Origin of the sequence: Nocardiopsis alborubida (assembly GCF_012396365.1) — a bacterium.
Taxonomy (GTDB): Bacteria; Actinomycetota; Actinomycetes; order Streptosporangiales; family Streptosporangiaceae; genus Nocardiopsis; species Nocardiopsis alborubida.
In genome coordinates this window covers 1-55,002 of sequence record NZ_JAAXPG010000029.1, presented here as the reverse complement: position 1 = coordinate 55,002, position 55,002 = coordinate 1, and the positions used below count along the sequence as shown (strand labels likewise).

Below are 55,002 nucleotides of genomic sequence, written 5' to 3'. Positions count from 1 at the left end.
CGACCATGTCGGCCAGGCGCCCCTCGGGAATGCCCAGCAGGTCCAGCGCCCTCTGGTCGAACAGCGGAGGCCCCTCGGCCGTGGTCGCCCCGATCGCCGTCTCCGGGCTCCCCGGGGCACCGATCTTGCGCACGACCACGACGTCCAGCGGCACGCCGACGGCCTCGGCGACGGGCCCGGCCACGGGGACGCCTCCCCGTGGCAGGGCCAGCACGCGCGGGCGCGGCCCCGCCTGCTCCGCCACCGCGCGGGCCAGCCGCCCGCCCGCCTCTCGCCGGTCCCGAAACACGTCTGTCACCTCACCCCGGTCGCGTCGTCGCGGCGCCCGGACCCCGTGGCGCGAAGGCCCGCGTCCGCGCAGTTCAGCGGTGTGCGCGGGCCGTGTGGTGAGCGCTACCCCGGTGCCTTCGGCGCACACATGGCGCAGGCAGGGCGCACCGGGAACGCCACGGCGCGGCGCGGCCCTCTCCGAGCGGGCCTTGCCCGGGCCGTCCGGTTGCCGGACCGCGTCCGCACCGGTGCCCCCTATTCGCCGGTCCCCTCCCCGCCGTGCCCCGCCGAGGCGTGCCCGGCCGCCTCCGCCTCCAACGTGGTGAAGTCGCGGGCCAGCCCCCGCAGGAGGGTCGTGACCGCCCGGCCGATCTCCGCGCCGTCCACCGGCGCGTGCCCGAAGAGCAGCCGGTAGTGGACCAGGGAGGCCAGGGTGTCGACCGCCAGCGTGAGGTCGACGTCGTCCCGCAGGTCTCCCCGATCACGCGCCCGTTCGAGGGCGTCGCGCACCGCCGCGCGGGGAGGCGTGAAGAGCGTGTCCATGAACCTGCGGTGCAGTTCGGCGTCACCCGAGCAGTCGGCGAGCAGCGGGCTGAAGAACTCCGGCCCCATACAGGTGAAGGTCCGCGCGAACAGCGACAGGGCCTCGTCCAGGTCGCACAGGGTGCAGCCGGTGCGCGGCGGCTCCACCCGCCCCATGCGCCGCTCCAGTTCGGCGAGCACGAGCAGTTGCCGGTTGGGCCAGCGCCGGTAGACGGCCGCCTTGCTCACCTGTGCCCGCCTGGCGACCTGCTCGATCGCCAGCCCCCGGTAACCGCCCTCCTCCAGGACATCGGAGACCGCGTCGAGGACCGCAGTGTCGATGTGCGTGTCACGGGGACGCCCGCCTCCGCCGGAGCGCTGAGCCATTGACGTCATCTCTCCTTCGCGCTTAATATCCGATCCGCACCGTATCGTATCGAAATAGGAGACGGAGAACAACCATGGCCACGGACGTACCCCCGCGCGCCGGCCCCCGCCAGTGGCTCGGGCTCGGTCTGCTCACCCTTCCGCTGTTCGTGCTGGCCGTCGACGCGAGCGTCCTGTTCCTCGCCGGACCGCACATCGGCGCCGATCTGGATCCCAGTCCGACCCAGTGGCTGTGGGCCATGGACGTCTACGGCTTCGCCATCGCCGGTCTGCTCGTCACCATGGGCTCGGTCGGCGACCGCATCGGCCGCAGACGGCTGCTGCTCATCGGTTCCGTCGTGTTCGCCGCCGCCTCGGTGTGGGCGGCCCTGGCGCATTCCCCCACGGCGCTCATCGCCGCGCGCGCCGCCCTCGGCGTCGCCGGTGCCACCCTGATGCCGTCCACGCTCGGGCTCATCCGGACGATGTTCCGGGACGACCGCCAGCGCACGACCGCGGTCGCGGTGTGGATGACGACCTTCTCGGTGGGCGTCGCCCTGGGGCCGCTCGTAGGCGGCGCACTGCTGGAGGCGTTCTGGTGGGGGGCGGTGTTCCTCGTGGCCGTGCCGTTCATGCTCGTCGTGGCCCTGCTCGGTCCGGTACTGCTGCCCGAGAGCCGGGACCCCTCCGCGACCCGGACCGACGCGGTGAGCGTGGTGCTGTCCGTCGCGGCGGTGCTCGGCGTGGTCTACGGCCTCAAGGAGATGGTCGTCTCCGGGCCCGACGCGGCGGCCGCCGCCGTGCTCGCCGCCGGTCTGACCCTGGGCGCGGTGTTCGCCCGCAGGCAGAGGACCCTGGAGACACCGCTGGTGGATCCCGTGCTGTTCCGGTCCCGGACCTTTCGCACCGCCCTCGCCCTGCTGGTGGTGGGCGTCTTCGCCGTCACCGCGGTGAACTTCCTCGTGCCGCAGTTCCTCCAGTCGGCCGCCGGACTGTCCCCGCTGCGGGCGGGGTTGCTCACCGTGCCCGTCGCACTGTCCGCGATCGCCGGTTCCCTCGCCGCGCCCGCCCTGGCCGGGCGCTGGGGTCCGCCCGCGGTGGTCGCCGGCGGCGCGCTGCTCTCCCTGGCCGGGTACCTTCTCCTGGCGCAGGTGGACGCGCAGGGACCGCTGTGGGCGCTGGTGGCGGGCGGGTCCCTGGCCGTGCTCGGACTGAGTCCGACGACCGTGCTGACCACCGACCTGGTGGTCTCCTCGGCGCCCGAGGAGCGTTCGGGGTCGGCCGCGGCCCTGTCCGAGACCAGCGGCGAACTCGGTGTGGCGTTGGGCATCGCGGCCACGGGCAGCCTGGTGTCCGCCGTCTACCGGCTGCGGGTGGAGGGGCTGTTGCCCGCCGGGCTGCCGCACGACGTCCTCACCGCGGCCCGGGAGGACATCGGCTCGGCCGTGGAGGCGGCCGCGGGGCTGCCGTCGGGAACGGCCGGAGAGGTCGTCGCCGCCGCGCGGGAGGCCTTCGGGGACGCCTTCACCGCCGTCGGTTACGTGTGCGCCGCCGTCGCCGCCGGTCTGGCCGTGCTCGCCGCCGTCGGCATGCGCCCGCGTCGCGCGGAGGGAGAGGAGCGGGCGGGCGATGCGGACGGAGCGGGCCGAACCGGCGGCTCGGACGGTGCGGACCGGGCGCGGGAGCCGTCCTGACCCTGGCCCGGACGTCGGACGAACCTCCCCGCGGACCGGCTCGTCCGGCGTCCTGCGGCCGCACCGGAACCGGTTCCGCTCTACCCGCCCAGGGTGCCGTCGAGGCGCTGCACCACGCAGAACTCGTTGCCCTCGGGGTCGGCCATCACCGCCAGCAGGTGGCCGTCCTCCTCGTAGGTGGGACGCAGCACCTCGGCTCCCAGCGCGCGCACCCGCTCGATCTCCGCGGCCACGTCGTGGACGACCAGGTCCGGGTGCATCCGGTTCTTGCCGGAGCGGGGCTCGGGCACCTTCTGGAGCAGCAGGTCGGGCCAGCGTCCGTTCGGGTCCTTGAGGGCGCGGTAGACCGGGTGCTCTCCCTCCTCGCACTCGAAGCCGAGCGCGGCGCACCAGAAGTCGGCGGCGGCGTGGAGGTCGTTGGTGTCGAGTACCCAGACCAGGCGCACGTGGCGCTCCCCTCGGTTCGCCTTGCGGACCGCGGCCGCGGTCCGCAAGGCCACCCTACGACGGAGGCCCCGCACGGCGGGAGACCCCGAAGCTCCGTGGCGTCCGGTCGCCACGGCGCCGCGGAGCCCACCCATGCGGAAGGCGGTCCTCGCACCCGTCCGCGCGGCGGGCCCGGCGTCCGGGCTCAGGGCGCGGCCCCGGGGATGAGCAGCCCCTCCGCCTCCAGGTCCGCCCACAGGGCCTCGGGGACCGGGGCCGCCAGGAGCCGGGCGTCGTGCGTGATCTCCCCGGCCGAGCGGGCCCCCACCAGGACCCCGGCCACCGCCGGGTGGCGCGCGCAGAAGGCCATCGCCGCCCGGGGCAGGCTCACCCCGTGGCGGCGGGCCACCGCGGCGATCCGCAGCGCCCGGTCGCGCAGCGGTCCGGGAGCGGCCGCGTAGTCGTAGGTGGCGTCGGCGGAGGGCTCGTCCACGGCAAGGATCCCGCTGTTGAAGACCCCGGCCGCGATCACCGACACCCCCGCTCGCAGGCAGGCCGGGAGCATCGTGGCCGCCGCGCCCTGGTCCAGCAGCGTGTACCTCCCCGCGAGCAGCACGGCGTCCACGTCGGTCTCCACGGCGAAGCGCTCCAGCATGCGCGCCTGGTTCATGCCCGCGCCGATCGCGCCGACCACGCCCTGGTCGCGCAGCTCGTGCAGGGCCGGGTAGGCCTCCCCGACCGCCTGCTCCCAGTGGTGGTCGGGGTCGTGCAGGAGCACCACGTCCACCCGGTCCAGGCCCAGCCGCTCCAGGCTCCGCTCCAGGGAGCGGCGCACCCCGTCGGCGCTGAAGTCCCACCGCCGCCCGTACGCGGCGGGGACGGCGAAGCCCTGGTCGTCCAGCCGCCCGGCGCGGTGCGGGGTGGGCTCCAGCAGGCGGCCGACCTTGGTCGAGACCACGTACTGCTCGCGGGGCAGCCCGGCCAGGGCGCGGCCCAGTCGGCGCTCGGCCAGGCCCAGGCCGTAGTGGGGGGCGGTGTCGAAGTAGCGCACGCCCGCCTCCCACGCCGCCAGGACCGTCGCGGCCGCGGTCTCCTCGTCCACCTCCTGGTAGCCGCTGTTGCCGAGCGGGGCGGTGCCCAGCCCGAGGGGGCTGAGCGTCACCGCCGACCCGCCCAGCCGGGCCCGTGAGACGGGACTGTGTTCCATGCCGTGGTTCTCCCTCTGCGCTGGTGGAGGATGCCGACCGGGTCCGCGGCCCCGTGGGGCCCGCTCCGGACGGCGTCCACCGGGCGCGGGCCCGGCGCCCGCGCCCCTGACTACCACTTCCGCGGCCTCGGTCGGCACCCCGGTTCCGCCCTCAATTTTTTTGTGACGACCAGTCCATAAAGTGGTACCGTCTGGAGCATGGGCAGACCACGCCAGTTCGACGAGGAGCACGTGATCCGGGCCGCCTACGAGGCGTTCCGGGCCAAGGGCTTCGACGGGACCTCCACGGCCGACCTGTGCCAGGCGACCGGGCTGACCCGCAGCAGCCTCTACAACACCTTCCACTCCAAGGAGCACCTGTTCCGCCGGGCGCTCTCCCACTACGTCACCACCATGACCGCGCGCCAGGGAACCGTGCTGGACTCCGCGGAGGGCAGCGGGCTGGACCGGATCGGGTCGCTGCTCGCCGTGATCGTGGCCGACGAGACCGCCAACCGGGAGAGCGGCCGCGGAGCGGGCTGCTTCACCGTCAACACCATCACCACGATCGCCTCGCGCAACCCGGAAGTCGCCCAAATGGTGGAGGCCGACCTGCACAAACGCCTGTCCTCCCTGCGTCTGACCGTCATGGACGGCCAGCTCGACGGCTCGATCGCCGCCGACCGCGACCCCGGCGACCTGGCCTGGTACGTGGTCTCCCTCATCTCGGGGATGAGGGTCGCGGCCCAGTCGGGCGCCGGGCGCACGGTGCTGGAGGGCGTCGCATCGACCGGGATCGAGGCGCTCCGGCCCTGACCCGCCTTCCCCACCGCCCTCCCCGGGCCCGCCCGCTCCCCGTCCCGCGCCGCCCCCTGACCTGACGCCCCCGCGCCCCCGAGCCCCGCCCCAGCCCGACCGCCCCCGAACCCGCGTGCCCGTGCGGACCCTCCGCTCCCGCGCCGGTGCTGCCGTATGCCCGTCGCGCGTCTCTCCGTGCGCCCCAGTTTTGGTCTGATCGATTCAAAACCTGAAAGGAACCCCCCGTGCCCAAGTCCGTCCACCTCATGGCGCTCGGCATCTTCGCCATGGTCACCAGTGAGCTGCTCGTCGGCGGACTCATGCCGCAGATGTCCGAGGACCTCGGGGCCACCATCCCGCAGATCGGCTACCTCATCACCGCGTTCGCGCTGGCGATGGCGCTCGGCGGTCCGCTGGCGACCCTGTCTGTGCTCCGGCTGCGCACGAACCACGCGCTGATGGTGCTGTTCGCCGTCTTCTTCGTCGGCAACGCGCTGGCCGCCCTCTCCACCTCCTACTGGCCCATGCTCGTGGCCCGCGTGGTCACCGGGGCGGCCTCCGGCGCGTTCTTCGGCGTCGCCCTGTCGGCGGTCGCCCAGGTCACCGATCCGCACTTGCGCGGACGCGCCACCGGTGTGGCCCTCCAGGGCCTCATGGTGGGCACCCTGCTCGGCCTGCCGCTGTCCACGCTCATCGGCGGACAGTTCGGCTGGCGCGCCGCCTTCGCCGCCGTCGGTGCGCTGACCGTGATCGTGGCAGTGGCCACCATGCTCGCCCTGCCACGCCTGGAGAAGGCCGAGGAGGCCGGGGCCCTGCGCTCCGAGTTGGAGGTGTTCCGCCGCCCGCGCCTGTGGACGGTCATGGCCACCTCCACGCTCATCATCGGCGCCACCTTCGCCGCGTTCTCCTACTTCACACCGATCCTCACCGAGGTCACCGGTTTCTCCCGCGACATCGTGCCGCTGCTGCTCCTGGGCTACGGCGGGGCGACGGTCGTCGGCAACATCGTGGTCGGCCGTCTGGCCATGTCCCACACCGTGACCGTCATCGTGGCCGGTCTGGCGCTCAACACGGTCTTCCTGGGCGTCTTCGCGCTCTTCGCGGACCTGCCGGTCCCCGCCCTGCTGGCGATGGCGGGCATCGGGCTGGTGGGCATCACGCTGAACCCCGCGATGATCACCCGCGTCCAGCGCGCCGGGAACCCGCGCGCCCTGGTCAACACCGTGCACTCCTCGTTCATCACCATGGGCGTGGTCGTCGGCTCCTGGATCGGCGGCATGGGCATCGACGCCTTCGGGCTGCGCGCCCCGCTGTGGGTCGGCGTCGGTCTGGCCCTGCTCGCGCTGCTGGCCATGGTGCCCGCGGCCCTGACCGCGCGCCGGGTGGGCCACGAGGCCACCGACCTGTACGCCCCGCCCGCGCCGGGACCGGCGAAGGGGGGCCGGGCCGTCCACCCCACGGACGCCTGACCCCCTCCGAGGGCTCCGACCTGCGCGGACCCCGCCCGCTCCCCCGGTGGTTGCCCCCGCCGGGGAGCGGGCAGGGGACCCGGACATCCGCCACCACGTGGAGGTCGAGATGCACTACGACGAGTTCCTGAACGAGGTCCGCGAGCTGGGCGAGTACGCCGACCGCGACGAGGCCGAGCAGGTCAGCCGCGCGGTACTGGGCGTGCTGGCGCCCCGGCTCCAGGCGAACGGCGCGGAACACCTGGTCGCGCAGCTGCCCGACGAACTGGGCGAGGCGATCCAGCAGGGCGAACTGCTGGATGCGGAGTCCTTCGGCGTGGAGGAGTTCCTCACCCGGGTGGGCGCCGCCACCGGGGCCCGGCCCCGGACCGCCGAGTGGGACGCCAGCGCCGTGCTCACCACCGTCTCCCGCCGGGTCACCGGGGGCCAGCTCAACCACATCCTCAGCCAGCTCCCCTCCGGCTACGCCGCGCTGTTCGGCAAACCGGAGCTGAGCGGCTAGCGGCTGAACCCGCCCCGGGCCCCGCCGGACGCGCCCGACGGGGCCCGGGCCCTGCGGGTGGCCAGCCCTTCGGCCTGCTGGGGGCGGCGCCGCCCCCAGCAGGCAGGGACGCTCCCCCAGCGGAAGGAGCGCACGACCCCCCTTTCATGCCTTGACAGTCATATAACCATGTTGGCATACTCAGTGCATGCCCGATCTGTTCGCCGTCCTGGCCGAGCCCAGCAGGCGCCGCATCCTGGACGCGCTGCGCCAAAGCGAGGGCCTGCTCGTCAAGGACCTGGTCGCCGGGCTGGACCTGAGCCAGCCCAACGTCTCCAAGCACCTGCGCGTGCTGCGCACCGCCGGACTGGTCTCCGAGACCGCCGAGCGGCAGGGGCGGCGCTACCGCCTGCGCGCCGAGGCGCTGCGCGACCTGGACGACTGGCTGCGCCCCTACCGGGCGTTCTGGACGGAGCGGCTGGACGAACTGGGCGAGTACCTGGACTCCACGCACCCGCAGGAGGGGCACCAGCCATGAGCACCGAGGTCAGCGTCGACGCGAGCACGCCCGGCGCACCCGTACTGCACTTCACCCGCCGCTACCCGCACCCGCTGTCGGCGGTCTGGTCCGCGCTGACCACCGACGAGGCGCTCAGCCGGTGGTTCCCCTGCCGGGTGGCGATCGACGCGCGCGAGGGCGGCGCGCTCACGCTCACCTTCCCCGGCGAGGAACCGCAGACCGCGCCGATCACCGAGTTCGCCCCGCCGCACGTCCTGGCCTTCCACTGGGACGGCGAGGACCTGCGCTGGACCCTGGAGGAGGACGGTGACGGGTGCGTGCTGCGCCTGTCCAACACCGTCGCCGACCCGGCCTGGACGGCCAACACCGCGGCCGGATGGGACGTGTGCCTGCGCACCCTCGCCGCCGTGCTGGACGGGCGCGCGGAGCGGACGCAGGCCGGCCCCGACGAGGCGCTCATCGCGCACTACCGCGAGGCCCTGGCCACCGGCTGAGGCACCGGCCGCACCGGGACTCAGATGCGGACCACGATCTTTCCCCGCGTGTGTCCGCGCTCGGCGTACGCGTGCGCTTCCGCGATCCGTTCGATGGGATAAGTCCGCTCGACGCGCGGTGTGTAGCGGCCTTGCCGGCCGAGTTCGCCCGCCTCGGCGAGGAGCGTGGAGTCGTTCTCCGCGTTGGCCAGGTGCACACCCAGGCGCTGGGCATTGATGTGGTCGGCGACCGTCGACACGCGAGCGGGGTCGCCCACGATCGCGACGAGGTCGGCCAGGGAGCCGGAGGCCGCGGTGTCGAGCGCGAGGTCGACACCTGCGGGTGCCAGGGTGGCCAGGCGCCGTGCGAGGCCGGTGCCGTAGGTGGTGGGAACGGCTCCGAGGGAGGTGAGGAACTCGTGGTTGCGCTCGCTGGCCGTCCCGATCACGGTGGCGCCCCGGGCCACCGCGATCTCGACCGCGGCACTGCCCACGCCTCCGGCAGCGCCTTCGACGAGCAGGGTGCGCCCCCGCAGGGGACCGAGCGCCTTCAGCCCGCCCAACGCGGTCACGGACGCCAGGCCCGCGCCGGCGGCCTCCTCCTCGGTCCATGTGGCAGGCGCGTGGGCCCAGGCCGAAAGCACGGCCAACTCCGCCGTCGCTCCGGTGACGCCGCCCAGCCCGAAGACACGGTCGCCGATGCTCACCCCCCGCACGCCCGCGCCGATCTCGTCGACCACACCGACGGCGTCACGCCCGGGAATCGCGGGCAGGTCCACGGGGAGGATTTCGCGCACCGCACCGGAACGCACCTTCCAGTCGATGGGATTGACGCCGGCCGCCGCGACGCGGACGAGGATCTCACCGGGCCCGGGACGCGGGTCCGGCGCCTGCTCGACCACGAGGGTCTCCACACCGCCGTACTCGTGATAGCGGACTGCGCGCATGAGGGCCGGCCTTTCCACACGGCCTGAACCGGCCGTTCGTGGGATCAGTGGGGAAAATGTTCGGCGAACGCCGACACCCGCTACGCTAGGACCTGACGTTGGCGTCAGCTTCAAGTCGGGCGGTCCGCCCGGGCGGAGGAGGGCCGGTGCGCATCGGTGAGGTCGCCGAGAAGGCGGGAGTGAGCGTCCGGGCACTGCGCTACTACGAGGAACAGGACCTGCTCCAGGCTGACCGCAGCCCCGGCGGCCATCGGCACTACCCCGACACCGCCGTCCAGCGCGTCCGGTTGATCCAACAGCTGTACGCCGCGGGCCTCCCCAGCAGAGTGGTCCGCGATGTGCTGCCGTGCGTGGACTCGGGTGAGGCGCACCCGGCACTCCTGGACCAGCTGGTGGCCGAGCGCGGCCGCATCGACCAGCGGATCACCGACCTGCTCGCCGTGCGCGACCGACTCGACGACGTGATCGACGTCACGCGAAACCCTGACGCCGACTGCTCCCACATGCGGTGAGGCCCCCTGCCGCGACGACTTCAGACGTCGCGGCAGAGGAGTGCGCGTCCCGGGGCGGGGAAGGCTTCGTGGATGTCGTCGCGTGCCTTCCAGCGGATGCGCGGGCGGCGCAATCCGGTACGGGCGGGCGAAGGCGCGCCACGGCCCAGCGCTGGACGCTCGGGCCGGAGCCGTGCCCGGTGCCGCGGCGGGCGGTCAGCGGTTCCACGTCGAGGTCCCTCGCGTCGCACGGGCAGCGTCTCCGGTCAGCGCACCGGGGGCGGGGCGGGACCTCAGGACGAACGCGTGAGGAGGAGGGGGCGGGGGCTGGCCGCGAGGATCCGCGAGCTGACGCTGCCCAGGACGAGCTTGGGAATCCCCACCCGGGCGCGGCTGGCGAGCACCGCCAGGGCGCCGGGGCGGCGGTGGAGCAGCCCGGTGATGTCGCCCGCGGGGTCGGCGCCGGTCAGCACGGTCGTCCGGACCGCCAGGCCGTCCGCCTCCAGCCTCCGCGCGGCCCCCGACAGCCGCGTCTCTGCCACGGCCGCCCCGCCGGGCGAGGCCACGTGCACCAGCTCCACCTCCAGCCCGAGCTGGCGGGCCCACCCCCGCCCCAGGGCGAGGGTGGCGGTGTCGCGGGAGCCGCCGTCCAGGCACACGAGGGCGCGGCCACCGGCCCCGCCTCCCTCGTCCCGCAGGTACCCGGGACCTATCATGAGCACCGGGGCGGCGGCCTGGCGCAGTACGTGTTCGGTGACGCTGCCCGCCACCAGGCGTGAGAACCGGTCCCGGTTGTGGGTGGCCATGCACACGACCGTTCCGGGCTGCTCGGCGACCGCGTCGACGATCACGTCCCCCGGCCAGCCGGAGCCGACCATGGAGACCTCGACGCGGTCGTAGTCCAGGCCCGCGGCGATCGCGTCGACGTCCTCGGCCCACGTGCGGTTCACGCGGTCGTGCACGGTCAGCAGTTCCAGGGGGACCCGCAGGACGCGGGCGGCGCGCAGCGCGGGGCCGAGGGCGGCGGCCGCACCGGCGGTGCCGTCCAGGGGCACCAGGAACCGGGTGATGGCGCGGGTGGGGGCCCGTGCGGCGCCGTCTTCACCACCGGCGGCCATCGGCACTCCCCCTCCACCGCGCCCCAGAGCCGACGACGGGGGAACCATGGCAGTGCACCTGCCCGCCGACGGGTGGATCCTGGCGGCCGGACTCCTGCTGGTGGCGGCGATCCTGGCCTCGGGCTTCGCCAACCGCATCCGGCTGCCCGGTCTGCTGCTCTTCCTGGCCCTGGGCATGCTCATCGCCGACGACGGGCTCGGGCTGGTCCGGCTGGACAACCCCGAGATCGCCCAGATCGGCGGAGCCGTCGGACTGATCCTCATCCTCTTCGAGGGCGGCCTGACGACCAAGCCCGGGGACCTGCGGCGCGCCGCCGCCCCCGGGTTCGCGCTGGCCACCGTGGCCGTGGCGGGCACGGCGCTGATCCTGGCGGCGGGCACGTACCTGCTGTTGGACGTGCGCCCCCTGACCGCCCTGCTCATCGGCGCGGTCGTGGCCTCCACCGACGCCGCGGCGGTGTTCGCCATGCTACGGAGGGCCCCGCTGCCCCGCAAGGTCGCCTCCCTGCTGGAGGTGGAGTCCGGCGCCAACGACCCCGTCGCCATCCTGCTCACCATCGGCCTCATCGCCACCTGGCAGGACACGCCGTCACCGGCCGAGTGGGCGCTGTTCGGCCTCATACAGCTGGTCGGGGGCCTGGTCGTGGGCGCCGTGGCGGGGCTGGCCGGAAGCTGGCTGCTGACCCGCGTCAACCTGGGCCCGGCCGGGGTCTACCCGGTGCTGGCGCTGGGCGTGGCCGGGGCCTCCTACGGCGTCGCGGCGCTGGCGGGCGCCTCGGGCTTCCTCGCGGTCTACGTCACCGGGCTGGTCGTGGGCGCCCGCGCGCCCCTGCACCGGCGGGGCATCCGGACCTTCCACGAAGGGCTGTCCAACACCGCCGAGGTGGGGCTGTTCCTGCTGCTGGGCATGCTGGTCTTCCCCTCCGACCTCCCGGGTGTGGCGCTCCCGGGGCTGGCCGTCAGCGCCGTCCTGGTCCTGGTGGCACGCCCGGCGACGGTGGCGCTGTGCCTGGTGTGGTTCGACTACACGTGGCGGGAGATCGTCTTCGTCAGCTGGGTCGGGCTGCGCGGGGCCGTGCCGATCGTGCTGGCCACGTTCCCCTTCGTGGCCGGGTACCCGGACGGCGCCCTGATCTTCAACGTCGTCTTCTTCGTCGTGCTGGTCTCCGCGGCGGTGCAGGGCACCAGCATCCGCGCCGCCGCGGGCCTGCTGGGGCTGACCCGGGACGGCCACTCGCTCGACCCCGTGGCGGCGGACGTCCCCATCAGCGACCTGGGCACCGAGCTGATCGAGGTGCGCGCGGCGCCGGGGCTCTACATCGTGGGCAGGCGGCTCGGGGAGCTGGACCCGCCGCACGGCCTGGTCACCACGATCGTGCGGGGCAAGCGGGTGCTGGTGCCCTCGGCGCACACCCGGATCCGTGAGAACGACCTGCTCATCGTGGCCATGCCGCGCCGCCCCGACGCCCAGCGGCTGGTCACCGCCTGGGCCAAGGGCGAGGGCGCGGACGGGGCCTGACGCCGGGCGCGTGCTCGCACACTTCCACACCCTGCTCGCGGAGTCCGAACGGGGTGGACGGCGCCGGCCCTCAGGAGGCGAAGAGCGCCGCCGCGTCCACGGCGGTCTGCGCCACCCCGTAGGCCAGGGCGGCGAGCACCAGCACCCACAGCAGGATCGCGGTGACGGTGGAGGCGTTGGTGGTCCGGTTGCCTGACATGTGTGGCCTTTCCTCGGTTCCTCGGTGACCGGTGGGGACTCGGTGACCGCTGGGGGACGTGTGTGCGGTCCGGGGGCGGGGCCGGTCGCGGTCCCGCCCCCGGGTTCGGGCTCAGCCGCGCCCGGCGACGCGTTCCCGGTCGCGCTGGTGGACCCGCTCGGGCAGGGGCCGGACCAGCATGTTCGCGAGGAAGCCCACGGCCATGACGCCGACCATGACGTAGAGGGAGAGCCCGTAGAGCTCCGCCCCGTCGCGTCCGGCGGACAGCTGGGCGTCGGCGATGACGTTGACGATCATCGGCCCGGCGACCCCGGCCAGCGACCAGGCGGTGAGGATCCTGCCGTGGATGGCGCCCACGTTGAAGGTGCCGAACAGGTCCTTCAGGTAGGCGGGCACCGTGGAGAAGCCGCCGCCGTAGAAGGACAGGATGACGCCGGTCAGCGCCACGAACAGCACGATCGAACTGGTTCCCGCGACGGCGATCAGCAGGTAGAGGAGCCCGCCCAGGCCGAGGTAGCCGATGTAGACGCGCTTGCGGCCGATCACGTCGGAGGCCGAGGACCACACGAGCCGCCCGAGCATGTTGCACAGGGAGAGGAAGCCGACGTAGCCCGCCGCCTCGGCCGGGCCGACCCCGGTGAAGAACTCCTGCACCATGGGCGAGGCCTGTTCCAGGATCCCGATGCCCGCGGTGACGTTGCAGAAGAGCACGGTCCACAGGAGCCAGAACTGCGGGGTGCGCACGGCGGTCTCCACCGACACCCCCTCCAGGGCCGGGGACCGGCCCGCGGAGGCCTCCTTCGGCTCCTCGGCCGGGGCCCCCGCGGGGCGCCAGCCCGGCGGGGGGACGCGCACGGTGAAGGCGCCCAGCATCATGACCACGAAGTAGACGGCGCCCAGGGTGAGGAACGCGGGGGCGATGGCGTCCGCGGGGGTGTCGGCGTAGCGGCTGAGGAGTTCGGAGGACAGCGGCGAGGCGATGAGCGCGCCGCCGCCGAAGCCCATGATCGCGATGCCCGTGGCCAGGCCGGGCCGGTCGGGGAACCACTTGATGAGGGTGGAGACCGGCGAGATGTAGCCGATGCCCAGGCCGAGGCCGCCGAGGAAGCCGTAGCCGAGGTAGACCAGCCAGAGCTGGCCGGTCGCCACGCCGAGCGCGGCGACCGCGAAACCGCCCGACCAGCACAGGCCGGAGACGAACATCGCCTTGCGGGGGCCGTTGCGCTCCACCCACTTGCCGCCGAACGCGGCCGACAGGCCGAGCATGACGATGGCGATGCTGAAGATGATCCCGATCGCGGTCAGCGAGGTGTCGAACCGTTCGACCAGCGGGTTGCGGAAGACGCTGAACGCGTACACCTGGCCGATGGACAGGTGTACCGCCAAAGCCGCGGGCGGGATGAGCCACCGGCTGTAGCCGGGTGGCGCGATGCTCCTCTCGTAGTCGAGGAACGAGGTCAGGGGACTGGTGCGCGTCATGGATCCCGCTTCGTGTTCTGCCTGTCGCGGTGGGGGCGTGGACGCCGGGGCCGCTCCTGCCGGTCCGGGATCATCCCGGGGTCGCCGGGAACCGGGCTGGGCGGGGCGTTTCGCCCTGTCGGAAGCAGCCTCCTCACGGAGAGTGACCGTGCGAATGTCGAACGTCTGTGCCGGAAGCGAACTTATGTGATGAATGCGTCGTGATCAAGCCCTCAGTGCACGCAAACCGGCCAAAAGCCCCATTTCTCTCAACGCCCCCGCGCCACCGGGACCACGGCGACGGCCGCGGCGGCGAAGACCGCGCTCACCGCGAAGACGAAGGGCAGGCCCACGAGGATGATCACCGCCGCCATGAGCACCGGGGTCAGCGTCGTGCTGACCGCCTGGAGCCAGTTCTGCGCGGCCAGGGCCCGCCCCGCCCAGGAGGCCCCCGCCGTCTCGGCGACGGCGGTGAAGGTCAGGCCGTTGTGCCACATCGTCAGGACCAGGCAGGCCAGGAGCAGCGGCACGGCCGTCCACGCCCAGATCCCCGGCAGCACCGCGAGCAGCACCAGGCACACCCCCGAGACCACCGCCAGCCACCGCACCGGGCGCATCCGGTCCCCGGTCCGGTCGGACCAGACCCCCAGCAGCAGGCGCCCGGCCGCGCCGGGGACCTGCGCCACCGCGACGACCGCGCCCGCGGCGGGCGGGCTCCACCCCTGTTCCTGCACCAGGTAGATGACGGCGTAGGTCATCAGCGCGATCTGCGGAACGCCGAGCAGCATGCTCACCCCGTGCACCCGCCAGATGTGCCCGTGCCGGTAGGGCGACCCCGCCGCAGGCCGCACGGTGTCGGCGGCGTCGGCGTGCGCGGTGTCGCCGGCGGAGCCGGCGCGCCCGGCGGCGTCCGCGCTCGCGGCGCCTCCGGCCTCCTCCGGTGCCGGGGGCCGCCCGGGAGCGGAGGCGGGCATCGCCAGCACGAACGGGACCGCGAGGAGCGCGAGCACGGCCGGGAGCGTCATCGCGCCGACGAACCCCCAGGCACCCGCCGCCCAGGGCAGTACCAGGGCGGAGAGGCCCACGCCGAGGGGCAGCGCCGACTGGCGGATTCCCATGGCCAGGCCGCGTTCGCCCTCGGAGAACCAGGACAGCACGAGCCGCCCGCTCGCCGCGTTGACCGGGCCGCCGACCGCGCCCACCAGCAGCAGGACCGCGACGGCTCCCCACAGCCCCGAGACCGCCCAGAGCAGGCCGAGCGCGCACGCCGTGAGCACCAGGCTCAGCGCCATCGTCGGCCGCTCACCGAACCGGTCGATCACCAGGCCCCACACCAGGAGCGTGAGCAGCAGGCCGAGCGAGGGCAGTCCGGCCAGCATCCCGGCCTGCGCCGTGGTGACGCCGAAGGCGTCCCTCAGCTGCGGCAGCACGACGGGCACGCCGAACATCGCCGACACACTGGCCACCTGCGCCACCATGCTGACCGAGAGGACGATCCAGCGGTTCCGTACGAGCACCCCGACAGCCTAGGGAAGGCGTCGTCCGCCGGGTCCGCCGCCCCGCGCCCCCTCCCAGGCCCGCGCTGCCTCCTCCGGCGGCCCCGAGGCCGCGATCCGCCCGTCCGCGAGCACGAGGCAGTGGTCGGCGTCGAAGGCCTCGTCGGGGGCGTGGGTGGCGTGCACGACGGTGACCCCGTCGGCGCGGGCCCGCTCCAGGACGCGGCGCACGTACTCGCGGGCACGGTGGTCCAGCCCGGCCGAGGGCTCGTCGAGCAGGAGCAGGTCCGCCTCCTGCGCCAGGCCCTGGGCGATGAGCACCCGCTGGCGCTGGCCTCCCGAGAGCTCCCCCAGGCGGCGGTCGGCCAGGTCGGCCACGTCCAGGCGGTCGAGGCACTCCGCGACCACGGCGCGGTCGCGCCGGGTCAGCGGCCGCCAGAACCCCCGGTGCGCCCACCGGCCCATCGAGACGGCCTCGCGCACCGTGACGGGCAGGGCGTCGGGGACCGCGCTGCGCTGGACCACGAAGGCGGGGCGGGTCGGACTCGAGGCCCGGACCCCGCCCCGGCGGACCGCGACCGTGCCCGCCATGAGGCCGAGCAGCGTGGACTTGCCCGACCCGTTGGGCCCCACCAGCGCCGTGACCGCGCCCCGCGGGACGGCCGCGTCGATCCCCCGCAGGACGTCCTCGCGCCCGTATCCGGCGTACACGCCGTCCAGTTCCAGCCGGTTCATCCTGCTCCTCACGCCCACCCCGATGTGCAAATGACAATGGTTATCGTTATGCAGTGTCCCACTATGGAAGCTCTGTTCGATCCGTTCGGGGTCGTGTTCGTGCAGCGTGCGCTGTGGGGCGGGATCCTGGTCTCCCTCATCTGCGCCGTCGCCGGGACCTGGGTGGTGCTGCGCGGCATGGCCTTCCTCGGCGACGCGATGTCGCACGGGATGCTGCCCGGAGTGGCCCTGGCCTCCCTGCTCAGCCAGAACCTCATGCTGGGCGCGGCCCTGGCCGCCGGGGCGATGGCCGCGGGCGTCACCGCGCTGGGCCGCTCCTCCCGGCTCTCCCAGGACACGAGCATCGGACTGCTCTTCGTCGGGATGCTCTCGCTCGGCGTCATCCTGGTCTCGCACTCCTCCTCCTTCGCGGTCGACCTCACGGGCTTCCTGTTCGGCGACGTCCTGGCGGTGCGCGAACAGGACCTGGTCCACCTGGGGCTGGCGCTGGCCGCGGCGCTGGTCGTCGCGGTCGCGGGGCACCGGGCCTTCCTCGCCCTGGCCTTCGACCCGCGCAAGGCCGCCACCCTGGGGCTGGCGCCCCGGGCCGCCCACGGCGTCCTGCTCGGCCTGGTCACCCTGGCCGTGGTCGCCTCGTTCCACGTGGTCGGCACGCTGCTGGTGTTCGGCCTGCTCATCGCGCCCCCGGCAGCGGCGGCACTGTGGGCGCGCAGCGTCCCCGCGATCATGCTCGGCGCGGCCGTGCTCGGCAGCGCCGCGACCTTCCTCGGCCTGCTCGCCTCCTGGCACTGGGAGACGGCGGCCGGGGCCACGATCGCCGCCACGGCCACCGCCTTCTTCTTCGCCTCGGCGCTCGCGGCGGCCGCGCGCTCCCGCGGGCGCGGCTCCCGCGCCCCGATCTCCGACCCGCCCCCCGGCACCACCCCCGACCACCCCGTACAGATGGAGAGGCCGATGACACATGAGGCGTGAACACCGCACCGGCGCGCTGGGCGCTGCCGGACTGTCCGCCCTCGTCCTGCTGACCGGCTGCGGAGCCGCCCAGGACACCGCGGAGCGACAGCCCGAGGAGGAGGTCCCGCACGGCTACGTCGAGGGCGCCGAGGAGGCCGCCGAGCCCCAGTCCCGCCTCGTGGTCGCCGACCCCGGCAGCGGAGACGTCCGGGTGCTCGACCTGATCACCGAGGAGACGACGGAACTCGGCCCCGTGGAGGGCCTCGACGGCATCGCCGGGGACGGCCGCTTCGCCTACCTCCACTCATCCGACCACCGGATGACCACCGTCGTGGACAGCGGGTCGTGGACGGTCGACCACGGAGACCACAAGCACTACTACCGGACCGGCGTCGGGCTCGCGGGCACCGTGGAGGGCCTCGCCGCGGGCCGGGCGGCCTCCGACACCGTCCTGACCGCCCTCACCGCGGCGGACGGCGCCGCCGTGCTCGACCGGGCCGCGCTGGAGGAGGGGTCGGTCGAGGAGGCCGCGGCCGTCCCCGACGGCGCCGCGGTGGTCCTGCCCTTCGCCGAGCACCTCCTGGTGGCCGGAGGCGACTCCGAGGGCGCGGTCGAGGTGTACGACCGGGAGGGCTCCCCGGTCGCGACGCTCGACGCGACCTGCACCGATCCCCTCGGCCAGGCCGTCACCCGGCGCGGGGCGGCCATCGGCTGCGACGAGGGCGCCCTGCACGTCACCGAGGAGGACGGGGAGTTCTCCGGCGGCGTGGTCGCCTATCCCGGGGGTTCCGGGGAGCGGGTCGAGGAGTTCGGGCACCGCCCCGGTTCGGCGACCCTGGCCTCGGTCTCGACCGGCGGCGACCTGTGGGTCCTGGAACTGGCCGAGCCCGGGTGGACCCCGCTGGAGCTGGAGGGCGCCGTGACCGCGACGGCCGTCGGCGCGGGCGCCCCCGTCCTGGCCCTGACCGAGGACGGGGCCCTGCACTCCCTGGACCCGGCCTCGGGCGAGGAACTCGCCTCCGCCGACCTGCTCGACGGCACGGACACCGCCCACGCCCCGGTCATCCGGGCGGACACCAGCCGCGCCTACGTCAACGACACCGGACGCGGTGTGGTGCACGAGATCGACTACAACGACGACCTGCGCGTGGCGCGGACCCTCGACCCGGGAATCGCGCCGCACCTCATGGTCGAGACGGGATGGTGACCGCCGTGACGACGCCGAAGGCGCTCCTGCGAGCCGCGACCGCGTCCGCCCTGGCCGGGGCCGCCCTCCTCGGCACGGCCTCCTGCTCCCCGTCGGAGGTCGGGGACGAGGGGATCGTGGTGACCACCAACATCCTGGGCGACCTCACGCGTGCGGTCGTGGGGGACGAGGCCGAGGTCACCGTCCTGATGAAGCCCAACGCCGACCCCCACTCCTTCGGCATCTCCGCGCAGGAGGCCGCGCTCGTGGAGAACGCGGCGCTCGTGGTCTACAACGGGCTCGGGCTGGAGGAGGGCGTGCTGCGCAACGTCGCCGCCGCCGAGGAGGCCGGGATACCCGCCCTGGAGGTCGGCGCGCGGGTCGACCCCCTGGCCTTCTCCCCCGGCGGGGACGACGCCTCGGGCAACGAGGACGAGGGCGAGCCCGACCCCCACTTCTGGACCGATCCGCACAGGGTCGTCCAGGCGGTCGACCTGATCGCGGAGCACGTGGTCGCCGAGGTGGACGGCGTGGACGCCGAGGCCGTGCGCGCCAACGCCGAGGCCTACACCGGGCAGCTGGAGGAGCTGGACGCGTGGATGGCCGAGGAGTTCGCCGCGATCCCGGAGGAGAAGCGGAACCTGGTGACCAACCACCACGTCTTCGGCTACCTCGCCGAACGCTACGGGTTCGAGGTCGTGGGCGCCGTGATCCCCAGCGGCACCACCCTGGCCTCGCCCAGCAGCTCCGACCTCAAGTCCCTGGCCGACGCCGTGCGCGAGGCGGGCGTCGACGCGGTCTTCGCCGACTCCTCCCAGCCCGACCGCCTGGCCACGGCCATGGCGGAGGAGGCGGGCGTGCACATCGAGGTCGTCCCCCTGTTCTCCGAGTCGCTGAGCGAGGAGGGCGGGGGCGCGGCCACCTACCTGGAGATGATGCGCTCCAACACCGAGGCCATCGCCACCGGACTGCGTGGCGACTGACCGGGCCCCGGGCCCGGCACGACCGCGGCGGCCCCTCCCCCCGTCCGCAGCGGACCCTTCCACCCCGAAAGAGAGAAACGTGAACACCCCGACGAACAACGCGACGACGCGGTTCCCGGCGCGGGCGGCACTGCCCGTGCTGCTGTCCGCAGGACTGCTGCTGACCGCATGCGGCACCGGCGAGGAGGCCGGCCAGGAGCAGGACGGCGAGGAGCGGGCCTCCGCGGAGGCCGTGGTGGAGAACCCGGTCGTCACCACCTACGACGGCGGCCTGTACGTCCTGGACGGCCAGAGCCTGGAGGTCGTCGAGGACATCGCCCTGGAGGGCTTCAACCGGATCAACCCGGCGGGCGACGACCGGCACCTGCTCGTCTCCACCTCGGAGGGCTTCCAGGTCCTGGACGCGGCCGGCGCGGAGCTGACCGACACCCTCTTCCCCGCCGACACCCCGGGCCACGTCGTCCGGCACGCGGGCAGGACCGTGCTGTTCGCCGACGGCAGCGGCGAGATCACCGCCTTCGACACCGGCGCGCTCGGCGACGGCCTGCCCGAGACCGACGTGCACAGCGCGGAGGAGGCCCACCACGGCGTGGCCGTGGAGCTGGCCAACGGCGAGATGCTGCTGACCCTGGGCGACGAGGAGGAGCGCGTCGGCGCCGTCGTCCTGGACGCCTCCGGCGAGGAGGTCGCCCGCAGCGAGGAGTGCCCGGGCGTGCACGGCGAGACCACGGCCGAGGGCGAAGCGGTCGTCATCGGCTGCGAGGACGGCGTCCTGGTCTACCAGGGGGGCGAGTTCACCAAGGTGGACAGCCCCGACGACTACGGGCGCATCGGCAACCAGGCCGGGAGCGAGGAGTCGCCGATCGTGCTGGGCGACTACAAGACCGACCCCGACGCCGAGCTGGAGCGCCCCGAGCGGGTCGCCCTGGTCGACACCGCCGCGGGCGAACTGACCCTGGTCGACCTTCCCGCCAGCTACACCTTCCGCTCCCTGGGCCGCGGCCCCGACGGCGAGGCCCTGGTCCTGGGCACCGACGGCAGCCTGCACGTGATCGACCCCGGGGCGGGCGAGATCGTGGACAGCATCGAGGTCATGGACGAGTGGCAGGAGCCGCTGGAGTGGCAGCAGCCCCGCCCGGCCCTGTTCGTGCGCGGCGCCACCGCCTACGTCAGCGACCCCGCCACGAAGCAGGTCCACGCGCTGGACCTGGAGTCGGGCGAGGTCACCGCCTCGGTGACCCTGGACGCCGAGCCCAACGAGCTCAGCGGCGTCGCCTCCTGATGGACCGACCGGAAACGTTGCCGGTGTGACGCAAGGGCCCTGAACTGCGATGATCTTGTACTTATGGCGAGGTTGGACGGTCGAGACGCGCTATAGGTACAAGATCACGACGGATGGGGCGGGTCCCGGCGGACCTTTGCGGTCACGCCACCAGGACGTCCTGGCCGGGGCGGGCGCGCGGACCCCGCGCGCCCGCCCCGCCGCGCCTCACCAGTCGTGCATCGAGCCGTCGAGCCTGCGGTTGACCGGCAGGTACCGGGCCTCGTAGGGGTAGCGGGCCGCGGCCTCCTCGTCGATCTCCACGCCCAGTCCCGGCGCGTCGCCCGGGTGCATGTAGCCGTCCGCGAAGGTATAGGAGGTCCGGAACACCTCGCTGGCGGGCTCCAGGTGCCCCATGTACTCCTGGATGCCGAAGTTGGGCACGGTCAGGTCCAGGTGCAGGGCCGCGGCGAACGACACCGGCGACAGGTCCCCCGCGCCGTGCGAGCCGGTGCGCACCCCGTACAGGTCGGCCAGGTCGAAGATCCGGCGCAGGTGCGTGATGCCGCCGCTGTGCGAGACCGACGTGCGGATGTAGTCGATGAGCCGCCCGGTGATCAGGTGCTGGCAGTCCCAGATCGTGTTGAAGACCTCTCCCACCGCCAGCGGGGTCGTGGTGTGCTGGCGGATCGTGCGGAACGCCTCCTGGTCCTCGGCCGGGGTGGGGTCCTCGATCCAGAACATGCGGTAGGGCTCCAGCGCCCTGCCCAGCTGGGCCGCCTCCAGCGGGGAGAGCCGGTGGTGCACGTCGTGCAGCAGGTGGAAGCCGTACCCGAACCTCTCCCGGACCGCCTCCATCATCCGGGGCGCGAAGTCCAGGTAGGCGGGGGTGTGCCAGACGTTGTCGGTGGGCACGGCCCCGTCGGCGGGCTCGTAGGTGTGGCCGGTGCCGGGGTGGTGCAGCCCGTAGGTGCTCTCCAGGCCCGGGACGGCGGCCTGCACGCGCACCGCACGGTACCCCTGGTCCAGGAAGCCGCCGACCGAGTCGAGGAGTTCGTCCACGGACTGGCCGCTGGCGTGGCCGTAGACCATGACGCCGTCGCGGGCGGCACCGCCGAGCAGCTGGTGGACGGGCTTGCCGACCTGTTTGCCGAGGATGTCCCACAGGGCGCAGTCCACGGCGGCGATCGCGGTCATGGTGACGGGGCCGCGCCGCCAGTAGGCGCCGCGGTACAGGTACTGCCAGATGTCGTTGATGCGGCCGGAGTCGCGGCCGACGAGCAGGGGGCAGACGTGGTCGCGCAGGTAGGAGGCGACGGAGAGTTCGCGGCCGTTCAGGGTGGCGTCGCCGAGGCCGGTGGTCCCGTCCTCGGTGGTGATCTTGAGGGTGACGTAGTTGCGTCCCGGGCACGTCACGATGACGTCGGCGGAGGTGATCCTCATGGGTGCTTCCTCGTGGGTGGGTGTGTACCGCGACACCCGGCGTAACCGGGCCGCGGGGGCGGCCGGACGGTGGCGCGCCCCCGCGGGCCGGGGTCCTGGTGAGCCCGGCGGAGTCGCGCCGCGCTTTGCCGTCGACTCCCCGCGCTGTGCCTGACGTCGTAGGTATATCGTTTTCCCAGTCGGGTGTCGAGACCTGGAAAAACCGATCCCTCTGCGGTATGGTCCGCCGATACGTGAGGTCCACCGTTTTCCCGAGGACGTCCCGGACACGGGCCGAGGAGCCCTCCACACACCCACTGGTAACCTGTCCGCGCCCCGGCCCCGCCCGGCCCGCAACACCCGGGAACGGCGGCGCGAGCGCGGGGGAGCCTGCGACAGCGAAGGGAGCGGTACTGGTGCGCGGACGATCCCCCGGTGCCCCGTCCGGCCGGAAGGCGCCATGACGGCCGTCCGCGGATCCACCGGCCGCCCCACGATCTCCGACGTCGCCGCGCTGGCGGGGGTGTCGGTCTCGGCCGTGTCGAAGGTGGTCAACAACAAGGGCCGCATCGCCGAGCCCACCCGCCAGCGGGTACTCGACGCGGTGCACAAGCTCCAGTGGTCCCCCTCGGCCGCGGCCGTGGCGCTGCGCGGGGCGCGCACCCGGGCCATCGGCATGGTCTCGCGCCGCTCTCCCGACCTCCTGTCCTACGACCCGCACTTCGGCGTGCTGATCTCGGGCATCGAGCGCGAGCTCGCCCCCCTGGACTACGGTCTGCTGCTGCACATCGTGGGCGAGGAGGAGGACGCCGAACGGCGCGCCTACCGGCGTCTGGCCGAGGAGCGCCGGGTCGACGGCGTCATCCTCACCGAGAGCCTGGTCAACGACCCCCGGTTCGACCTGCTGCGGCGGCTCGGGCTCCCCTCCGTGCTGATCGGCATGCCCTGGCGCGACGACCCGGTCCCCGCGGTGCTGGCCCCCGACCAGGAGCGGGGGCTGGTCGAGGCGGTCCGGCACCTGGCCTCGCTGGGGCATCGGCGCGTGGCCTACGTCTGCGGCCCCGAGGACCGCGTGCACACCGGCTTCCGCCGCCGGGTCGTGGAGGAGCAGGCACGGCGGCACGGGCTCTCCGCCGCCGTGCTGGCGGTCCCCGACTTCACCACCGAGGGGGCGGCCGCGGCCACCGACGAGGCGCTGTCGGCGGCCGAGCGGCCCACCGCGATCCTGTTCGCCAACGACATGATGGCGATCGCCGGGATCAGCGCCGCGCGCAGACGGGGGCTGGAGGTGCCCCGGGACCTGTCCGTCATCGGCCACGACGGCCTGCCCCTGGGCGCGCTCGTGCAGCCGCGGCTGACCACGGTCGGCCACGACCTGGTGGGACTCGGACGGGCCGCCGCGCTGACGCTCGTCGCCGCGCTGGACGGGACACCGGCCGACGTGCCCGCGATCGCCCCTCCCGGGCTCGTGGTGCGCGAGTCCACGGCGCCGCCCGGAGCCTGAGCGGGCCCGGATGTTCCTCCCGGGTCGGGGGAAACGCCCGCAGGCCGGGTCACTAGTGTCTCCTGCCATGGAATCCAGGCATGATCGGCAGAGGGTGCTCGCGGGCGAACCCCGCAGGGAGGGACACGGGATCGAGGCGCGGATCCTGCACGCGCGGGTGCGGTCCGCCGGGGAGTCCCCCGGACGGGACGGGCCCAACCCCCCGGAGCCAGGAGTGTCTCTGACCGCCCCGCTGCTGCGGGTGGTCGGCCCCCGTGGCCGGCGGCGGGTCGTCGTCGGTCATGTCCGGGTCCGCGCCGAGCAGGGTGACGCCCCACTGGTCGTCCTGGCCGTGCAGGCGGTGTGGTCGGAGAGCGGCGGCTGGCGCCAGGAGCCGCCCGCCGCCGGGAGCCCCGACGGCGAACTCGCCGCCTCGCTGGCCGAACCCGCCCACGGGATCGCGGGGGACGTGCGCTCGCGGGTGGTGACCATGGCCAAGGCGTTCGCCGAGTCCTCGCGCAACGAGGTGCTGCGGCTGCGGGAGCTGCGCTACGAGCTGGAGCAGCGCATGGCCGACCACCTCGCCGGGCGGACGGACGGGCAGCTGCGTCCCCTGCTCGCGGTGGCGGTGGAGCTCTCGACCGCCGTCGGCCGGGCGCGCGACCAGTCCCTGGAGGCGGTCCGCGCGCGGCTGGGGGTCTGGATGTGGGACAGGGCGGCCTACCTGCGCCTGCGGGACGAGTCGGCCCCCGGTCCGGGCGAGAAGCCCGCGTGGATGCCGAGGCTGCGCGCGGGCGTACGGCACTGCGAGGCGATGGAGCGCGAGCTGGCCGAGGAGGCGGACCGGCTCCAGGCGCTGCTGGGCGGCATGTCGAGCTTCGCGGTGTCGCAGGGGGCCGAGGCTCAGGAGCGGTTCACCCTGGCCGTCGGGGCCGGGGCCGCGGTGATCGGCCTTCCTGCCCTGGTGCTGGCGCTGTACGGCGCGAACCCCTACCTGCCCCTGGACTCCCTCGACCGCGCCTGGCGGCTGCTGCTGCCGATCGGGGTCACGGCCCTGGTCGCCGTGCTCGCGGTCCTGGCGTGGATGCCCGGGACCACCAGGCCCCGCCACTACCTGGTGGCGGTCGGGGCCGTGGCCGCACTCGTGTCCGTGCTCCTGCTGGCGGGCGCGCTCGTCCCCGTCTGAGGCGTGTGCCGGGGGAACGGGCGGCTCCGGCCCGCGGTGGGAGGGCCCTCCTCGCGCGCGGCCCCGGCGAACGGTCCGGACCGCGGGCCGCCTCCGATGGCGGGAGGTTGCTTTTCCCAGGCAGATGAGATTCAAACCACCAAAACCGTCCATGTTGTCCAAAACGTTACTTCTTCGCCTACTCTGATGCCCGACGTGACGTCAAACGGATGTCAACGCAGCTCAGAGGAGTTTCCTTGACCCCTGGACGACGAGCCGGCCTCGCACCGCGCTGGCGCTCCCGGTGGGTGGCCGCGGCCGCCGCGTCGGGGCTCATGATCTCCGGATACGCCCTCGTCGGCGCCGCCCACTCCCCCTCCGGCACCTTCCCCGGTCCCGGTGCGGCCGGATGCGAGGCCGCCCAGGACAAGCGGCAGATGCGCGGGGCGTGGCTGACCACGGTCGGCAACATCGACTGGCCCTCCGAGCCGGGCCTGTCCGCCGAGGACCAGAAGGCGGAGATGGACCAGCGCCTGGACGAGGCGGTGGAGCTCGGCCTGAACACCGTGTTCCTGCACGTGCGGCCCACCGCCGACGCCGTCTACGAGTCGGACCTGGAGCCGTGGTCGAAGTACCTCACCGGCGAGCAGGGCGGCGACCCCGGCTACGACCCGCTGGAGTACGCGGTGGCCGAGGCGCACGAGCGCGGCCTGGAGCTGCACGCCTGGTTCAACCCCTACCGGGTCGGCATGGACTCCGACATCGAGGAGCTGGCCGAGGACCACCCGGTCAGGGAACACCCCGACTGGCTGGTGCGCTACGGCGGCGAGGGCTTCCTCGACCCGGGCAGGCCCGAGGTCCAGGAGTGGGTGACCCGCGTGATCATGGACGTGGTGGAGCGCTACGACGTCGACGGCGTGCACTTCGACGACTTCTTCTACCCCTACCCCAAGGACGGCGAGGAGTTCGACGACGACCAGACGTGGGAGGAGCACGGCGGGGGCTTCGACGACCGCGAGGACTGGCGGCGCGACAACGTCAACGAGTTCGTCAGCGGCGTGCACGAGCGCATCGAGGAGGCCAAGCCCTGGGTGCGCTTCGGGATCTCCCCGTTCGGCATCTGGCGCAACGCCGAGAACGACCCCGCCGGGTCCGACACCTCGGGTCTGGAGTCCTACGAGGCCCAGCACGCCGACACCCGCGCCTGGATCCAGGAGGGGATGGTCGACTACGTGGTCCCGCAGCTGTACTGGGAGCGGGGCTTCGAGGCCGCCGACTACGAGGAGCTGGTGCCGTGGTGGGCCGAGCAGGTCGAGGGCACGGACGTGGACCTGTACATCGGCCAGGGCGCGTACCGGGCCGGTGACCGCCACTGGACCGGCGAGGACGCGCTGAGCACCCAGCTGGACTACTCCTCCGACCATCCCGAGGTCGACGGCGACGTCTACTTCTCCTTCAAGTCCCTCACGGGCGTGGCCGAGGACGCCTACGCGCACCTGGCCGACGAGCACTACGGCGACCCCGCCCTGCCGCCCCTGGCGGGAGGGGACCGCGGGGGCGGGTCCCTGGCGGGCGCCGTGGAGGACGTGACCGCCGAGGTCACCGACGAGCACACCGCGGTGGAGTGGGAGCGGGTGGAGGACGCGCGCTTCTACGCCGTCTACCGCCTGGACCCGCAGGAGGCCGCGCGGGCGGACTCGGGCGACCCGGAGGAGTACTGCGACGTGCTCTCCTCCGGCAACCTCGTGGGCGTGACCGGCGGGACCTCGCTGGAGGACCCCGGCCACACCGCCGAGGACGCCGCGAAGGCCGAGGAGGGCGGCGAGGAGGCCGGTTCCGCGTACGCGGTCACCGCGCTGGACGACTACCGCGTGGAGGGCCCGGTCGGGGAGATCGCCGACCCGCGCGGCTGACCCCGGCGCGCGGCGGGCGGCTCACACCGGACCGGGTCGGCTCACACCAGAGGAGCCCGGTCGGCGTCCAGTACGTTGACGCCCTCCGCCTCCAGAAGCTCCTCGAAGGCGTCGAGCGACTCGGCCGCGACGAAGGCGGCCTCGCTCCGGTGGACCGGGAGCAGCCACAGGAACCGCGCTCCCCCGGCCTCGGCGGGCGCCCACTCCAGCGCGGGACCGTAGGGGTAGGGCAGGCTCACCAGGAGGTGGTCCATGCGCGATCCCTCCGCCCACGGGCGGCCCACGTCGATCACCGAGCCGACGCCGAGCCGGTACTCCTCGAAGGAGTGCAGGTGGCTGACCATGGCCAGGGTCTCGGCGTGCTCCTGCTCCGCGGTCGGCGACATGAGGAAGAACTCGGTGCCGCCCTCCGCCTCGTGGACGGACGAGCCGACCGTCACGTAGGCCCAGCCCTCACCGGCGTTCCGGGGCGCCACCCGGTAGGTGGCGAAGCCCGGGACCCGGTCGAGGACGGGTCCCTCCTCCCAGGTGGCGGGCTCCACGGCGTGGCCCTGCCAGAACTCCCGGACGTGGCGTTCGAGCGCGCGGATCCGCGCGTCCTCCCCGGTCGTCAACGAACCCGACCCCTCGCTGTGACTTCGGCCCCCGGGGGTCGCTGCGCCCCCGAAGCACCCGATACACGGACATCTGAAGCGGCCAGACTACGGCCTTTCGTCCCCGTCACGGGCGTCGGCGTCCTCCGTCCGCTCCTCCGCGTCCCGGCCGGAGCGGTTGGGCAGAGCCGAGTAGACGGCCGTCACGCTGAACAGCAGCCCGGTCGCGAAGTACATGATGTAGACCACCCACACCAGGGGCACGAGGAGGTACAGGACCACGGCCCCGAGGAGCAGCGGCACCACCGCCAGCAGCAGCGACCACCCCACCCGGCTGCCGCCGCGCGTGTCGACCATGTACTCGCCCGCCGTGCACAGCGGTACGACCAGGAACAGGAGGTGGAAGGGCGCGTAGAGGATCCCTGAGGCCATGGTCAGCGCCATGGTCCCGTAGTGCAGCTGCGGGAAGACCACCATCCACCCCAGCAGCAGGGCGACCAGGACCGCGAAGTGGACCACGAGCGCGATCGGCCACCGCAGCGCCCACAGGGTCGTCCTCAGCCACGGGGGCACCCGTACCGTGTCGCGCACCGCTGGTCCGCCTCTCCCTGGTGGAGCGCGGGGGCTCCGTTCGCTGGAAGACTAGACCCGGCTCCCGGGGAGGCCGATCCGGGGTCGGTGCCGCGGGTGCGCGTACGGGTCGGCGGGGGCGCGGCCGACCCCGCACCGCGGGGCGGGGCGCTCCTCAGAGCGTGACGGGACCGTAGGAGTTCAGGGCCTCCACGATCTGGCGCTCCTCGTAGTCCAGGTGCGCCTCCACCTCTGCGGCCAGTCGCTCGACCTCGTCGCGGACCCCGGCCGCGTCGTCGCCCTCCAGGAGCGCGCGGATGCGGTCCAGCGACCGGCTGACGACCACGTGCTCCCGGGTCAGGCGCTCCAGGACGGGCGCGAGCCCGGGGTGGCTCCTGGCCAGTCCGGGCAGCACGCCCTCGTCCTCGGCGGTGTGGTGGCCGTGCAGGAAGTCGCAGAAGGACAGGCACTTCTTGCGCAGCTGCTGGTCCAGGGGCGCCGGGAGTCCGGAGGGGCCGCCTCCCCCGGCGAGGTCTCGGCGCAGCGAGGCGAGTTCGTCCCGCAGCATGTCGTGGATCTTGACGAGCTGGTCGCCCAGCGCCTCGATGCGTTGTCCCTCGGGGACGGGGGCGGCGGTCTGGTCGCTCATGTGCTCTCTCTCGGTGGAGGGGCGGAGGCGTTCGAGAAAACGCCAGTGATGGCATACTGCCAGTGACTGGCACATTGAGGCAACGGGTTTTTCTCCCGACCTCGGCCGGGCCCGCCGTATCCTGGCCCGATGACCGCCGAGCCCTTCCGGAACGAGGAGTCCGCGCTCCCCCTGCGCGAGCGCAAGAAGCTGCGCACGCGGCGCGTGCTCGCCGACACCGCCCTGCGGATGTTCCTGGAACAGGGCTTCGACGAGACTACGCTGGACGACCTGGTGGCCACGGCCGAGGTGTCGGTGCGCACCTTCTTCCGCTACTACTCCTCCAAGGAGGAGGTCGCCATGGCCGCCGAGGGCGAGCTGTGGGAGGCCTACGCAGCCGAGGTGGAGCGCGTGAGCGTCACCGGCCCCCTCCTGTCCCTCCTGCGCGACTGCTACGCGGACGCTCTGCGCGGCCTGCCGGACGACTGGACCGGTCGCTACCTGGCCACCCGGAAGCTGGTCGCCCACAACCCGGCGCTGAACGCCCACCACGCCGGCGCCGTCCAGGCCCTCCGGGTGCGGCTGACCGAACTGCTGGAAAAGGCGACCGGCGCCGACAGCCGCGCGGACGTGCGGCTGCGGCTGGTCAGTGAGATGGCCCTGGCCGCGGTGCGTTACGGGAGCATGAACTGGGTGCGCGCCTACCGGCACAGCGGCCGCACCGGCGACGCCGCGACGCTCGTCGCCGAGGTCACCGCGGCCTTCGACGCCCTGCCCGGCGCGCTGGCGCTGTCACCGGACACGCTCACGCCTCCCGGCTGAACCGGCGGGCGCCGGGAGTCCCGCCCGCATACCCCGGGGCCGTCCGGGGTAGGCGAGGGTCCGTCCCACCACGACCGGAGGAAGGGTGCTGGCGATGACACGCCGTTTCGACGTCGGTGACCATGTGAGCTGGAACTCCGAGGCCGGACGGGTGTCCGGCACGATCACGAGGGTCCACACCAGCGACTTCGCGTTCAGGGGCCGTACGCGCCGCGCCTCCGAGGACGAGCCGCAGTACGAGATCAGGAGCGACAGGACCGACCACGTCGCGGCGCACAAGGACGGGGCCCTGACCCGCGTGTCCGACGACGGCTAGCCGCGATGGCGTCGCCGTTCCTCACCGTCGGCCACTCCGACCGCACGTTCGAGGAGTTCGCCGCACTGCTGCACGAGAACGACGTGCACGTGGTGGTCGACGTGCGCAGGCTCCCGGGTTCGCGCCGCAATCCGCAGTTCGACGAGGACGTCCTCGCCGAGTCCCTGCGCGGTGTCGGCGTACGCTACTCGCGCGTCGCGGAACTCGGCGGTCGGCGCCCGGTCGCCAAGGACGTCTCCCCCGAGGTCAACGGGTTCTGGCGCAACCGCAGCTTCCACAACTACGCCGACCACGGACTCTCCGCCGAGTTCGGCTCGGGGCTCGCCCGGTTGCGTGAGGCGGGCGCGGACCACCGCGCCGCCGTGATGTGCTCGGAGGCGGTGTGGTGGCGGTGCCACCGGCGCATCATCGCCGACCACCTGCTCGCCCGCGGCCACGAGGTCCTCCACGTCCTGGCCGCTCACCGCGTGGACGCCGCCCGGCTCACGCCGGGGGCCGTCGTGCGCGCCGACCACGTCGTCACCTACCCGGCGCGACCTGCGGACGCGAGCGGCGACGAGGCCGCCCGGACGGACGCCCCTCCCCGGGTGTGACGTGAGCCCGGCCCCGGGCGGGGCGCGCCGAGGCGCCGGCGGCGCACGCGACACGCGGGCGTCCCGGAACGCCCGCCGGGAGCCGTACTCAGCGCGAAGGACGGCCCCGGTGGGTTTTACCGAACCCTCTTCTGGTTAACGTACGGGTGTTCCATCCGGCCGCGGGCCGCGGGCCCCGGCGACGGTGCCGGTCCTTCCGCCCCCGGCACCACGCCTGACCGACCAGGAGGAGTGCGCCATGTTCCGTAAAGTGCTCGTGGCCAACCGGGGCGAGATCGCCATCCGCGCGCTGCGCGCCGGTTACGAGTTGGGCGCCCGCACCGTCGCCGTCTTCCCCCACGAGGACCGCGGCTCCCTGCACCGGCTCAAGGCCGACGAGGCCTACCAGATCGGCGAACCCGGCCACCCGGTGCGCGCCTACCTGTCCGTGGACGAGATCGTGGGCGCAGCCCGCCGGGCCGGGGCCGACGCCGTCTACCCCGGCTACGGCTTCCTGTCGGAGAACCCCGAGCTGGCCCGCGCGTGCGAGCGCGCCGGGATCACCTTCGTGGGCCCGCCCGCCGACGTGCTGGAACTGACCGGCAACAAGGCCAGCGCCGTGGCCGCCGCCCGGGACGCGGGCGTGCCCGTCCTGGAGTCCAGCGAGCCCTCCGACGACGTGGAGGCCCTGGTGGCCGCCTCCGAGCGGATCGGCTTCCCGCTCTTCGTCAAGGCCGTGGCCGGAGGGGGCGGGCGGGGCATGCGCCGCGTCCAGGACCCCGAGCGGCTGCGCGAGTCGGTGGAGGCCGCCATGCGCGAGGCCGCCGCCGCGTTCGGCGACGCCACCGTGTTCCTGGAGCGCGCGGTGGTCGACCCCCGCCACATCGAGGTACAGATCCTCGCCGACGGCGAGGGCGGCGTCGTGCACCTCTACGAGCGCGACTGCTCCCTCCAGCGGCGCCACCAGAAGGTCATCGAGCTGGCCCCCGCGCCCAACCTCGACCCGAACCTGCGCGACCGCATCTGCGCGGACGCGGTGCGCTTCGCCCGCCGGATCGGCTACCGCAACGCGGGCACGGTCGAGTTCCTGGTCGGCGCCGACGGCAGCCACGTCTTCATCGAGATGAACCCGCGCATCCAGGTTGAGCACACGGTGACCGAGGAGATCACCGACGTGGACCTGGTGCAGTCCCAGCTGCGGATCGCCTCCGGCGAGACCCTGTCCGACCTGGGCATCTCCCAGGAGGGCGTCTACGTGCGCGGCGCCGCGCTCCAGTGCCGCATCACCACCGAGGACCCCGCCAACGGCTTCCGCCCCGACACCGGGACCATCAGCGCCTACCGCTCCCCCGGCGGCTCGGGCATCCGCCTGGACGGCGGCACCTCCGCGGCGGGCACCGAGATCAGCCCGCACTTCGACTCGCTGCTGGTCAAGCTCACCTGCCGGGGCCGCGACCTGGCCACCGCGGTCAGCCGGGCGCGCCGGGCCGTGGCCGAGTTCCGCATCCGCAGCATCGCCACCAACATCCCCTTCCTCCAGGCGGTGCTGGACGACCCCGACTTCCAGGCCGGGCGGATCACCACCTCCTTCATCGAGGAGCGCCCGCACCTGCTGACCGCGCGGCCCTCCGCCGACCGCGGCACGCGCCTGCTCACCTACCTGGCCGACGTCACGGTGAACAAGCCGCACGGGGAGCGCCCCCAGCTGGTGGACCCCGCCACCAAGCTGCCACCGCTGCCCGAGGCCGCCGGGTCGCCGCCCCCGGGTTCGCGCCAGCGCCTGGCGGAGCTGGGCCCGGAGGGGTTCGCGCGGTGGCTGCGCGAGTCGCCGAACCTGGGCGTCACCGACACCACCTTCCGCGACGCCCACCAGTCCCTGCTGGCCACCCGGGTGCGCACCCGCGACCTGCTGGCCGCGGCGCCCGTGGTCGCGCACACGATGCCCGAGCTGCTGTCCCTGGAGTGCTGGGGCGGCGCCACCTACGACGTGGCGCTGCGCTTCCTGGCCGAGGACCCCTGGGAGCGGCTGGCGGCGCTGCGCGAGGCGGTGCCCAACATCTGCCTCCAGATGCTGCTGCGAGGGCGCAACACCGTGGGATACACCCCCTACCCCACGGAGGTGACCGACGCGTTCGTGCGCGAGGCCGCCGAGACGGGCGTGGACGTCTTCCGGATCTTCGACGCGCTCAACGACGTCGAGCAGATGCGCCCGGCCATCGAGGCCGTGCGCGCGACCGGGACCTCGGTGGCCGAGGTGGCGCTGTGCTACACCTCGGACCTGTCCGACCCCGGCGAGAAGCTCTACACGCTGGACTACTACCTCAAGCTGGCCGAGCGGATCGTGGACGCGGGCGCGCACGTGCTCGCGATCAAGGACATGGCCGGTCTGCTGCGCGCCCCGGCCGCCGAGAAGCTGGTCACGGCGCTGCGCAGCGAGTTCGACCTGCCGGTGCACGTGCACACCCACGACACCCCGGGCGGACAGCTGGCCACCTACCTGGCGGCGGTGAACGCCGGGGCGGACGCGGTGGACGGCGCGGTGGCGTCCATGGCGGGCACCACCTCCCAGCCGTCGCTGTCGGCGATCGTGGCCGCCTTCGACCACTCCGAGCACGCCACGGGCCTGAGCCTGGACGCGGTCAACGAACTGGAGCCGTACTGGGAGTCGGTGCGCCGGGTCTACGCGCCCTTCGAGGCCGGGCTGTCCTCCCCCACCGGCCGGGTGTACCACCACGAGATCCCGGGCGGGCAGCTGTCCAACCTGCGCACGCAGGCGGTCGCGCTGGGGCTGGGCGAGCACTTCGAGGAGGTCGAGGCGATGTACGGCGCCGCCGACCGGATGCTCGGGCGCCTGGTGAAGGTCACCCCCTCCTCCAAGGTCGTGGGCGACCTGGCGCTGCACCTGGTCGGCGCGGGGGTCTCCCCGGCCGACTTCGAGGCCGACCCCGGGCGCTTCGACGTCCCGGACTCGGTGGTGGGGTTCCTGCGCGGTGAGCTGGGCGTTCCGCCGGGCGGGTGGCCCGAGCCCTTCCGCACGCGGGCGCTCCAGGGGCGGTCCGAGGCGCGGGCCGCGCAGGAGCTGGGCGAGCAGGACCGCGCGGGGCTGGCCGAGGACCGGCGGGCCACGCTCAACCGGCTGCTCTTCCCCGGCCCGACGCGGGAGTTCGAGGAGCACCGGGCCGCCTACGGCGACACCAGCGTGCTCTCCAGCGCGGACTTCTTCTACGGTCTGCGCGCGGGCGAGGAGTACTCGGTGGACCTGTCGCCGGGCGTGCGGCTGCTCATCCAGCTGGAGGCGGTGGGCGAGGCCGACGAGCGCGGCGTGCGCACGGTGATGGCCACGCTCAACGACCAGCTGCGCCCGCTCCAGATCCGCGACCGGGCCCTGGCCTCGCAGGTGCGGGCCGCCGAGAAGGCGGACCGAGGCGACCCCGGGCAGGTCGCGGCGCCCTTCGCGGGCGCGGTGACCCTGACGGTCGCCGAGGGCGACGCGGTTGAGGCCGGCGCGACGGTGGCCACCATCGAGGCGATGAAGATGGAGGCCGCGATCACCGCGTCCGTGTCGGGGACGGTCACGCGGGTGGCGGTCGACCGGGTGCAGAAGGTGGAGGGCGGCGACCTGCTGGTCTGCCTCGGCTGAGTCCGGCACCAGGGCGGCGGATCGGCCGTCCGGCCGACCGGTTCGGGCCCGGCGGGCACCTGCGGGTGTCCGCCGGGCCCTCTGCTGTCCGGGGCCCGGCCGGAGGAAGGGCGGCTTCGGCGGAAGCCCGACCGGGGGCTTCGGCGGGGCCCGGCCGAACGGGCCGGGGGTCCGACCGGACTCGGCCAGGAGAGGACGGGAACCTCACGTGTTCCGGCGGCGTCGGAACGTGTCGGTACACCACTGACACGACGACGAAGGTTCCCCCTTTGGCTCCCCTGCACCGCCACGGCGCCCTGCCCCTCCTCGCGGCCCTGGTCCTGACCACCGGCTGCGGCCCCCAGCTCGACCTCCGGGACAGCCCACGCCTGGAGGCCCTGCTGCCGTCCTCGAACGCCTACCCCGACGGGTTCGACGTCGACGAGCTGGACGTCGACGAGCTCCAGGGAGTGGACTTCGGCGGTGAGGCGGGCACCGACGACTTCGGCGACGTGGAACCGGCCGAGTGCGGCGCCGTCCTCAACGGGGGCACCGGGCGGCTGCCCGCGGGGGCCGCCGAGGGGGCGGCCCAGATCGCGGCCCCGTCCGGGTCCTCGTCGGGCTCGGCCGTCTACGGCTACGTCCTGGTCTCGGGGGACTTCGGCGACGCTCCGGTCGAGGGCACCGGGTTCGGTCACCTGCTGGACACCTGCTCCAGGATGAGCGTGTCCGTGGGCGGTACCCGCATGGAGGGCGCACTCGTCTCCAGGGACTCGCCCGCCCTCCCCGAGGGCGGGGGCATGTTCTCCGTGACGCTGTACGGCGAGCGCACGGCGATGGCCGCGCGCACCGCGTAGGGCCAGGTAGGAGAGGTGTACTTCGTCCTGGTGGGGATGAACGCCGGGGACAGCTCGGACGTGTCGACCTATGAGCTGATGGAGGCGTGCCCGGACGAGATCGACATGGACTGCATGGACTCCCACCGGGTGCGGATGGCGACCGAGGAGAACGAGCGGATGGCGGAGGATTTCGAGGAGGTCCTGTCCCGCGCCGTGGAGAAGCTGGAGCGCGCCGCCTGACCCCGGCGGGGCGGCGGCGCCCACACGGGACGGACTCCCCTGCGGGGCCGCCCCACAGGTGAGCCCCCGTAACGGACGGCGAAGGTCCGCGGTCGTCCGCACGACCCAACACTTAGCCCTTGAGCTAACCGTCATGAGCTGGCACACTTAGCCGCATGGCACAGTATCCGGCGGAGCTCGACGGGGTGTTCCTCGCCCTAGCCGACCCGACCCGGCGCGCCGTCGTCCGGCGCCTCGGCCGCGGGCCCACGAGCGTCGGCGACCTCGCCAGCGAGTTCCCGATGACCCTCCCCTCGTTCATGAAGCACGTGCGGACGCTCGAATCGAACGGGCTCATCCGCACGGTCAAGTCCGGCCGGGTGCGCACCTGTGTGCTCAACCGCGAACGGCTCGCCCTCGTCGACGACTGGCTCTCCGAGCAGCGCCGGACCTGGGAGGGGCGCACCGACCGCCTCGAACGGTTCGTCACCGACACGAAGGAGAGAAGGCAGTGAACCCCGACCTCGACCTCGCCCTGGAGCGGGTCATCCGCGCCCCGCGCGCAACCGTGTGGAACGCCTGGACCGACCCGTCCCGGCTTGAGCAGTGGTGGGTCCCGGCCCCGTCCCTCTGCCGTGTGGACCGCCTGGACCTGCGGCCCGGAGGGGCTTTCGTGACCCGGCTGAGCGACGACGGGGACGAGTTCGTCCCGCACACGGACGCGTGCTTCCTCGCCGTCGACGAACTCGAACGGATCGTGTTCACCAACGCGGTCGACGGCACATGGCGCCCCGCGACCCCCGCTCCGGTCGCGATGACCGCCACGATCACACTGGACGACCACCCGGAGGGCACGGACTACCGGATCCTCGTCCGGCACGGTGACCCGGAGGCCCGCGCCCGTCACGAGAAGCTCGGCTTCGCCGAGGGCTGGGGGTCGGTGGCCGACCAGTTGGCCGCGCTCGCCGAAGGCACGGCCCCGCGATGAGGATCGCCCTCACCGAGTTCGTCACGCTCGACGGGGTCAGCCAGGGGCCCGGCTCCCCGGAGGAGGACACCAGCGGCGGTTTCACACGCGGCGGGTGGCTCGTTCCCCACATGGACGCGACGTTCGTCCAGCGCGCCTCGGACTGGCTGGACCTCGCCGACGGCCTGCTGCTCGGACGGCGGACCTACGAGGCGTTCGCGCGCGACTGGCCGCGGATCACCGACCCGGCCGACCCGTTCGCCGAACGGATGAACACCCTGCCGAAGTACGTCGTGACGAACACCCTCACCGAGGGGAACTGGAACCCCACGACCGTCCTCAGGGGCGACCCGGTCCGGACGGTCGGCGAACTCGGGTCCCGGCCGGGACGGGAACTCCAGGTCCACGGCAGCGCCCGCCTCGGCGACTCACTGCTGTCGGCGGGCCTGGTCGACGTGCTCCGCCTGGTGGTCGCGCCCACCGTCATCCGCACCGGTCGGCCTCTGCTGACGGACCGCGGCGCACCCCTCGATCTCCGTCTGGTGCGCCACGAGGCCACGCCGAACGGCCTGCTGCTCATCGAGTACGAGGTCGTCGGCCAAGCCCGCCAGGGAGAGTACGAGGGCGTCACCGCCTTCACCTGAACACAGCCGCCGCCGGAAACCCGCCACCGGTACAAGGCCACGACGACCAGAGCGGAGTCGGCGTGGGCCGTGGAGGCACTGGAGCACGCTGAGGCGGTGACCGGCGGGACGGCAACCGCACCCGGCGGGGTGGCGGCGCCCGCACCGGGGCGCCGCGTACCCTCGAAGGCGTGAGGAACACGCTCGACGACCCGGCCCTCCTGGCGGCCCGGATGCGCGAGGTCCTCGGCTCGGGCCCGGTGGTCGCGCTGACCGGCGCGGGCCTGTCCACGGACTCGGGCATCCCCGACTACCGCGGCCCGGACTCACCGCCGCGCAAGCCCATGACCTACCAGCAGTTCGTCGGCGACGCGGCGTTCCGCCGCCACTACTGGGCCCGCAACCACGTGGGCTGGCGCCACGTGCACCGGACCCGCCCCAACGACGGCCACCGCGCGCTGGCCGCGCTGGAGGCGGGCGGCGCCCTGGCGGGCGTCATCACCCAGAACGTGGACACCCTGCACGGGGCCGCGGGCAGCAGGCGGGTGATCGACCTGCACGGCCGCTACGACCGCGTCGTCTGCCTGGCCTGCTCGGCCGTGGTCTCCCGCGAGAGCCTGGCCGAACGCCTGAGCGCGCTCAACCCCGGCTTCGCCGACGGGGTCCCCGACGTGGAGGTCGCCCCCGACGCCGACGCGGTCCTGGCCTCCACCGAGGGGTTCCGGGTGGCCGACTGCGAGGGCTGCGGCGGCGTGCTCAAGCCCGACATCGTCTACTTCGGCGAGAACGTGCCCAAGGCGCGCGTGCTGGAGGGCTACGCGATGGTGGACGGCGCGCGGGCGCTGCTGGTGGCGGGTTCGTCGCTGACCGTCTTCTCGGGGCGGCGCTACGTCAAGCGCGCCGTCGAGCAGGGCAAGCCGGTGGTGATCCTCAACCGGGGCGCCACCCGCGCCGACGACGTCGCCGCGCTCACCGTCGACGCGGGCTGCTCCCAGGTGCTGACCGCTCTGGTGGAGGCCTACGCCGCCGACGGAGCCCGCACCCCCTGAACCCCGGGCCCTCCGTTCTCCCGGCCGCCGCGCACGCGCCCCGGCCGCGGCGGGGGCCGTTCCCGCCCCGGCACGTTTTCCACAACCCAGAGAACAGATTCGCGCACTCCGCGTAGTCTTGAGAGGTCGGCGCCGTGTCCCGGAAGGGTAGCCGCGTCGACCTCGATGACGACGTCCCCCGGGAGGACCGACTGTGGGTGCGATGGACGAGGCCACTGTACGCGCGGAGCGCACGGACCTGCCGCTGAACCGACTGGTGTCGTCGGCGATGCTCATGCACGCCGTCGTCGCGATAGTCGAACTGGACGTGGTGGAGGATCTGGCGGACGGGCCGCGCCCGGTGGCGGACCTGGTCCGCCGCACCGGGGTCCCCGAGCAGACTCTGACGGCGGTGCTGCGGGCCGGGACGGTGAGCGGGCTGCTCTCGGAGCCGGCGCCCGGGTCGTTCGCCCTGACGGCGGCGGGCGGGCACCTGCGTGCCGGGGACCCCAGCGGCCTGTACGACCTGTTCCGGATGTGCACGCACGGCGCCTTCCTCCAGGCGTGGACCTGCCTGTCGCAGGCGGTGCGTTCCGGCCGTACGGCCTTCGAGGTGCACACCGGCCACCCGCTGTTCGCCTACCTGGAGGAGGAGCGGGAGGCGGCGTCGCTGTTCACCAGGGCGATGAACACGTCCGTGGCCGTCGACGCCCTCCTGGAGAACGTGGACCTGTCCGACGCGGCGCGTGTGGCGGACCTCGGCGGAGGAGAGGGCGCGCTGCTGGCCGCCGTCCTGCGGCACCACCCGAGCATGGAGGGGGTGCTGTTCGACCTTCCGCACGTGGTGTCCGGGGCCGGGCCGCTGCTGCGGGAGCGGGGCGTGGCGGACCGGTGCGCCGTGGTGGGGGGCAGCTTCCTCGACGGGGTGCCGACGGGAGTGGACGTCTACCTGATGGCGCGGGTGATGCAGAACTGGCCCCGGCCGGAAGCGGTACGAATCCTGAGCAACGTCCGCGCGGCGATGGGTGAGCGGTCCCGGCTGCTGATCATCGGGCACCTTCCGCAGCGGGAGTGCGCCACCCCCTTCCTCCAGGCGATGAGCCTGTACATGCTCGTGCTCTACGGCGCCCCGCTGCGCACGGCGGAGGAGTACCAGGAACTGTTCGCCGAGGCCGACCTCGCGCTGCACGCCGTGCACCGGGTCGAGGACGGGGAGTCGGTCATGGACGTCCGCCGCGCGTAGCGTCCCCGTCGCGCCCGGGACCACGCCCCTTCCGAAACCGCTCCGCACGGTGGCGCCCGGGCGGGTCGCCACCGTGCGGCGGTCACAGGGATACCGCTGACTCCGGGGAGGGGTGGCACCAACCGACCGGGCGGACGACCACGTGGCCCTGTCCGGGGTGGAAGCAGGAGGTGACGCCGCGCAGCGTGGACAGGATCGGTAGCAGGTCGTGGTAGCAGGACACCGAGGACGGCACCTCCAGTACCTTGGGGGTGCTGAGCAGGAAGGGCAGTTCGGCGCGCAGATAGGCCAGTCCGGCGCGCAACCTGGCCCCGTCCGGATCCGGCTGCGCGCCCAGGACCCGCCGCACGTGCTCCTCCCAGCAGCGGCGGACGCGGGGATCGGCGGCGTACTCCTGGTCGAGGCGGTACTCGACCTCCCGGTAGCCGGGCAGTTCCGTGCACTGCGACAGGGCGCGCACGCGCACGTTCCCCGCGGCCGGAGCGGCCGACTCCACGGCGCGCCGGATGCGGCGCCGCACGTCCTTGAGCGCCCTGTTGGCCCGGGACGCGGCGTGCTCCCCGCTGCTGCCGGACGCCATGTACATGGTGTCCAGGTGCAGGTCGGTGTAGAGCACGTCGACCTCGGCGAAGTGCCGCTGCGCCCAGTGCAGGAGCCGTGCGAGCCGCTGCTGGCTGAAGTAGCTGTTCCCCGCGCTGACCCCGATGAGCGCGTGCTCCCCCCGTGCGAACACGCGACGGCAGGAACCGGTGAAGGGCAGGACGTCGAAGCCGTCCGCGGACGCGTCGGGCGGCCGCGGCTCAGTCGGAGATGACATCGGGATCCTCCAGGACGGCCGCCAGCCGCTCGCACAGCTGGTCGAGCAGGGTGTCCAGTTCGTGGTCGTCCATCGCCCCGCACATGACGTCGTCCATCCGACCGCGCAGGGCGTCGAGGTCCGGGTGGTGCGGGCCGGTTCCGGCCGCGAGGGCCAGGACGCGGCGGGCGGCGTCCAGGCAGCGGAACGTGCCGTACTGGCGCGGTTCGTCCAGCAGGCCGCGGCCGCTGCTGAGCAGGTAGGCGGCGAGCAGGAGGAGCTCCTCGCCGACACGTCGGGCGTCAGTCTCCCCAGCGCTCATGGCTGACCACCTCTGTCCGGTCTCGTCGGGGTGCGGGGGCGAGTGGCCGGGCGGGGTGCCCGACCGGAACCAGGAGCAGTGGTTCCAGGTGGTCGGGCAGGCCCAGGAGCCTGCGGACGGGGCCCGCGCGAAAGCTTCCGGACGGGCATCCGCCCAGCCCCAGGCAGTGGGCCGCCAGGAGGAGGTTCTCCACCGCCATCGCCACGCAGAGCATGCCCTCGTCCCAGGATTCCCTGGAGCTACCGGAGCCCCCCACCGCACGCGAGCGGTCGAAGCAGGCCGCCACGACCAGCGGCGGGAGTTCGATGATGCCGGGGGAGAAGGCGCGCAGCAGCCTCAGTGTGCGCCGCTCGCGGACGACGACGAAGGCCCACGCCTGCTTGTTGGACGCCGAGGGGGCCGCGAGCATGGCGTCCAGCATGGGTTCCAGGAGGGAGTCGTCCACCGGCCGGTCGGTGAAGGCGCGCACGGCACGGCGGGTGGTCAGTGTCTGCAGGACCTGTGATGACCGCTGGGGGGACTGTCGGTTCGCGTCCGCCCCACTCGAACCTTTGTCCACACTATGCGATTTTCTGAGCACGCTCCGTAGTTTACCCTGTTATACGGCTTCATGGATGCCGCACCGGTGCATCTGGCCGCCCCTCTCCGCGACCTCGGGAGGGGAACCACCCGAAAGGACCGCGATGTCCGCCCCTGCACCCCTGAGTCCTTCCGCCACGAAACTGTTCGAGCTCATCACCGCCAGCTGGGTGGCGGCCGCCGTCAGCGCGGCGGCCGAGCTCGGCGTCCCCGACGCCATGGCCTTCGAGCCCCTGCCCGTCGACGAGATCGCCGGGAGGGTCGGTGCCGACACCGAGGCCCTCCACCGCCTGCTGCGCGCCTGCGCCGACCTCGACCTGGTCCAGGAGGGGCCGCCGCGGCACTTCGCGCTGACCGAGATCGGCCGCGCCCTGCGCAGCGACGCGGCCGACTCCATGCGCGGCTACGCCCGGTGGGTCGGCAGCCAGGTCGAGCGCTCCACCATGGCCCACCTGGCCCGGGCGGTGCGGACCGGGCACTCGGTGTTCGAGGAGGTGCACGGCCGACCGCCCTGGGCCTACCTGAACGAACACCCCGAGAGCGCGGCCGTCTTCGACCAGGGCATGACCGACATCTCGTCCCAGATCACCCGGGGTGTGGCGGACAGCTACGACTTCGGCGCGCACGGCACCCTCGTGGACGTCGGCGGGGGCCGGGGCAGGCTGCTGGCCATCGTGCTGTCGGCCCATCCCGGCCTGCGCGGCGTGCTCTTCGACCGGCCCGAGGTGGTCGCCCAGGCCGGACCGGTGCTGGAGGACGTCCGTGAGCGGTGCCGCGTCGTCGGCGGGGACTTCCTCTCCTCCGTCCCCGAGGGCGGCGACGCCTACCTGCTGTCGAACGTCATCCACAACTGGGACGACCGCGACGCCGCGCGGATCCTCTCCCACTGCCGTGAGGCGATGAACGGCGACGGGCGCGTCCTGCTCGCGGAGGTGGTGATGCCCGACTCCCCCGGCCCGGCCCGGACCGCCAAGTTCATGGACCTGAGCATGCTCGCCCACTGCGACGGCAAGCAGCGCACCAGGACCCAGTTCGCCGAGCTCTTCCGTCAGGCCGGGCTGAGGCTGACCCGTGTCCTGCCCAGCAACGGGACCAGCATCGTCGAGGCGGTACGCGCCTGATCGGCGCACCGGGGCCCGCGCACCCCGGTGCGCGGGGCCCGGTCCTCCCCCGGGGCCGCGCACCCGGGGCCGCGCCTCAGCCCTCGTGGACGGCGGCGAGGAAGTCCAGCAGGGCCGCGTTGACCTCCTCGGGGCGCTCCTGCTGGGTCCAGTGGCCGCAGCCGGGCAGGGTGACGCTGGCGTGCAGCCCCGGCGCGACCAGCGACAGGTTCTCCAGGAGCTCGGGGATGCCGCGCATGGCCCTGACCAGGTCCATGTCCCCGCCCACGTACAGGGCGGGCACGTCGATGACGCGTCCCTGGAAGGGCGACATGAGCCCCTGGTTGAGTTCGTTGTTGCGGTACCAGTTGAGCGGCCCGGTGAAGGCCTGCGGGTCGGAGTAGTCGGCCGTGAAGGCGGCCAGGTCCTCCTCGGTGAGCCAGGAGGGCAGCTCCTCCGGCTCGGGCAGCGCGTCCAGCAGGGTGCCGCCCTCCGCGGCGAACCACAGCTGGGGCTCGTCGAAGGGGGCGTCGCCCGAGGCGGTGACCAGGATGCGGCGCAGGGTCGAGGCGGGGTCGGCCGCCAGTTCGGCGTCGGCGACTCCGGGCTCCTGGAAGTAGACCTGGTAGAAGTTCTCGCCGTAGAGGGCGCGGGCGGCCGAGGGCGGGGGCATCATGGCGGGCGGGAACGGCGGGACGCTCAGGCCCGCCACGCCGCGGACCAGGTCGGGGCGCATCATGGCGGTGCTCCAGGCCACGGGCGCCCCCCAGTCGTGGCCGACCACGACCGCGCCCTCCTCCCCCAGCGCGGAGACGAGGGCGACGACGTCGCCGACCAGGTGGGGCAGGGTGTAGGCGTCCACGGCCTCGGGCCGGTCGCTGCGGGCGTAACCGCGCTGGTCGGGGGCGACCACGCGGTACCCCGCCTCGGCCAGCGGGGCGAACTGGTGGCGCCAGGCGTACCAGCTCTCGGGAAAGCCGTGCAGGAGCAGGACGAGCGGTCCGCTGCCCTGTTCGGCGACGTGCAGCCGGATCCCGTTGACCTCGACGTCCCTGTGTTCCACGTTCATGGCGTGCGCGCTCCTCGTTGCTGAGGGGTGGGGGGGTCACGGTCACGCTATCCCAGCGGACCCCGGAGCCTCCCGGTCCCCGGCGGCAGGGGCCGAACGTGTCCCCGGGCGCGGCTGGTGCGTCCGTTCCGGGAGGCGGCCGTGATCCCGGCGTTCCCGGTTACCCCGGAGGGCGCCCCTCCCACCTGCGACGCTTGAAGTGGAGCGCGCTCCAGTACCTAGGGTCCGGTCCATGACCACACCACAGCGAAGGATCGGCTCGGGCTTCGGCAGGCGCAGCACCGCGCGCGAGGTCCTGGACGGAATCGACCTGACCGGACGGCTGGCCGTCGTCACCGGCGGGTACTCGGGCATCGGGCTGGAGACGACCCGGGCCCTGGCAAAGGCGGGCGCCCGCGTCGCCGTGCCCGCCGGAACCGGGACCGGCGCGGAGGGCGTGCGCGACCACGCGGCCGACCCCGCGCAGGCCGAGCGCCTGTGGGCGTTCTCCGCCGAGTTGACCGGGGAGGACGCCCTCGCGTCAGCCTCCCGGCCCTGAAGGGACCGAACGTGCGGCTGGAGCGCCCCGCTGGACGCCAGGGAGCCCACCGCGTCCGGCCCGGCGACTCCACCGGGGGCCGTCGGACGCGACTCCCCCGCACGGGTGCCTCCCGGTTCCGGCCGCGGCCCGCGCCGCCGTCCGCGGGGACCGACCCCGTGGTCGGCGGCGCGGAGCCCCCACTGAAGTCCCACAACCGACATATCCCCCATAAAAGGAATTCAACCCTGAAACCACTTAATATCCCATATCCGTAAAATACTGTTCCCTATGGACTTGGGCGGGAGGGAAAACCTACGGTGGAGGCTCGCACTTACCCCCAGCGGTGAGGAGAATCGGTCATGACCGTAGCTTCCGAGGTTCCGGACATCCTTTCCCCGGAATTCCTCGCCAACCCCTATCCCGCCTACCGCGCCATGCGCGAGCGGGCTCCCCTGTTCTGGCACGAGGCCACCCAGAGCTACGTCGTCTCCCGGTACGAGGACGTCAGACGCGCCTTCCGGGACGAGGCCTTCACCACCCGCAACTACGACTGGCAGCTGGAACCGGTGCACGGGCGCACCATCCTGCAACTGGACGGGCGCGAGCACGCGGTGCGCCGCGCACTGGTGGCCCCGGCCTTCCGCGGCAGTGAACTGCGGGAACGGTTCTGGCCCGTCATCGAGCGCAACAGCCGCGAACTGGTCGACGCCTTCCGGCACACGGGCGAGGTGGACCTGGTCGCGCAGTTCGCCACCCGCTTCCCCGTCAACGTCATCGCGGACATGCTCGGCCTGGAACGGGCCGACCACGACCGGTTCCACCGCTGGTACACCTCGATCATCGCCTTCCTGGGCAACCTGTCGCAGGACCCGCGGGTGGCCGAGGAGGGGTTGCGCACCCGCGAGGAGTTCGCCGCGTACATGCTGCCGATCATCCGCGAGCGGCGGGCGAACCCGGGCGAGGACCTGCTGTCCACCCTGTGCACCGCCGAGGTCGACGGCACCCGGATGAGCGACGAGGACGTCAAGGCCTTCTGCAGCCTGCTCCTCGCCGCGGGCGGGGAGACCACCGACAAGGCCGTGTCCGGCATGTTCGCCAACCTGGTCGCCCACCCCGAGCAGCTGGCGCGGGTGCGCGAGGACCGGAGCCTGATCCCGCGCGCGTTCGCCGAGACGCTGCGCTACACCCCGCCCGTGCAGATGATCATGCGCCAGCCCGCGCACGACGTGGAGCTGGGCGGCGCGACCGTGCCCGCCGGGGCGACCGTCATCTGCCTGATCGGCTCGGCCAACCGCGACGGCGACCGCTTCACCGACCCCGACTCCTTCGACATCCACCGGCCCGAACTCGGGGACGCCACCTCCTTCTCCGCCGCGGCCGAGCACCTGGCCTTCGCCCTGGGGCGCCACTTCTGCGTGGGCGCCCTGCTGGCCGAGGCGGAGGTGCGGGTGGCGACCAACCAGCTGCTGGACGCCATGCCCGACGTGCGCCTGGCCGAGGGCGCCGCCTTGGAGGAGACCGGGGTCTTCACCCGTGGGCTGACCCGGCTGCCGCTGCGGTTCACGCCGGTCCCGTCCCCGGGCTGACCCGGCGCCGCGCCGCGGAACCCGCTCGTCCGCCCCTGGCCGGTCACGGCGGAGGGGGCGGACGGGCCCGCCTCACGCCGACCACACTTCCGGCCGCCCCTACTGCCGGGGCGTGAAGCGCGCCGGAAGCTCGAAGAGTCCGCGCATCCACAGCGACGGCCGCCACTCCAGCCGGTCCGGGGGCACCGCCAGCCGCACGTCCGGAAGCCGGTCCAGCAGGCTCTCCACCGCCGTGCGGGCGATCATCTCCGCGATCTCCGGTGCCGGGAAGGGACACCCGTGCTCGCCGTGGCCGAAGGACATCTGCGCGCGGTTGCTGCTGTAGATGTCGGGGAGCCCCGCGTGCAGGCGGGGGTCGGCGTTGGCCGCCGACAGTCCCAGCACCAGCATGTCGCCGCGGCGGATGCCGCGCCCGCCCAGCTCGCAGGTCTGCACGGCCCACCGGCCGATGAAGTTCTGCGTGGGGGTGTTCTTCCACAGGACCTCGTTGAGGGCCTCGCCCGCGCTGCTGCGCCCGCCCTGGAGGGTGAGCGAGAACTGGTCGTCGGTGAGCATCAGGCGCAGGGTGTTGCCGATCCAGTTGCCGGTGGGCGCCTGGGCCGCGGCGAGGACCACCAGCAGGTCGATGACCACCTCGGCGTCGCTCAGGCCCGCCGGGTGCAGCAGCAGCCTCGAAGGGACGTCGTCGCGGGGCGCGGCGCGGCGGTCGGCGACCAGGGCGTCCAGGCGGGCGTGCAGGCGCTGGTGGGCGCCGCCCGCGTCGGCGGTCACGTCGAGCGAGAGCACGACGTCGCGCACCAGCGCCGGGACCTCCGCCTCCGGCAGGCCGTAGAGGCGGGCGACCACCATCGCGGGGATGTGGTGCGCGTACTGGGCGACCAGGTCGGCCTCGCCCTCGGCGCAGAAGGCGTCGACGAGTCCGTCGGCGGCCTGCTGGCACAGGGCCTTGAGGTCGGTGCGGTCCACGGCGTCCAGGGCGTCGCCGATCGCGCCGGCGCGCCGCTGGTGCTCGGCCCCCTCAGCGAACATGACCGAGGGCGTCCACATCACGTAGGGCATGAGCGGCCAGTCGCGGCCGACGCGGTCCCACTGGTTCCAGCGGCGGCAGTCGCGGGCGAACCACTCGGGCCTGCTGGTGACGTGGTGCAGTTCCCGGTAGCCCATGACGAACCACGCGGGGACGTCCCCGTCGAGCAGTACGGGCGCGACCGGGCCGTAGCGCCCGCGCAGTTCCTCGTAGAGTCCGGCGGGGTCGCGGGCGATGTCGGGGCCGTAGAAGCGGGCGGCCCCCGCGTGGTCCGGGGAGGGCGGCGGCGGGCCGCTGCTGGCCGGTGCCGCGGCCTCCGGAGCCGGGGTGTGGTTCACGTCGTCTCCTCCTGGGTCGGTGCGGATGCGGAGCCGGACGCCGGCGCGGACGGGTACCCCGCCACGGGTCCGGACACGTGCTGGACGAGGGTGACCAGGACGTCGCGGCTGGACTCGCGGCTGCGGGCGTCGCAGTCCACCATGGGGACCCGCTCGGACACGTCCAGGGCGCGGCGCACCTCGGACAGGGCGGGCCCGGGACCGAAGCGGTTCACCGCGACGACGAAGGGCGTGCGGTGGTGTTCGAGCCGGTCCACGGCGTACCAGGAGTCCTGGATGCGGTCGGTGTCGACGAGGACGACCGCGCCCAGGCTGCCCTCGAAGAGCTGGTTCCACAGGAACCAGAACCGCTTCTGGCCGGGGGCGCCGAAGAGGTAGAGCACGCGCCGCTCGTCGACGGTGATGCGCCCGAAGTCGAAGGCCGCGGTGGTGGTGCGCTTGTCGCGGACGGCGCCGAGGTCGTCGATTCCGACGCTGGCCTGGGTCATGACCTCCTCGGTGCTCACCGGGCGCATCTCGCTGACGGAGCCGACCAGGGTGGTCTTGCCGACGCCGAAACCGCCGACGATGACGATCTTGAGTGCGTTGTCGGCCGTCGCGGCGAGCGGGGCCCGACGCGGCTCGGTCAGCCGTTCAGAGGCGTTGGAGGGCAAGGAGCACCTGCTTCAGGGTCTCGGGGTCGTGTCCGGCCTCCTGCCGGGCGAAGGCCGCCGGGTGGCGGACCGTCACCCGCCCCGTGTCCAGCAGGTCCAGCAGGAGGATCCGCACGACGCTGACGGGGAGCCCGAGCTCCGCGGACAGCTCCACCACGGCGGTCGGGTACGCGCACAGGCGCAGGATCGCGGCGTGCTCGGACTGCATGCCGGGCACGGGGTCGCACTCGGCGACGACGAGGGTGACCGAGTCGAACACGCGGGTGTCCGCGTCGGAGCGTCCGCCGGTCACGGTGTACAGACGGTCGGGAGCCTCGCCGCTGAGGGCGTCGTGGTGGGTCACGGCCGCTCGGCGCCCGCTCGGGCCCGCTCGCCCCGGCGCGGGGCGGCCGTCAGGAAGCCGCCGATCCGTTCGACGAGCTCGTTCATGTTGTGGCCGACCACGCCGACGTCGGCGTCCCCGGAGGCGATCACCGCCAGGTGGGCGCCCTCTCCGGCGCGGATGATGAGCAGGACTCCTCCGCCGAACTCGGCCATGGCCTGGCCCGCGCCGCCGCGGTCGCCGAATTCGGCGGAGGCGCTCAGGGACAGGCTCTGGATGCCCGCGGCGATGGCGGCGAGCTGGTCGGCGCGGTCGGTGTGCAGTTCGCGGGTGTGGCACATCCTGAGTCCGTCCCTGGACAGCACGAGCACGTGGCGGATGCCCGGTGTCCGGTGGCGCAGGTTCTCCAGAAGCCAGTCGAGGCTGGTGTCCATGGTGTTCATCGGGGTCGCGGGGCAGCCGCGCGCGGATCCGGTCGCGTGCCCCTCCCTCCGTTTCTCTTCTCTACTCTTCGGCTCGTTGGGGCTGGCGGGCGTTGCGGAAGGACGCGAACCTCGTGCCGGGGTCGCCGCCGGGTCCGGGCGCGGCCGGGCCCGGGGAGAGCTGGTCGGGTTCCTCCCGCAGCGCCGCGGCGAGGGTCTGGCCGCGCCGCCGCCTGGGCAGCCCGGAGGCGGCGCGGGCGGGTGCGGTCGCGATGCCGGGGCCCGCCTCCGCTGTGCCGGGTCCGGGACCCGCGGCGGGCGCGGACCCGGGCGCCGCGGAGCGCCGGGACCGGTGCCCGGCGCGCGGGCCGCCGGAGGCGGGCTGGGCGTCGGTGAGCAGGTGCGGCGGAACGAGGACGACGACGCCGATGCCGCCGCGCGCGGAGGGCCGGAAGCTGACACCGAGCGCGTGCTTGTCGGCGAGGCGGCCCACGACCGCCAGGCCCGTGCGGGTGCCGCGCAGCGTGGACAGGTCGCGGGGCTCGGTGACCAGGCTCTCGGCGAGTCTGCGCTCGCGCACGCGCATGCCCAGCCCGCTGTCCTCGACGGTGACGGACAGGCCGGTGTCCTCCTCCTGGACGTAGACGTGCACCTCGGTGCCGTGGGCGGAGAAGTTGGCGGCGTTGTCCATGATCTCGGCCAGGGCCTGCATGACGCCCTCGGCGGCGTGCCCGGCGATGGAGGCGGTGCTGGTGTTGTGCAGGCGCACGCGGCGGTAGGCGCTGATGCGGCCCATGGCGCCGCGCAGGATGCTCTCCATGACGATGGGCCGAGTCCAGCGGCGGCCCGATCGGCCCCCGGCCAGGACGACGAGGCCGTCGGCGAGGCGACCGGTCCGGGAGACGCCGTGGTCGATGTCCAGGAGGTCGCCGAAGACGCCGGGATCGTCGCCGTAGCGGTCCTGGAGTTCGCGGAGCTTGGCCAGCAGGGAGGTCAGGTGGGCCTGGATGCGGGCGCCGGTCGCGGAGGCGGTCTCCATGGCCGAGGCGGAGCGGCGGTCGGCGGCCAGCAGCTCCTCCAGCGTGTGCGCGCGCAGGCGGGCGAGGGCGTCGTGGACGGGGGGCAGTTCCTCCCGGAGGGTCTCCGCGGCGCCGACGCGGTCCTCGCGGACGCGGGCGACCATGAGCGGCAGCCCGGTGCGGTCGAGGTCGGCGATCTGCTCCTCCAGCGCGGTGCGCCGGGCGAGGGCGTCGGCGGCGCGGGCGCGCGCGGTGTCGAGTTCGGCGGTGACGGCGTGGGTGAGCCGGTGCAGCGCGACGTGGCGGGGTTGGGGGTGCTCGGCGAGGACCTCGCGCGCGGTGCGGCCCGTGCTCAGGCCCTCGGTGAGGGCGGGCAGGAGCTGGTCGACCAGGTGCTCGGCCTCGCGTTCGAGGGCCTGGGCGGTGGCGTCGACCCGGGTGCCGTGCTCGCGCGCGGCGCGGGCCGCCGCGGCCTGGTGCGCCGCCGCGGTGACGGCGGCGCACAGGACGACTCCGGCCACGCCGACGGCCAGTGCCACGCTCTGGCGGGCGTCGGGGTGGGCCGTGATGACCGCCCAGGACCAGGCGGGGGCCGCCAGCGCGGTCACGGTGAACAGGGCGATCAGGGCCTGTTGTCCGGGGCGCGGGGGCCGCCGTTGTCGGTCGGACGGGTGTACTGGCATGGGCGGGTTCCTCGCGGGGCAATCGTGCGAAGGGGGCGGGGCTGTGCCCGGCCCCGTCGTCCGGTCTCCGGGCAGGGGAGGTCCACCCGGTTTTCCCTCGGGGAATTCGAGGGCGGACGGAAATCACCGTAGACCACGGGCGAAAGGCACGTGGGCTTTCTCGCGAGGAACCCTGGCCACACGGCGGAAAAGTGCGGTATCCCGCTTTTTTCCACTCTTCTTAATTCTGACATACCCCTGCATTGCGCACTTTTCGCACGGCTGCTCGGATCAGGCGAAAAGGAGGAAGACCGCGAGGACCCCCGCCAGGAGGGCCAGCGTGCCGATCGCGGAGTGGCGCCGGGAGGCGGCGCCCGCGTCGTCGGCGCGCGCGGGCAGGCCGGGCCAGCGCAGCACCGCGGCCGCGGCGGCCCCCGCCGTCATGGCCACGTCCAGGTACCACACCGCCACGGGGAAGAGCGCCCACGTGGTCAGCAGCAGCGAGAGCACCAGGAAGAAGAGCGTGTTGGCCGTCCGGTTCAGCACGTCCCAGCGGTCCGCGAAGCGGAACCTGCCCCGGTCGCGGACCCGCAGGAGGACGTCCGCCGCGCTCAGGACGCAGATGCCGTTGAGGAACGCGGCCCCGGCGTAGGTCAGCACATCCACCACGCTCATCGGGCGTCCTCCCCCGTCAGCAGCTCCAGGACGGGTGCTTCCAGTCCGGTGGTCGTGTTGCCGAAGGCCAGCACCGCCCGTCCGCCCTCACGGTCCAGGGCGACCATGGAGGAGAACCCCCCGGTGCCGCCGTTGTGCCAGGTAACCTCGGCGCCGCCGTGCTCCTGCGTGACCCAGGCGAACCCGATCCGGCGGTCCGGACCGTCGTCCCAGCGCGGTTCCAGGGACGCCGCGCCCGGGGCGGTGCCCTCCAGCAGCGCCTCGGCGAAGCGCGCCATGTCGGCGGGGGTGGAGCGCACGCCGCCCATGGGCGCGTAGGCGCGGGCCAGCCAGGGGTCGGCCCGGCGCCCCCTGTCGGTGTAGCCCGGGGTCGCGTCCTCGGGCAGGTCCTCCTTGGAGTCGGGCAGGGTCGTACCGTCCATCCCGAGGGGGACGAGCAGCCGTTCGCGCAGGAGGGTGGCGTAGTCGGTCCCGGCGGCGTTGGCCAGGGCGTGGCCCAGGATGGCGGTGCCCATGTTGGAGTAGTGGGACTCGCCGCGGTCGGACAGCTCCGCCGCGGCCACCTGCGCGACCAGGGTGTCGTAGTCGTAGGGGTAGGGGTCGTTTCCCAGGTAGGAGGCCGCCAACGAGACCGCCATGTCGGACAGGCGGGTGGAGAGCCGGGGCAGGCCGGAGCGGTGGCTGGAGAGCTCGGCCAGGGTGACGTCGGCGGCCGGGGCGCCCTCCAGCTCGACCAGCTCGCCGAGCCGGGTCTGCGCGGTGACCTCGCCGCGTTCGATGGCGTCGGCCAGCAGCATCCCGGTCATGGCCTTGCTGACCGAGCCGATCTCGTAGTCGGTGCCCTCGTCCGCGCCGAAGTGGGCGAAGCCCACCCGGCCGCCGTCGACCTCGACGACGCTGACGCGGTCGCGCACGCCCTCGGACAGCAGCGGGCGCGCCCGGTCGAGGAGTCCGGGGTCCCCGGACTCCTCGGCGGACAGGCCGGGTGTGTGCGGCCGTGCGGCGATCCCGAGTACGACGACCAGGACGGCCGCCGCACAGGCGACCGCGACGGTCCCCCCTCTGGCTCTCACGGAGCCCTCCTTACTGGGGCGCTCCCCCCGCCGCCGTGAGGATGGCGAGCAGGGGGACGACGCGTTCCGGTGGAATGACGTAGTGGCCGCGCCGGACGGTGGTGAGCCACCCGGCGGCGGCGAGCAGGTTGACGTGGTGGTAGATCTGGCCGGTCGTGCCGAAGTCGGAGCGCTCGGCCAGGGCGGCGACGGTCCCGGTGCCCCTCCAGACCGCGTGCAGCAGCTGGAGCCGGACGGGGTTGCCCAGGGCGTCGAGGCTGGCGGCGTGGCGGGCCCAGTCGGACTCCTCCAGGCGCTCGACCGGCAGCCCCTGCTGCCACTCCAGCGCGTTCTCCTCCCCCTCACCGCCGCGGACGATCCCGGCGAAGACCACGCCGCCGTGTCCGGTGACGTGCTCCCGCAGGGCGTTGAGCGCGAAGAACGCCTCCCCGGGCGCCTGCGCCCCGGACTCCCCGGTTCCGTGTTCGCGGGCCGCCTCCAGCGCACTGACGCGCGCCTCCAGTTCGGCCAGCCGCTCCTCCGTCGTCCTGTCCACCACACCTCCACCTTACATACTTTTCCGTAATTACGTACTTTCGTTCCCCGGGTGGCGTGCCCGCGAGCTTTACCCGATCCGTAGGAACGGGTGGGGTGTCGCTGACCTCCGGGGTCGGATGATGAAGATAAGGCGCGCGGATCGCGCATCCGCAAGAGGGACACCCGAGCGGCCGTTCCCACGTCCCGGACCGCGCAGAGGCCAGCGGGGACGGCCGGGAAGGATCCGGACATGCGAACGCAGGCAGCCAACGGCTGGCAGTTCTTCGTCGCGACACTGCTGATCGTCCTCGGGGCGGTCAACGTCATCCAGGGGCTGGTGGCGCTCCTGACCCCCCAGTTCTACGCCGCGGCGAGTACAGAGGTGCTCCTGCTGGGGTACACCTCCTGGGGCGTCCTGCTCGGCCTGTGGGGGGCGGTGCTGATCGTCGCCGGTCTGGCCGTGCTGTCCCGCAGCACGTGGGCCCGGGGCTTCGCCCTGATCCTCGCCTCGGTGAACGCCGTCGCCCAACTGGGCTTCATCATGGCGATGCCGCTGTGGTCGATGATGGCCATCGCCGTGGACCTGCTGGTGATCTACGGCCTGACCGCCGGCTGGCCGGACCGCGAGCGCGAGTCCAGGCGCACCGAGCAGCACGAGGGCGCCTACCAGAGCGGGTACAGCGCCGCCCACGCGGCGCCCAGGCCCGCGCGGTCGCCGGAGGGGACCACCGGATCGCCGCAGAACGCGGGACCGCAGCAGACCACCGGGCAGAACTACTAGAGAGCCCCTCCCGGGCCGCCCCCGTTCCCCAGGACGGGGGCGGTTTCGCGCGCCCGCGCCCGCGTCCGGACACGGGTCACAAGCCCCGGACGGTCACCATGCCCGGTCCGGCGGCCGCGCGCCCACGTCCGTGCGGGCCACGAACCCGTTCCATCCGGGAAAGGCCCGGGAAAGGCCCGGGATCAGTCGCGGTACAGCTCCGCCAGGGCGTCGGCGTGGCGCTCCCGGACGATCCGGCGCCGGAGTTTGAGCGAGGGGGTCAGCTCACCGGTGTCCGGGCCCCACTCTCCCGGGAGCAGCCGGTGGCGCCTGACCCCTTCCGCGCGGCTGAACCGGGCGTTGGCCGCCGCGACCGCGCGTTCGGCCTCCGCCGCCACCTCGGGGTGGGCGACCAGCGCCTCCCAGTCCCCGCCGGTGTCGATGCCCCGGGCGGCCGCCCACGCCGGGAGCGTCTCGCGGTCGGGCACCAGCAGCGCCACCAGGTAGGGCCTGCGGTCGCCGTGCACGTAGGCCTGACCGACGATCGGGTGCTCCTTGAGGGCGTTCTCCAGCGGCGCGGGCGCGACGTTCTTGCCCTGGGAGGTGACGATGAGCTCCTTCTTGCGGTCGGTGATCCACAGGTAGCCATCCTCGTCGAGGCGGCCGACGTCACCGGTCGCGAACCACCCCCCGGCGTCGGTGGCCGAACGCACCGACCCGTCCGGCTGGAGGTAGCCGCCGAAGACCGACTCCCCGCGCAGCCACACCTCGCCGTCCTCGGCCACCCGCACCCGCACGCTTGCGATGGGGCGGCCGACCGAGCCCAGCCGGAACCCGGTGGCGGGGCTGTTGACGGTGGCCACGCCCACGGACTCGGTGAGGCCCCACGCGTCCATGACCACGACCCCGAACCCCGCCCAGAACCGCACCACGTCCAGCGGCATCGGCGCGGAGGCGCTGGAGGCCCAGCTCACCCGGTCCAGGCCGACCCCGGCCAGAAGGGGCAGCAGGACCTCGGTTCGGGCCCGCTCGAAGCGTTCCCCGAGTTCGGCGGGCACCTCCTCGCCGCGCTCGCGGTGGGCGACGTGCTCGGCGGCCACGGCCGTGGCCGCGTCCACTTCGGCGCGCGTCCCCTCGGGCATCCGGGCGAGCCCGGCGCGCAGGGCGGAGGCGAACTTCTCCCACACGCGCGGGACGCCGAAGAACTGGGGCGGGCGCACGTGCCGCAGGACCCCGGGCAGGTCCTGGAGGCTCCCGCACATCCACACGTGGGAGGCGCGAAAGACCGGCAGGTAGAGGCCGAGCATGCGTTCGGCGATGTGGGCCAGGGGCAGGTAGCACACGTGGTCGGGGTGCTCGGGGAGGGCCACTGCCGCGTCCAGGGCGGTGGCGTTGGCGAGCATGTCGCGGTGGGTGATCGCCACGCCCTTGGGGTCCCCGGTGGTTCCGGAGGTGTAGACGACGGTGAGCAGGTCGTCGGGGGTGAGGTCGCGCCAGCGGTCGAAGGCCGTGCCGACAGGGGTGTCCGCGAGAGTGCCGTAGTCGGTGTGGCCGCGGTCGGGGTCGGCGCCGTCCACGACGACCAGCGCGGCGAGGGGGACCTCGGGGTCGGCGAGCAGGCCCTCCCACGCGGCGGCGGTCCCGGAGTCCTCGACCACGGCGAGGCGGGCGCGGCTGTGGCGGGCGATGTGGGCGACCTGTTCGGAAGCGGCGGTGCTGTAGACGGTGGTGGGAACGGCGCCCGCGTGGACGAGCGCGAGGTCGGACAACCAGTGCTCGGGACGGTTGCCCATCATCAGCAGGACGTGGTCGCCGGGCCCGACTCCCAGGGCGGCGTAGCCCTCGGCGAGCGCGGCGACGCGGTCGCGCACCCGCGACCAGGTCAGGGTGGCCCAGTCGCCGCCGTCCTGCGTGCGCCAGGACAGGGCGGGCGCGTCCGGGTGGTCGGCGGCGTTGCGGGCGAGCAGGCTCGGAAGGGTTCGTCCGGCGGGGGGCATGGGCGCTCCTGGGTCCGGGACCTCCGTGTGCGGCCGACGGGGGTCGGGCGCACTCATCCCTACCCACCTACCCAGGAAACGGGTGCCCCGCTCCGGGGGACGGGTGCCCCGCTCCGGGGGGACAGGGATCCTTCCCCCCGGAGCGGGGCCGGGCTCAGCGCTTGCGCGGGTGCAGGTGGCTGGTGACGGCCAGCCGGTTGTAGAGGTTGATCATCGCGATTCCGGCGATGAGCGCGGACAGCTCCTGGTCGTCGAAGTGCTCGGCGGCACCGTCGTAGGCCTCGTCGGACACCCCGTGCTCACCCAGGCGGGTGATCTCGTCGGTGAGGGCCAGGGCGGCCCGCTCCGCGTCGGTGAAGATCTCCCCGGCCTCGTACCAGGCGGACACCAGGAAGAGCCGCTGCTGGGACTCCCCCGCCTCCAGGGCGCGCTGGGTGTGCAGGTCGATGCAGAAGGAGCACCCGTTGAGCACCGAGGCGCGCAGTTTGACCAGTTCCAGCAGGGTGCCGTCCAGGTGCCCGGAGATGACCTTGTCGATCTCGTCCAGTTTGCTGTAGACCTCGGGAAGCTTCTTCGCCCAGATCACGCGTTCTTTCGCCACGGGGGCTGCCCTCCTCGTCGAGCACTTTCACCGTCCCGGCCGGGACCCGGACCACAACGCTACCAACGGGGTCCGGCCGCTGCGGGGCCAAGGTCGGAACCGGACGCAAGAAGCTGGACTCGGTCGGTTTTTCGATGCGATACGGGACATTCCACACACCCGAAAAGACCAACTGTTTCCTTTTTCCATTTTCTGCGACTTTTATTTTTTCGGTTCCCACGTAGATCCACAGGCAGGGCACACCGCAGGAGGTAGGGCCCCACGGCGCAGCGCCAGCGCCGCCGCCCCGTACCCGCCCATGGAGAACCCGCCGACGGCGCGCAGTTCGCGGGGGCGCGTGTGCTCGCCCTCGACGGCCTCAACGGCCGCGCCGGTGACGAAGCTCTCCAGC

General features: G+C 73.5%; 57 protein-coding genes and 2 pseudogenes (1 of these 59 only partly in view). 30 read left to right on the top strand and 29 right to left on the bottom strand.

Annotated elements, in window-relative coordinates; translation table 11 throughout:
• Positions 1-289: the start of a phosphoribosyltransferase gene (locus tag HGB44_RS25255; protein ID WP_061081182.1), read on the bottom strand. It extends 419 nt beyond the left edge of the window; the window shows 289 of its 708 coding nt (coding positions 1-289); it begins with the start codon at positions 287-289; its stop codon lies beyond the left edge, outside the window.
• A gap of 236 nt (positions 290-525) precedes the next feature.
• Positions 526-1,188 (bottom strand): TetR/AcrR family transcriptional regulator, encoded by a 663-nt coding sequence (locus tag HGB44_RS25250; protein ID WP_231972478.1) that lies wholly within the window; start codon positions 1,186-1,188, stop codon positions 526-528.
• A 65-nt stretch (positions 1,189-1,253) separates the two neighbouring features.
• Here HGB44_RS25250 and HGB44_RS25245 point away from each other — a divergent pair, with 65 nt between their 5' ends.
• Positions 1,254-2,852, top strand: coding sequence for an MFS transporter (locus HGB44_RS25245; protein WP_061081184.1), 1,599 nt, complete (start codon positions 1,254-1,256; stop codon positions 2,850-2,852).
• 80 nt (positions 2,853-2,932) lie between these two features.
• Here the strand turns inward: HGB44_RS25245 and HGB44_RS25240 are convergent, their stop codons facing one another.
• Positions 2,933-3,298: a VOC family protein gene (locus HGB44_RS25240; RefSeq protein WP_061081234.1), complete on the bottom strand. Its 366-nt coding sequence runs from the start codon at positions 3,296-3,298 to the stop codon at positions 2,933-2,935.
• A 185-nt stretch (positions 3,299-3,483) separates the two neighbouring features.
• Entirely contained in the window at positions 3,484-4,485 is a 1,002-nt protein-coding gene (locus tag HGB44_RS25235) for an aldo/keto reductase (protein ID WP_061081185.1), read from the bottom strand.
• A 198-nt stretch (positions 4,486-4,683) separates the two neighbouring features.
• Here HGB44_RS25235 and HGB44_RS25230 point away from each other — a divergent pair, with 198 nt between their 5' ends.
• The 5 genes from HGB44_RS25230 to HGB44_RS25210 all read left to right on the top strand — a co-directional run bounded on the left by HGB44_RS25230 (position 4,684) and on the right by HGB44_RS25210 (position 8,226).
• Positions 4,684-5,280, top strand: a complete 597-nt coding sequence (locus HGB44_RS25230; RefSeq protein WP_061081186.1) for a TetR/AcrR family transcriptional regulator — start codon at positions 4,684-4,686, stop codon at positions 5,278-5,280.
• 227 nt (positions 5,281-5,507) lie between these two features.
• Positions 5,508-6,731, top strand: a complete 1,224-nt coding sequence (locus HGB44_RS25225) for an MFS transporter (RefSeq protein ID WP_168444137.1) — start codon at positions 5,508-5,510, stop codon at positions 6,729-6,731.
• A 109-nt stretch (positions 6,732-6,840) separates the two neighbouring features.
• The gene (locus HGB44_RS25220; protein WP_061081236.1) at positions 6,841-7,233 is read left to right on the top strand and encodes a DUF2267 domain-containing protein; all 393 of its coding nucleotides are present in this window, start codon (positions 6,841-6,843) and stop codon (positions 7,231-7,233) included.
• A 187-nt stretch (positions 7,234-7,420) separates the two neighbouring features.
• Positions 7,421-7,750, top strand: coding sequence for an ArsR/SmtB family transcription factor (locus HGB44_RS25215; protein WP_061081187.1), 330 nt, complete (start codon positions 7,421-7,423; stop codon positions 7,748-7,750).
• Positions 7,747-8,226, top strand: a complete 480-nt coding sequence (locus tag HGB44_RS25210) for an SRPBCC family protein (protein ID WP_061081188.1) — start codon at positions 7,747-7,749, stop codon at positions 8,224-8,226. The genes HGB44_RS25215 and HGB44_RS25210 overlap by 4 nt, the downstream gene beginning before the upstream one ends.
• Positions 8,227-8,246: 20 nt before the next feature.
• On the opposite strand, the gene HGB44_RS25205 is transcribed toward HGB44_RS25210, so the two are convergent.
• Positions 8,247-9,152: an NADP-dependent oxidoreductase gene (locus HGB44_RS25205; protein ID WP_061081189.1), complete on the bottom strand. Its 906-nt coding sequence runs from the start codon at positions 9,150-9,152 to the stop codon at positions 8,247-8,249.
• Positions 9,153-9,298: 146 nt separating this feature from the next.
• Between HGB44_RS25205 and HGB44_RS25200 the strand changes: the two genes are divergently transcribed.
• Complete coding sequence (locus HGB44_RS25200; RefSeq protein ID WP_061081190.1) at positions 9,299-9,664, top strand: MerR family transcriptional regulator; 366 nt, start codon at positions 9,299-9,301, stop codon at positions 9,662-9,664.
• Between the two features lie 272 nt (positions 9,665-9,936).
• Here HGB44_RS25200 and HGB44_RS25195 read toward each other — a convergent pair whose 3' ends face one another.
• Complete coding sequence (locus HGB44_RS25195; protein WP_061081191.1) at positions 9,937-10,761, bottom strand: universal stress protein; 825 nt, start codon at positions 10,759-10,761, stop codon at positions 9,937-9,939.
• 46 nt (positions 10,762-10,807) lie between these two features.
• On the opposite strand from HGB44_RS25195, the gene HGB44_RS25190 reads away from it, so the two are divergent.
• Positions 10,808-12,280, top strand: coding sequence for a potassium/proton antiporter (locus HGB44_RS25190; protein ID WP_210752136.1), 1,473 nt, complete (start codon positions 10,808-10,810; stop codon positions 12,278-12,280).
• A gap of 70 nt (positions 12,281-12,350) precedes the next feature.
• Here the strand turns inward: HGB44_RS25190 and HGB44_RS32555 are convergent, their stop codons facing one another.
• From HGB44_RS32555 to aztA, 4 genes are all read right to left on the bottom strand, one after another.
• On the bottom strand, positions 12,351-12,479 hold the full coding sequence (locus HGB44_RS32555; RefSeq protein WP_017566608.1) for an MFS transporter small subunit: 129 nt from the start codon (positions 12,477-12,479) through the stop codon (positions 12,351-12,353).
• Positions 12,480-12,590: 111 nt separating this feature from the next.
• Positions 12,591-13,958: an L-lactate MFS transporter gene (locus HGB44_RS25185; RefSeq protein WP_061081193.1), complete on the bottom strand. Its 1,368-nt coding sequence runs from the start codon at positions 13,956-13,958 to the stop codon at positions 12,591-12,593.
• A gap of 248 nt (positions 13,959-14,206) precedes the next feature.
• On the bottom strand, positions 14,207-15,454 hold the full coding sequence (locus tag HGB44_RS25180) for an MFS transporter (RefSeq protein ID WP_061081194.1): 1,248 nt from the start codon (positions 15,452-15,454) through the stop codon (positions 14,207-14,209).
• Positions 15,455-15,463: 9 nt separating this feature from the next.
• Positions 15,464-16,168, bottom strand: coding sequence for a zinc ABC transporter ATP-binding protein AztA (aztA, locus tag HGB44_RS25175; protein ID WP_061081195.1), 705 nt, complete (start codon positions 16,166-16,168; stop codon positions 15,464-15,466).
• Positions 16,169-16,231: 63 nt separating this feature from the next.
• Here aztA and aztB point away from each other — a divergent pair, with 63 nt between their 5' ends.
• The 4 genes from aztB (at position 16,232) to aztD (ending at position 20,573) form a co-directional block, all read left to right on the top strand.
• Positions 16,232-17,140: a zinc ABC transporter permease AztB gene (gene aztB / locus HGB44_RS25170; protein ID WP_061081196.1), complete on the top strand. Its 909-nt coding sequence runs from the start codon at positions 16,232-16,234 to the stop codon at positions 17,138-17,140.
• Complete coding sequence (locus HGB44_RS25165) at positions 17,130-18,329, top strand: hypothetical protein (RefSeq protein ID WP_061081197.1); 1,200 nt, start codon at positions 17,130-17,132, stop codon at positions 18,327-18,329. The genes aztB and HGB44_RS25165 overlap by 11 nt, the downstream gene beginning before the upstream one ends.
• Positions 18,323-19,291: a zinc ABC transporter substrate-binding protein AztC gene (aztC, locus tag HGB44_RS25160; protein ID WP_061081198.1), complete on the top strand. Its 969-nt coding sequence runs from the start codon at positions 18,323-18,325 to the stop codon at positions 19,289-19,291. Before HGB44_RS25165 ends, aztC begins: the two co-directional genes overlap by 7 nt.
• A 79-nt stretch (positions 19,292-19,370) precedes the next feature.
• A complete protein-coding gene (gene aztD / locus HGB44_RS25155) occupies positions 19,371-20,573 on the top strand; it encodes a zinc metallochaperone AztD (protein WP_061081199.1) in 1,203 nt (400 codons plus the stop codon).
• 207 nt (positions 20,574-20,780) lie between these two features.
• Here the strand turns inward: aztD and manD are convergent, their stop codons facing one another.
• A complete protein-coding gene (manD, locus tag HGB44_RS25150) occupies positions 20,781-21,995 on the bottom strand; it encodes a D-mannonate dehydratase ManD (RefSeq protein WP_061081200.1) in 1,215 nt (404 codons plus the stop codon).
• A gap of 439 nt (positions 21,996-22,434) precedes the next feature.
• Between manD and HGB44_RS25145 the strand changes: the two genes are divergently transcribed.
• The 3 genes from HGB44_RS25145 (at position 22,435) to HGB44_RS25135 (ending at position 26,535) form a co-directional block, all read left to right on the top strand.
• The gene (locus HGB44_RS25145) at positions 22,435-23,478 is read left to right on the top strand and encodes a LacI family DNA-binding transcriptional regulator (protein ID WP_061081201.1); all 1,044 of its coding nucleotides are present in this window, start codon (positions 22,435-22,437) and stop codon (positions 23,476-23,478) included.
• 67 nt (positions 23,479-23,545) lie between these two features.
• Positions 23,546-24,643 (top strand): hypothetical protein, encoded by a 1,098-nt coding sequence (locus HGB44_RS25140; RefSeq protein ID WP_061081202.1) that lies wholly within the window; start codon positions 23,546-23,548, stop codon positions 24,641-24,643.
• Positions 24,644-24,879: 236 nt separating this feature from the next.
• The gene (locus HGB44_RS25135; RefSeq protein ID WP_455430061.1) at positions 24,880-26,535 is read left to right on the top strand and encodes a glycoside hydrolase family 10 protein; all 1,656 of its coding nucleotides are present in this window, start codon (positions 24,880-24,882) and stop codon (positions 26,533-26,535) included.
• Between the two features lie 41 nt (positions 26,536-26,576).
• Here HGB44_RS25135 and HGB44_RS25130 read toward each other — a convergent pair whose 3' ends face one another.
• From HGB44_RS25130 to HGB44_RS25120, 3 genes are all read right to left on the bottom strand, one after another.
• A complete protein-coding gene (locus tag HGB44_RS25130) occupies positions 26,577-27,149 on the bottom strand; it encodes a suppressor of fused domain protein (protein WP_061081204.1) in 573 nt (190 codons plus the stop codon).
• 87 nt (positions 27,150-27,236) lie between these two features.
• Complete coding sequence (locus HGB44_RS25125; RefSeq protein WP_061081205.1) at positions 27,237-27,719, bottom strand: hypothetical protein; 483 nt, start codon at positions 27,717-27,719, stop codon at positions 27,237-27,239.
• Between the two features lie 154 nt (positions 27,720-27,873).
• On the bottom strand, positions 27,874-28,347 hold the full coding sequence (locus tag HGB44_RS25120; RefSeq protein ID WP_061081206.1) for a hemerythrin domain-containing protein: 474 nt from the start codon (positions 28,345-28,347) through the stop codon (positions 27,874-27,876).
• A 129-nt stretch (positions 28,348-28,476) separates the two neighbouring features.
• Between HGB44_RS25120 and HGB44_RS25115 the strand changes: the two genes are divergently transcribed.
• The 11 genes from HGB44_RS25115 to HGB44_RS25070 all read left to right on the top strand — a co-directional run bounded on the left by HGB44_RS25115 (position 28,477) and on the right by HGB44_RS25070 (position 38,574).
• Positions 28,477-29,148 carry a TetR/AcrR family transcriptional regulator gene (locus HGB44_RS25115; protein ID WP_061081207.1) on the top strand — a complete coding sequence of 224 codons (672 nt, stop codon included), beginning with the start codon at positions 28,477-28,479 and terminating at the stop codon, positions 29,146-29,148.
• 94 nt (positions 29,149-29,242) lie between these two features.
• Positions 29,243-29,464: a hypervirulence associated TUDOR domain-containing protein gene (locus HGB44_RS25110; protein ID WP_061081208.1), complete on the top strand. Its 222-nt coding sequence runs from the start codon at positions 29,243-29,245 to the stop codon at positions 29,462-29,464.
• 5 nt (positions 29,465-29,469) lie between these two features.
• Positions 29,470-30,057 carry a DUF488 domain-containing protein gene (locus tag HGB44_RS25105; protein ID WP_061081209.1) on the top strand — a complete coding sequence of 196 codons (588 nt, stop codon included), beginning with the start codon at positions 29,470-29,472 and terminating at the stop codon, positions 30,055-30,057.
• Positions 30,058-30,295: 238 nt separating this feature from the next.
• Complete coding sequence (locus HGB44_RS25100) at positions 30,296-33,676, top strand: pyruvate carboxylase (protein ID WP_061081210.1); 3,381 nt, start codon at positions 30,296-30,298, stop codon at positions 33,674-33,676.
• Between the two features lie 269 nt (positions 33,677-33,945).
• Positions 33,946-34,512, top strand: a complete 567-nt coding sequence (locus HGB44_RS25095) for a hypothetical protein (protein WP_233458894.1) — start codon at positions 33,946-33,948, stop codon at positions 34,510-34,512.
• Positions 34,513-34,527: 15 nt separating this feature from the next.
• Positions 34,528-34,734, top strand: coding sequence for a hypothetical protein (locus tag HGB44_RS32145; protein WP_233458893.1), 207 nt, complete (start codon positions 34,528-34,530; stop codon positions 34,732-34,734).
• Between the two features lie 155 nt (positions 34,735-34,889).
• Complete coding sequence (locus tag HGB44_RS25090; RefSeq protein ID WP_061081212.1) at positions 34,890-35,228, top strand: ArsR/SmtB family transcription factor; 339 nt, start codon at positions 34,890-34,892, stop codon at positions 35,226-35,228.
• Positions 35,225-35,701, top strand: coding sequence for an SRPBCC domain-containing protein (locus HGB44_RS25085; protein ID WP_061081213.1), 477 nt, complete (start codon positions 35,225-35,227; stop codon positions 35,699-35,701). The genes HGB44_RS25090 and HGB44_RS25085 overlap by 4 nt, the downstream gene beginning before the upstream one ends.
• Positions 35,698-36,324 carry a dihydrofolate reductase family protein gene (locus HGB44_RS25080; RefSeq protein ID WP_061081214.1) on the top strand — a complete coding sequence of 209 codons (627 nt, stop codon included), beginning with the start codon at positions 35,698-35,700 and terminating at the stop codon, positions 36,322-36,324. The genes HGB44_RS25085 and HGB44_RS25080 overlap by 4 nt, the downstream gene beginning before the upstream one ends.
• A gap of 170 nt (positions 36,325-36,494) precedes the next feature.
• Positions 36,495-37,352: an NAD-dependent protein deacetylase gene (locus tag HGB44_RS25075; RefSeq protein ID WP_082768412.1), complete on the top strand. Its 858-nt coding sequence runs from the start codon at positions 36,495-36,497 to the stop codon at positions 37,350-37,352.
• Between the two features lie 202 nt (positions 37,353-37,554).
• The gene (locus tag HGB44_RS25070) at positions 37,555-38,574 is read left to right on the top strand and encodes a methyltransferase (RefSeq protein ID WP_061081215.1); all 1,020 of its coding nucleotides are present in this window, start codon (positions 37,555-37,557) and stop codon (positions 38,572-38,574) included.
• Between the two features lie 82 nt (positions 38,575-38,656).
• On the opposite strand, the gene HGB44_RS25065 is transcribed toward HGB44_RS25070, so the two are convergent.
• From HGB44_RS25065 to HGB44_RS25055, 3 genes are read right to left on the bottom strand one after another with little or no spacing between them, the layout of a single operon-like run.
• Complete coding sequence (locus tag HGB44_RS25065; protein WP_061081216.1) at positions 38,657-39,391, bottom strand: tRNA-dependent cyclodipeptide synthase; 735 nt, start codon at positions 39,389-39,391, stop codon at positions 38,657-38,659.
• Positions 39,375-39,692, bottom strand: coding sequence for a DUF6092 family protein (locus HGB44_RS25060; protein ID WP_061081217.1), 318 nt, complete (start codon positions 39,690-39,692; stop codon positions 39,375-39,377). Before HGB44_RS25060 ends, HGB44_RS25065 begins: the two co-directional genes overlap by 17 nt.
• Positions 39,673-40,188 (bottom strand): nitroreductase family protein, encoded by a 516-nt coding sequence (locus tag HGB44_RS25055; protein WP_210752144.1) that lies wholly within the window; start codon positions 40,186-40,188, stop codon positions 39,673-39,675. Before HGB44_RS25055 ends, HGB44_RS25060 begins: the two co-directional genes overlap by 20 nt.
• Positions 40,189-40,375: 187 nt before the next feature.
• Here HGB44_RS25055 and HGB44_RS25050 point away from each other — a divergent pair, with 187 nt between their 5' ends.
• Entirely contained in the window at positions 40,376-41,392 is a 1,017-nt protein-coding gene (locus HGB44_RS25050; protein ID WP_061081219.1) for a methyltransferase, read from the top strand.
• A gap of 76 nt (positions 41,393-41,468) precedes the next feature.
• Here the strand turns inward: HGB44_RS25050 and HGB44_RS25045 are convergent, their stop codons facing one another.
• The gene (locus tag HGB44_RS25045) at positions 41,469-42,440 is read right to left on the bottom strand and encodes an alpha/beta fold hydrolase (RefSeq protein ID WP_061081220.1); all 972 of its coding nucleotides are present in this window, start codon (positions 42,438-42,440) and stop codon (positions 41,469-41,471) included.
• A 232-nt stretch (positions 42,441-42,672) separates the two neighbouring features.
• Here HGB44_RS25045 and HGB44_RS25040 point away from each other — a divergent pair, with 232 nt between their 5' ends.
• Entirely contained in the window at positions 42,673-42,978 is a 306-nt protein-coding gene (locus HGB44_RS25040; RefSeq protein WP_061081221.1) for an SDR family NAD(P)-dependent oxidoreductase, read from the top strand.
• A 341-nt stretch (positions 42,979-43,319) separates the two neighbouring features.
• Positions 43,320-44,546: a cytochrome P450 gene (locus HGB44_RS25035; RefSeq protein WP_061081222.1), complete on the top strand. Its 1,227-nt coding sequence runs from the start codon at positions 43,320-43,322 to the stop codon at positions 44,544-44,546.
• Positions 44,547-44,645: 99 nt separating this feature from the next.
• Here the strand turns inward: HGB44_RS25035 and HGB44_RS25030 are convergent, their stop codons facing one another.
• The 8 genes from HGB44_RS25030 to HGB44_RS24995 all read right to left on the bottom strand — a co-directional run bounded on the left by HGB44_RS25030 (position 44,646) and on the right by HGB44_RS24995 (position 51,272).
• Positions 44,646-45,911, bottom strand: a complete 1,266-nt coding sequence (locus HGB44_RS25030; RefSeq protein WP_061081223.1) for a cytochrome P450 — start codon at positions 45,909-45,911, stop codon at positions 44,646-44,648.
• A complete protein-coding gene (locus HGB44_RS25025) occupies positions 45,908-46,564 on the bottom strand; it encodes a GTP-binding protein (RefSeq protein ID WP_061081224.1) in 657 nt (218 codons plus the stop codon). The genes HGB44_RS25030 and HGB44_RS25025 overlap by 4 nt, the downstream gene beginning before the upstream one ends.
• Positions 46,545-46,907, bottom strand: coding sequence for a DUF742 domain-containing protein (locus HGB44_RS25020; protein WP_061081225.1), 363 nt, complete (start codon positions 46,905-46,907; stop codon positions 46,545-46,547). The genes HGB44_RS25025 and HGB44_RS25020 overlap by 20 nt, the downstream gene beginning before the upstream one ends.
• Positions 46,904-47,329: a roadblock/LC7 domain-containing protein gene (locus HGB44_RS25015; RefSeq protein ID WP_061081226.1), complete on the bottom strand. Its 426-nt coding sequence runs from the start codon at positions 47,327-47,329 to the stop codon at positions 46,904-46,906. Before HGB44_RS25015 ends, HGB44_RS25020 begins: the two co-directional genes overlap by 4 nt.
• A gap of 61 nt (positions 47,330-47,390) precedes the next feature.
• Complete coding sequence (locus HGB44_RS25010; protein WP_061081227.1) at positions 47,391-49,010, bottom strand: sensor histidine kinase; 1,620 nt, start codon at positions 49,008-49,010, stop codon at positions 47,391-47,393.
• A 270-nt stretch (positions 49,011-49,280) separates the two neighbouring features.
• The gene (locus HGB44_RS25005) at positions 49,281-49,664 is read right to left on the bottom strand and encodes a hypothetical protein (protein ID WP_061081228.1); all 384 of its coding nucleotides are present in this window, start codon (positions 49,662-49,664) and stop codon (positions 49,281-49,283) included.
• Positions 49,661-50,737: a serine hydrolase domain-containing protein gene (locus HGB44_RS25000; protein ID WP_061081229.1), complete on the bottom strand. Its 1,077-nt coding sequence runs from the start codon at positions 50,735-50,737 to the stop codon at positions 49,661-49,663. The genes HGB44_RS25005 and HGB44_RS25000 overlap by 4 nt, the downstream gene beginning before the upstream one ends.
• 10 nt (positions 50,738-50,747) lie before the next feature.
• Complete coding sequence (locus HGB44_RS24995; protein WP_061081238.1) at positions 50,748-51,272, bottom strand: ArsR/SmtB family transcription factor; 525 nt, start codon at positions 51,270-51,272, stop codon at positions 50,748-50,750.
• A gap of 141 nt (positions 51,273-51,413) precedes the next feature.
• Between HGB44_RS24995 and HGB44_RS24990 the strand changes: the two are divergent.
• Positions 51,414-52,034: pseudogene (locus tag HGB44_RS24990) on the top strand (DUF7144 family membrane protein); the annotation flags it as partial.
• Positions 52,035-52,216: 182 nt separating this feature from the next.
• Here HGB44_RS24990 and HGB44_RS24985 read toward each other — a convergent pair.
• From HGB44_RS24985 to HGB44_RS24975, 3 genes and pseudogenes are all read right to left on the bottom strand, one after another.
• Complete coding sequence (locus HGB44_RS24985; RefSeq protein ID WP_061081231.1) at positions 52,217-54,010, bottom strand: AMP-dependent synthetase/ligase; 1,794 nt, start codon at positions 54,008-54,010, stop codon at positions 52,217-52,219.
• Between the two features lie 154 nt (positions 54,011-54,164).
• Entirely contained in the window at positions 54,165-54,611 is a 447-nt protein-coding gene (locus HGB44_RS24980) for a carboxymuconolactone decarboxylase family protein (RefSeq protein ID WP_061081232.1), read from the bottom strand.
• 201 nt (positions 54,612-54,812) lie between these two features.
• Positions 54,813-55,002 (bottom strand): annotated as a pseudogene (locus HGB44_RS24975) (hypothetical protein); the annotation flags it as partial.

Excerpts from the sequence above, each read along its gene's own strand:
- HGB44_RS25250 (WP_231972478.1), bottom strand. The coding sequence starts at position 1,188 with ATGACGTCAATGGCTCAGCGCTCCGGCGGAGGCGGGCGTCCCCGTGAC.
- HGB44_RS25245 (WP_061081184.1), top strand. The coding sequence starts at position 1,254 with ATGGCCACGGACGTACCCCCGCGCGCCGGCCCCCGCCAGTGGCTCGGG.
- HGB44_RS25235 (WP_061081185.1), bottom strand. The coding sequence starts at position 4,485 with ATGGAACACAGTCCCGTCTCACGGGCCCGGCTGGGCGGGTCGGCGGTG.
- HGB44_RS25230 (WP_061081186.1), top strand. The coding sequence starts at position 4,684 with ATGGGCAGACCACGCCAGTTCGACGAGGAGCACGTGATCCGGGCCGCC.
- HGB44_RS25220 (WP_061081236.1), top strand. The coding sequence starts at position 6,841 with ATGCACTACGACGAGTTCCTGAACGAGGTCCGCGAGCTGGGCGAGTAC.
- HGB44_RS25215 (WP_061081187.1), top strand. The coding sequence starts at position 7,421 with ATGCCCGATCTGTTCGCCGTCCTGGCCGAGCCCAGCAGGCGCCGCATC.
- HGB44_RS25210 (WP_061081188.1), top strand. The coding sequence starts at position 7,747 with ATGAGCACCGAGGTCAGCGTCGACGCGAGCACGCCCGGCGCACCCGTA.
- HGB44_RS25205 (WP_061081189.1), bottom strand. The coding sequence starts at position 9,152 with ATGCGCGCAGTCCGCTATCACGAGTACGGCGGTGTGGAGACCCTCGTG.
- HGB44_RS25195 (WP_061081191.1), bottom strand. The coding sequence starts at position 10,761 with ATGGCCGCCGGTGGTGAAGACGGCGCCGCACGGGCCCCCACCCGCGCC.
- HGB44_RS25190 (WP_210752136.1), top strand. The coding sequence starts at position 10,808 with ATGGCAGTGCACCTGCCCGCCGACGGGTGGATCCTGGCGGCCGGACTC.
- HGB44_RS32555 (WP_017566608.1), bottom strand. The coding sequence starts at position 12,479 with ATGTCAGGCAACCGGACCACCAACGCCTCCACCGTCACCGCGATCCTG.
- HGB44_RS25185 (WP_061081193.1), bottom strand. The coding sequence starts at position 13,958 with ATGACGCGCACCAGTCCCCTGACCTCGTTCCTCGACTACGAGAGGAGC.
- aztA (WP_061081195.1), bottom strand. The coding sequence starts at position 16,168 with ATGAACCGGCTGGAACTGGACGGCGTGTACGCCGGATACGGGCGCGAG.
- aztB (WP_061081196.1), top strand. The coding sequence starts at position 16,232 with ATGGAAGCTCTGTTCGATCCGTTCGGGGTCGTGTTCGTGCAGCGTGCG.
- HGB44_RS25165 (WP_061081197.1), top strand. The coding sequence starts at position 17,130 with ATGAGGCGTGAACACCGCACCGGCGCGCTGGGCGCTGCCGGACTGTCC.
- aztC (WP_061081198.1), top strand. The coding sequence starts at position 18,323 with ATGGTGACCGCCGTGACGACGCCGAAGGCGCTCCTGCGAGCCGCGACC.
- manD (WP_061081200.1), bottom strand. The coding sequence starts at position 21,995 with ATGAGGATCACCTCCGCCGACGTCATCGTGACGTGCCCGGGACGCAAC.
- HGB44_RS25145 (WP_061081201.1), top strand. The coding sequence starts at position 22,435 with ATGACGGCCGTCCGCGGATCCACCGGCCGCCCCACGATCTCCGACGTC.
- HGB44_RS25140 (WP_061081202.1), top strand. The coding sequence starts at position 23,546 with ATGGAATCCAGGCATGATCGGCAGAGGGTGCTCGCGGGCGAACCCCGC.
- HGB44_RS25120 (WP_061081206.1), bottom strand. The coding sequence starts at position 28,347 with ATGAGCGACCAGACCGCCGCCCCCGTCCCCGAGGGACAACGCATCGAG.
- HGB44_RS25115 (WP_061081207.1), top strand. The coding sequence starts at position 28,477 with ATGACCGCCGAGCCCTTCCGGAACGAGGAGTCCGCGCTCCCCCTGCGC.
- HGB44_RS25110 (WP_061081208.1), top strand. The coding sequence starts at position 29,243 with ATGACACGCCGTTTCGACGTCGGTGACCATGTGAGCTGGAACTCCGAG.
- HGB44_RS25105 (WP_061081209.1), top strand. The coding sequence starts at position 29,470 with ATGGCGTCGCCGTTCCTCACCGTCGGCCACTCCGACCGCACGTTCGAG.
- HGB44_RS25100 (WP_061081210.1), top strand. The coding sequence starts at position 30,296 with ATGTTCCGTAAAGTGCTCGTGGCCAACCGGGGCGAGATCGCCATCCGC.
- HGB44_RS25090 (WP_061081212.1), top strand. The coding sequence starts at position 34,890 with ATGGCACAGTATCCGGCGGAGCTCGACGGGGTGTTCCTCGCCCTAGCC.
- HGB44_RS25080 (WP_061081214.1), top strand. The coding sequence starts at position 35,698 with ATGAGGATCGCCCTCACCGAGTTCGTCACGCTCGACGGGGTCAGCCAG.
- HGB44_RS25070 (WP_061081215.1), top strand. The coding sequence starts at position 37,555 with ATGGACGAGGCCACTGTACGCGCGGAGCGCACGGACCTGCCGCTGAAC.
- HGB44_RS25065 (WP_061081216.1), bottom strand. The coding sequence starts at position 39,391 with ATGTCATCTCCGACTGAGCCGCGGCCGCCCGACGCGTCCGCGGACGGC.
- HGB44_RS25060 (WP_061081217.1), bottom strand. The coding sequence starts at position 39,692 with ATGAGCGCTGGGGAGACTGACGCCCGACGTGTCGGCGAGGAGCTCCTC.
- HGB44_RS25050 (WP_061081219.1), top strand. The coding sequence starts at position 40,376 with ATGTCCGCCCCTGCACCCCTGAGTCCTTCCGCCACGAAACTGTTCGAG.
- HGB44_RS25045 (WP_061081220.1), bottom strand. The coding sequence starts at position 42,440 with ATGAACGTGGAACACAGGGACGTCGAGGTCAACGGGATCCGGCTGCAC.
- HGB44_RS25040 (WP_061081221.1), top strand. The coding sequence starts at position 42,673 with ATGACCACACCACAGCGAAGGATCGGCTCGGGCTTCGGCAGGCGCAGC.
- HGB44_RS25035 (WP_061081222.1), top strand. The coding sequence starts at position 43,320 with ATGACCGTAGCTTCCGAGGTTCCGGACATCCTTTCCCCGGAATTCCTC.
- HGB44_RS25015 (WP_061081226.1), bottom strand. The coding sequence starts at position 47,329 with ATGAACACCATGGACACCAGCCTCGACTGGCTTCTGGAGAACCTGCGC.
- HGB44_RS25010 (WP_061081227.1), bottom strand. The coding sequence starts at position 49,010 with ATGCCAGTACACCCGTCCGACCGACAACGGCGGCCCCCGCGCCCCGGA.
- HGB44_RS25005 (WP_061081228.1), bottom strand. The coding sequence starts at position 49,664 with ATGAGCGTGGTGGATGTGCTGACCTACGCCGGGGCCGCGTTCCTCAAC.
- HGB44_RS24985 (WP_061081231.1), bottom strand. The coding sequence starts at position 54,010 with ATGCCCCCCGCCGGACGAACCCTTCCGAGCCTGCTCGCCCGCAACGCC.